Below are 56,852 nucleotides of genomic sequence, written 5' to 3' on the forward strand. Positions count from 1 at the left end.
GACATGGTACATGGAGGGCGACTGGGGCATCGAGAACCCAACGAACAGCCCGGGGAAGCGCAACCGCAAGTGTGCAAAGTCCGATGCCCGTGGCTATTTCGATGCCCTGAGAATATTACCCGGGTGATATTGAAAGCCTGATTAATATCCGGGTAATATTGGCGCTCATTGTCTTGAGGCCATTGTCATGTCCGACTCCCTTGCCCAACCCGTTACCGCCTTCCAGGCCCAGCGTGTGCTGGCGACCGGCCGCTGCTGGAGGTGCGCGCTGGCGGTCAAGCGCGCCACTGAAGGTGGCGAGCGACAACCGCTGCTGGTGTTCGATGATGCCAGCGGCCGGGTCGTCGATCTCGACCTGCGTGGCACCCCCGATGAGGTACGCCAGCGCTTGGCCGCTACCCCGCCGCCCGGCCCGGGCGCTACCGCCAGCGCCAGCCGACGCCGCCCGGTCGAGGCCGAAGACCGCACGCCCCGTGGGCGCGGGCGGCCCAAGCTGGGGGTCGTCGCCCGGAAGTGACCCTGCTGCCGCGTCAGTGGGATTGGCTGGCCGAGCAGCCGGGTGGGGCCTCGGCGGTGCTGCGCCGGCTGGTGGACGACGCGCGGCGCAATGGCACCGACGCACAGCGACAGCGGGCTGCGCAAGAGGCGGCCTACCAGTTCATGCTGGCCATGGGCGGCGACCTTCCGGGTTATGAAGAGGCCACTCGGGCGTTGTTCGCCGCGGATCTTGCGCGCCTGCAACAGTGCATTCAGGACTGGCCCGGGGATATCCGCGACTACGCCCTGCGCCTGGCCGGCGCGCTTTGACAGGTCAGTGCTGCAGCACCCGACGGGCCGCCGCCGAAGGCTCTTCGGCAGTGGCCCGTCGGGCTAGGCAGGTCAGGCCGCAATGCCCGCAGGCCGTCGCGTATGACTTCACTTGCGCTGGCCTATTCACCGCTATGTGGCCTGCACCGCGTCGGCCATTTGGTTTGGCGGCGTGATGCGGAAGTTGCTCAGTGTTACGCATGAGGAGTTTCTCCCGCTGGATAGGATTGAGTCCTGCCTCCACGCTGAGCAAAATGCATACCCCCTCAGGCATCGCCCCCTTGTACAGAATCCCTCAAGCCTGGACGGTAGCCGTCCGATTGAAGGGACGATTCTCTAGCCGCGACGCGCCATCAGCAGCACCGACGCCGCCCCTGACAACAGCAGCGCGCAGCCGCGATTGAACAGGCGCTTGCCGCGCGGTGCGGCGAACCAGCGGCGCATGTGCAGGCCCATGTAGGCGTAGGCGCCGATGGCGATCCACTCCAGCCCCAGAAACAGCACGCCCAGGACCAGGAACTGCGGCCCCATCGGCTGCGCCGGATCGACGAACTGCGGCAGGAAGGCAGTGAAGATCAGGATCGCCTTGGGGTTGCCCGCCGCCACCAGGAACTCCTGGCGGGCCAGGGCCCACAGACCGACGCGGGCCGCTTCGCCGGGCTCTTCATGGCCGGGGTTGGCGCGCCACAGCTGCCAGGCCAGGTACAGCAGGTAGCCTGCGCCGAGGATCTTGATGGCATGAAACAACAGTTCCGAGGTCTGCAGGACCACCGCCAGGCCGGCGGCGGCCAGGGCGATCATCAAGGCGAACGCCAGCAGCCGGCCGATGCCCGCCAGGCACGATTGGCGATAGCCGTAGCGGGTGGCGTTGCTCACCGACAGCAGGTTGTTCGGGCCGGGGGCCATATTCAGGGCAAAGCAGGCGGGGATGAACAGGAGCAAGGTGGCAAGGTTCATAAGGTCTCCCAAAGGGCGTGGGTGGCACTGCATCGCAGTCGCAGTAGCAGTAGCAGTAGCAGTAGCAGTAGCAGTAGCAGTAGCGGTCATGATCGCAGTCGCAGTCGCAGTCGCAGTCGCAGTCGCAGTCGCAGTCGCAGTCGCAATAGCAATAGCAATAGCAATAGCAATAGCAATAGCAATAGCAGTCACAGTCGCGGCCACAGCCGCACTCGCGATCGCGGGCGCCAGGCTGCCGGGGCGCGAGAGGGCAAAAATAGAGGTCGTAGCGGGGCCAAGGCAAGTGTCCCGTGCACCTTTGTGAGGCGCGCCTGGGCTGGGAGGGGTCAGGTATCGCCGTCGAGTGCGCCGCGCAAGTGCGCATCGAGCCACGGCGCGACTTGGGCCGCGTGGCTCAGGCCCAGGTCATGCTCGGCCCCGGGGACGATGCGCAAGCGCGCATTGGGCAGCAGGGCGGCCAGGCGCTGACCCACTGCCACCGGGCTGATGGGGTCGCAGTCGCCCCACAGCAGCAAGACCGGCATGTCCAGTTCCCCCAGGCGCGGGCCGAGGTCGCTGTGGTCATCGACGAACCAGCGGGGCAGTTGCGGGTAGGCCGCGGTGTAATCCTTGCGCCAGTCGCTGGCGCCCAGCTTGCCCATGTCCACGCCGCCGGAGGTGACGCTCAACACCAGATGGGTGATCAGCTCCGGTCGCGCCAGGGCCGTTTGCACCGCGAGGATGCCGCCCATGGACTGAGCCACCAGCGCGGTGGGCTGGTCGATGCGCTGCAGCACCAGGTCCAGCAGATCGTCCATGCCCCGGACGTCTGGCTGTGCCGGGGTATCGCCGAAGCCCGGCCAGCCCAGGTGCACCTGGCGCGCCGGATGGCGCAGCTGCGCGGCCAGGGGTTGCCAGAATTGACGATTGCCCGAGGCGCCGGGCAGAAACAGCAGTTGTTGGGGGGCTTGGGGCACGGCATCGCTCCGGGTCCGTGGGCGGCTAACACGCTCGCGCTGGCAGCAGCACCGTGCGGCGGGCAAGAAAAATACGGCGACTTGGCGTCAGGAGCAAGAGGCACAGCGTGCGGCGCCGCGCATCGAGCGATGGCGGCGGGTGATGCACCAGGCGCCCATGCATCCGCTGCGGCGGTTTATCATGCGGGCCCTGGCGGGTTGCTCGCCAAGCCAGTGACTGATCTTCTTGCCCACTCCGGATGCGCCCGCCATGTCAGATCCGCAAAAGCCTGTTGCCATCCCCGAATTTCCGGTGTGCCACGTCCGGGGCGGCACCTCCACCGGGTTGATCCTGCCTCGCGATGCCTTGCCCCGGGACGAAGCCCTGGTGGAAGAACTGCTGCGCCACCTGATGGGCGTGCCACTGCACGGCGAGTGGCCGGGCAACAGCCAGATCACCGGCCTGGGGCGCGGCGGGCCCACCAGCAACAAGGTGTTCATCGTCGAACGCCGCCCCGGCGAGACGCGGATGATCAGCACCCTGGCGCAACTGGCGGCGGGCAAGAGCGCCATCGACTGGAGCGTCAACTGCGGCAACCTGTCCGCGGCCCTGCCGCTGTACGCCCTGCAACGCGGGTGGCTGCAGCCCGGGGAGGGCGGTGGACAGATCGAGATCTACAACAGCAACACCCAGACCACGATGTATGCACGCCTGAGCCTGCGCGACGGTCGGCTGCTGAGCGACACGCGAATTCCCGGGGTCAACGGGGTGTTTCCCGGGGTCGACCTGTTTCTCGATAAGCCGGTGGGCGCCAAGACCGGCGCGCTGTTTCCCACCGGGCAACGGGTCGACCTGTTGGACGGCATCGCCGCCACCTGCATCGACGTGGCGGTGCCCATGGTCATCCTGCGCGCGGCGGACCTGGGTAAGACCGGCGAGGAAAGCCCGGCCGAACTGGACGCCGACCCACAGTTCAAGGCGCGCCTGCTGGAACTGATGGTGCAAGGCGGTCTGCGCATGGGCTTGCGCCAGCGCGACGGCCGTTTGATGAGCGCCGACGACCTACGGCGCAGCGAAACCATCCCGAAGATCTGCATCGTCAGCCCGGCGCGAGAAGGCGGGGATATCGCCACCCGCTACTTCACCCCGCAGAACGCCCACCCGTCCCTGGCGGTGTCCGGCGGCTGCTGCCTGGCGGCGGCCTGCCTGGCCGAAGGCACCGTGGCCCATGCCCTGTTGGCGCGGGCACCGGTGATAGGCGAAGGGAAGGGCGAATATCCGCTGGCGATTGAAAACCCCGCCGGCGTGCTGGAAACCCTGATCAATGCCCGACAGGTGGCCGGGGAGCTACTGATCGACGGCGCCGCCTACCGGCGCAGCGCACAGATCCTGTTGCAGGGCAGCACACCGCTGTACAACGCCTCGCCGCAATTGATCGCCGCCCTTGGCGCCTTGTAGCCACTGCCGCAGGCTCGCCAGCGATCCCTCTACCGCCGAGGCCTCTTCGGTGCCTATCGCAGCCTGCGGCAGCGGCTACAGAGTTGCCCGTGACGCCAGCGCTTGCATTCGCTTCGTGTAGCCGCTGCCGAAGGCTGCGAACGAGCCACAGGCTCGCTGGCGATCCCCCTGGCGCCGAGGCCCCTTCGGTGCCTATCGCAGCCTGCGGCAGCGGCTACAGGCGGGCGGCTGTGGTTCAGCGCTGGGGGAAATCCCGGCGCAGGGCATCCACCCCTGCCAGCAGCCGAGGCACGGGATTGCAGGCCAGGGGCAGCGTCACTTGGCAGCCGTCCAGCCGTTGCTCCGGGTTCAGCCAGGGCGGCGCGGCTTCAAGGCAAAAGTGGATCTGGATCTGCGGCTCGGGGCCGCCCAGGTAGTGAAACGCCAGGCAAGGCTCGGTGAACCAGCAGGGCCGGGGAGGGCCTTTGGGCTGATCCAGGGCCTGTAGCCACTGGGCCAACTGACCGAGCTCGTGAGTCCTCAGGCAGGCATCCTTGAAACGCCAGTCGCCCTGGGGATGCTCGATGCGGCCCTGCACCATCAGCCAGTTGGCGTCCAGGTGATCGTGGCTGCTGGGGAACTGGTAGCCAAGGATGTCCAGTTCCACCCGCAGCTCAGGCGGGGCCCTGAAGATCAGGGGCATATCAGCGAACCTCGCCGCCATCGGGAAGAAACGGCGGCACCTTCTGGCGCAACAACTGGATCAACGCCGGGTCCATGAAGTCGTAATCATCGGCAATGTTCAGGCTCACGATCTGCTGGTTGTTCAACTGCGCCTTGAAGCGCTTGCGCAGTTTTTCCCGGTGGCCGGTTTCCATCACCACAATCAGCCCGGCCCATTGCACCAGCTCCGGGCCCAGGGGCACCTGGGCATCGTGATTGAGCCCGGCGGAGGCGGTTTCGATCCCCGGCCAGTCGGCGAACAGCTGCTCGGCGGTGGGGCTGCGCAGCTTGTTCTGGCTGCAGACAAACAAGACATTGAGCATTGGGCCGAACTCCTTGGCACAGACGCCCGGCCCGTGACGGGCGGGGCAAAGGCGCTGATTTTTCGGGGCTTTGGCCGCGCTGTCCAGCAACTTGTGACGGGATGGGCCAATGGCGTTGGTCAGCCCCGGTTGCCCGCCAAGGGCTGTGGCTGCGAAACTGCCAGCCCCTTGACTCGCATCGCTCACGCCATGTCCGCAGCCCTGTTCACCTCACCCCATCTGGGCCTGGCCCTCAGGCGCTGGCGCCTGTTGCACCGGGTCAAGCAGCAGCACGCTGCCGAGCTGTTCGGCGTGGCGCAGTCGAGCATTTCCCGCTGGGAAAACGGCCGGCAGGCCATGGAACCGGCGGAGCGTGCGCGCCTGGAGCACCTGCTGGCGGCCAACCTCAGCGCCGCTGCCGATCAGGCCCTGGCGCGGCTGGTGAATGACAGCCCGCGCGCCGTGCACCTGGTGTGCGACCTGACCCACCGCCTGCTGGCCTGTTCGCCGACCCGCGCCGCACAATTCGGCGTGCCCTTGAGCGAGCTGCTGGGCCAATCGCTGTGGGGCTTTTGTACCGAGGAAATCGTGCGCAAGGAAGCCGCCCTGGATGACCTGGGCTGGCGCGCAGTGCTGGCGCCGCCGTCCCTGGAGTTCTTCAGCGGCCACAACGATTCGGCCATCGTGCCCATCGCCCCCAGCCAGTGCCGCTGGACCCGCCTCAACCTGTCCGACGGCAACGCCGTGCGGCTGGTGGAAACCCTCTGACGCGCTTGTCGAGGCACGCCACGCATATTTTATCCGTGGACCGGTTGCTGCCCGCTGGCTAGTCTGGCAAGCCTTCGCCCGCCGCCCCACGGCGTGGGCCTCATTCACGTGCAGCAGGCTTGTCCATGACCCCCGAACTCCTCAGTGGCCGTCTCGACTTTCTCCGTGAAGCGGAAAAACTCAAGGACGTGCTGCGCAGCGCCCACACCTCCAGCGGCCGCCAGGAAAGCACCGCCGAGCACAGCTGGCGCCTGTGCCTGATGGCGTTGCTGTTCGAAGACCAACTGGGCGAACTGGACCTGCTGCGGGTGCTGAAACTGTGCATCGTCCACGACCTGGGGGAGGCCATTCATGGCGATATCCCGGCGGTGGCCCAGGCCGCCCACCCGGACAAGAGCCAACAGGAACGCGACGACCTGCAATACCTCGCCCGGGCCCTGGACGCCCCAGCCCGCCAGCGCCTGCTGGAGCTGTGGGACGAATACGAAGGCGCCGCCAGCGCCGAGGCGCGCGCGGTCAAGGCCCTGGACAAGCTGGAAACCCTGCTGCAACACACCCAGGGCCAGAACCCGGCGGATTTCGACTACGGCTTCAACCTCGATTACGGCCGCCGCTACACCGATGCCAGCCCGTTGTTCCAGGCCCTGCGCCAGCAGATCGATGCCGACACCCGGCGCCGCCTCGACGCCCAGGACTGAGCAGCGGTTCACGATCGGCGGTGCCTGGCTCAGGCGCCGTTGAGCATGCCTGGGCAGCACTCGAAAAGGGATGAACAGGCTCCGGCAGGGGGCAGGGCGCCCGCTGGGGGCCTGGCACGGGTCATGGTTTTTTTCTGGCAGGGTCATCAAGCGAAGCTATTTTTACCTTCGCTTGTCCTTCACTACGCTTTTCACACGGTTGTCCAACCCGGGGCCAACGTCGAGCGGCAGGTTTTCGATGACCGAAGGAGTGATCCATGTCCAATGAATCCAAGTGCCCGTTCAAACACACCGCCGGCGAAGGCACCCGCAACCGTGACTGGTGGCCCGGCCAACTGAACCTGAAGATCCTCCACCAGCACTCACAGCTGTCCGACCCGATGGCCGAGGACTTCGACTACGCCGCCGAATTCAAGACCCTGGACCTGGCCGCGGTGAAGCGCGACCTGCTGGCGCTGATGACCGACTCCCAACCCTGGTGGCCGGCGGATTTTGGCCACTACGGCCCGCTGTTCATCCGCATGGCCTGGCACAGCGCCGGCACCTACCGCATCGCCGATGGCCGCGGTGGCGCCGGGGGCGGGCAGCAGCGCTTCGCCCCGCTCAATAGCTGGCCGGACAACGTCAGCCTGGACAAGGCGCGGCGGCTGATCTGGCCGATCAAGCAAAAATACGGACGCAAGATCTCCTGGGCCGACCTGATCATCCTCACCGGCAACGTCGCCCTGGAATCCATGGGTTTTAAAACCTTCGGCTTTGCCGGTGGCCGCCAGGACGTCTGGGAGCCGGAAGACAACGTCTACTGGGGCAGCGAAACCACCTGGCTCGACGACCAGCGCTACAGCGGCGACCGTGAGCTGGAGAACCCCCTGGGGGCGGTGCAGATGGGCCTGATCTACGTCAACCCGGAAGGCCCCAACGGCAACCCCGACCCGCTGGCGGCGGCCCGCGACATCCGCGAAACCTTCGCCCGCATGGCCATGAACGATGAAGAAACCGTGGCCCTGATCGCCGGCGGCCACACCTTCGGCAAGACCCACGGCGCCGGCCCCGCAACCCACGTCGGCCCGGAACCGGAAGCCGCCGGCCTGGAAGAACAGGGCCTGGGTTGGAAAAGCAGCTTTGGCACAGGCGTTGGTGGCGACGCCATCACCAGCGGCCTGGAAGTGATCTGGACCACCACCCCGACCCGCTGGAGCAACGACTTCTTCGACCACCTGTTCGGCTACGAATGGGAGTTGACCACCAGCCCCGCCGGCGCCCACCAATGGCAACCCAAAGCCGGCGCCGGGGCCGACAGCGTGCCCGACCCCCACGACCCGAACAAACGCCGCACGCCGTCGATGCTCACCACCGACCTGTCGCTGCGCTTCGACCCGGCCTACGAGGCCATCTCCCGGCGCTTCCACCAGCACCCCGAGCAACTGGCCGAAGCCTTCTCCCGAGCCTGGTTCAAACTCACCCACCGCGACATGGGGCCGCGCGCCCGTTACCTGGGCCCGGAAGTGCCGGCCGAGGAACTGATCTGGCAAGACCCGATTCCGGCGGTGAACCACCCGCTGATCGACGCCCAGGACATCCAGCAGCTCAAGGGCCAGATCCTCAATTCCGGCCTGTCCGTGGCGCAACTGGTGTCCACCGCCTGGGCCTCGGCTTCGACCTTCCGCGGCTCGGACAAGCGCGGCGGCGCCAACGGCGCACGGATTCGCCTGGCCCCGCAGAAAGACTGGGAGGTCAACCAACCGCAGCAACTGGCCCAGGTGCTGCGCGCCCTGGAAGGGGTACAGAGCGCCTTCAACAGCGCGCAAAGCAATGGCAAGCGCGTGTCCCTGGCGGACCTGATCGTCCTCGGCGGTTGCGCGGCGGTGGAACTGGCGGCGAAAAATGCCGGCTACAGCATCAGCGTGCCCTTCGCCCCGGGGCGTATGGACGCCAGCCAGGAACAGACCGACGTCGAATCCTTCGCCGTGCTGGAACCGGTGGCCGACGGCTTCCGTAACTACCTCAAACCCGTCAGCGGCGTCACCGCCGAAGCCCTGCTGGTGGACAGAGCGCAACTGCTGACCCTCACCGCCCCGCAACTGACCGTGCTGCTGGGCGGCCTGCGAGTGCTGGGGGTCAACGTCGGGCAATCGCCCCACGGCGTGTTCACCGCGCGCCCGGGGACCCTGAGCAACGACTTCTTCGTCAACCTGCTGGACATGGGCACCCAATGGAAACCCCTGTCCGAGGCCCGTGACCAGTACGAAGGCAGCGACCGCGTCACGGGGCAACACAAATGGAGCGGCACCCGGGTTGACCTGCTGCTGGGTTCCAACTCGCAACTGCGGGCCCTGGCCGAGGTGTATGCAGCGGCGGATGCGGGGGAGAAGTTCGTGAAGGACTTTGTCGCCGCCTGGGACAAGGTGATGAACCTGGATCGGTTCGATCTACGCTGAGGGCAGGGGATTAACGTCCAGCAACTGGCGGCCCTCGACTTGAGTATTCAGGTCGAGGGCTGCGGCTGTCTGTGGCAAGTGCTGGCGATTTCCTCGACCCTCTTACCCACCCAGCAGAAGAATCAGCATCAGGCAAAAGGCTCTGTGAACTCGCGCGGTGCTGGATGCACTATGGCAAAATGCCCTGCATCAATTCAGGGAGCCAGGGATGAAAGCTATTGTCGTTGCAGCGCTACTGTTACTTACAGGGTGTGTAGCAAAGGTTGTTGAATACAAGGCATTGCCTATTACACAGGGTCAGGCGGAATCGATCATTGAACAGGTACTGATGGAACAACCGCTGAAAACCAGACCCGAACAAGTGTTCTTCACGGACGAATACATTGGCTACGGAAGTGGGACTATTTCTGCTACCAGTGGCTTTGCAAGTGCAACGCCTATCGGCGTAGGAGCCATAGCAGCCGGCAGCTCCAAGACTTCTTCCAAAGCGGTGCAAACCCGTATCTATTTCAACTCGATTGGTAGCGTCACGCTCTACTCAAAGCGTGGTCGTTGGGTCGTGCAGACCAGGAACCAGGCAGGTGGAGTGCTGAACAGTTCGCAGGTCGACACGCAGCAGAAGGCTCAGCGGTTTGTTGACGCAATGTTGTTTTTCAAACGGACCTAATGCGGCGCAGGGTAGCTGACTGATAGGCGGCGGCAGGTGATGGCCCCTAGTCGCTTGATCAGCTTCAAGGCAACTTCAGACCGGGTAAAACGATAACGCCTCCTTAGGGAGGCGTTTTTGCCAGCGCGGTCGAGGCGTTTCGCGCTCGACTGGCGGCAATCAGGGCGGGCCATGTAGCGCCCGCCACGCGCTTACTGGGCCTTGAGGTACTCATTGAGAAACGCCTGGGCATCGCCATAGCTGGACAGGTTGCTGTCATAGCCCACCTTCAGCGGCTTGGCCTCGCCCGGCAGATGCAGCTCGCCATAGCCTTCCTGAAGCAGCAGCACCACGAACTTCTGCCCGTCCACCTGAGTGAAGTAACGGGTGTCGCGCGAGGTTTGCTCGACGTTCATTTTCTGAATGCGCATGTTCCAGTCGTGGTCGGCGTCTTCCACCTGCACCAACGCCTGATGGGCGCTGCGCTCACCGATGCGCAAGGTCCAGACCTTCACCCCGTGCGGCCCGGTGTAGGCCAGGATCTTGCCCGCCACCTGTGGCCGTTCCTCGGCCTGGGCCAGCCCGGTTCCCAGTACCCACGCCATGACCCACGCGGCCGCCCAACGGTAATAAAGCTGCATCCTTCTAGCTCCTGAACATGAAAAAGGGCGGTTATTGAAGCCGACCCCTGCGGCGCTGCCAAGCACCCAAGGCAACACGCGGGCTAAAAAACCTGCGTGCACAACCCACGCCGAGCCGCCTGCGAGTGGGTTACCATCCGCCGCCTCGGCGCCCCACACACGCTGGAGCGATGCACTGGCCCGGCAAGGCCGCCGGTCAACTTCCCGCCTCATCAGGACCCAGCCCCATGAGCCAACTCACCGCACTGATCGCCCAAGCCCGAGCCGGGCTTTCGGTCCAGCAAAACATTCCCCAGGAACGCTGGGAGGCCATCGCCACCCAGTGCGGCACCGAGGAAATCGCCGAGATCAAAACCCGCATCGCCTCACTCAAGGCCGCCCGCGAAGCCGTCGAAGACTGGGACGGCGACACCCGCGATGACCTGTATTTCGCCATCGCCCACTTCACCCGCCTGCTGGAACTGGCCAGCGCCCACGCACAAGGTGAATGAGCATGCCGATTGACCGCACAACGGATTATTTCGAGAGCAGCGAAGGCGCCGTGCGCCTATGGATAGAGCAGGGCAGTGCCATTCATCTCAAGGCCGCTAGCCCGCACAACGACCCGGTGGAACTGACGGCAGAACAGGCCCTGGAACTGGCCCAGGCACTGCAACGTCTGGCCAGCCGCCTTGCTGACTGAAAGCAGCCCCAAGACCAGCGCCCACGCAACCACCTGGGCAACGGCACACCTGAGAGGAACAGACCCTGTTTAACGAACTAGTGTTTTTGCACGAAGACCCTGACCAGGACTCCGCCTACCTCGGCGGCAACCCCTACCTGCCTGAGTCCATCCCTTGGCCCACCGACTCGATGGGCGCCCCCTTACTGCACCTTGCCAGTCTGCCGGCCAGCTTTATCAATCGATACCTCGCAGGCATGCAATTGAATGACGAGTTGGTGGTTTCGCTGTTTACGCCTTACTCAATCGTCAGCGATACCTACATCGATCAAGCCATGCAAGAGGGTGGCAAGGTGCTGGCCTACAGACCCGCGGCGCGACAGGTGGATGGTTACGGACAGCCCATCACCCCGGCGCGGCGAATCGAAGTGGTTGAAAATCCGGGGCAGGACAGCGACGAAAACGGCCTGGCCAAGATCGCCGGAATACCCGCCTGGATTCAGGATCAAGAGACACGCCCAGGCTTGAACTATGTGCTGCAGATCAACAACTCCCGGCTGAACAGGGCCGCTCCAGGGCACAAGGGCATCTTGGTCGGCGGAACCGGCTATTTGCTATTGAAGCAAGGCATTGATGACGAAGACCTGATGGCCGGGGCCCTGATCATCCAGAGTTCATAAGAAGGGGGCGGGCCCTCAGCCCACGAGGGCAAAATCCTTGGGGTCGAAGCGCTCGCGGGTGTCCATCTGAACATTGCGCAGGCTCGCGGTTTGCTCCTGGCTGGCGTACAGCGACTCGGCAGAATAACTGATCAGCAGCGAACGCCGGCGCGCACCACTGGGGTTGAGGCTGGCCCCATGCACCAGATCGGCATCGAACAGCAGCACGTCCCCCGCATTGCCCGCCAACTGCACTACACGGGATTCATCACTGAAATCAAAGGGCGCCAACCGCTCCCCGGGGCGATGACTGCCGGGCACGATGCGCGTTGCGCCATTGGCCGGCCCATAGTCATCGAGATAGACCAGCGCCGTGACCCGGTCACCGAGGCGCTGCTCCGACAGGTCCCGGTGCAACACCTGATGACCGCCCCCCGCCAACGGCTCGCGGCCCTCCACCTGAGCCAGAAAAAAGCGTTCCCCGATCAACTCCCCGGCCACCGCCAACAGCGCCGGCAAACGACACACCGCCTGCACCCGCGCATCCAGATCCACCAGCGCATGACGCCAATCGTGGCCCCGAGGCACCGGCCATTGCTCAGGCCCGATCACCCCCGCCTCGAACGTGGCCCGCAGCTCATCCAACCAGGCGGCGGGCACCGCCTGACGCAGCAACAAATAACCGTTTTGATGGAGTTGTTCGCGGTCGATCATGAGGGGGCAGATGTCCTTATCCGGGGTGGGGGAGAGCATAACGGCTCGCTAATCCGAACGACATAACCGGCTACGGTTTAGCGGTTGCCGGACCCAGAGCAGACCGCCTAGTCTGCTGCGGTCGCTGCAAAATCAGCGACCGGGCCTGAGAACCCGGTAAGATGCAGGCGCACAAGCGCCCGCCCATGAATGCAGGCGCATTTTTGTGCCCGTCTGTTCGTGTTATGGCGGCTGTGCGTGGGAGACCTTCGGGTCTGCCGGGTTCCTGTATCTCCGGTTTCTCAGCCCGCGCACAGCTGCCACCCACTCGCCTGAGAACGAAGGTGGCAGCTCTCATTACCGATATGGGAGTTTCAATCATGTACGCCCGTAATCCGTGTGGATTTTCCCTTCGTAATACCCGTCTCCTGGCTGTTGTAGGAGGTGTCCGATGAGCAGTTCTGCCTCAGTCAAGACACTGGGTTTCGTCACCTTTGGCAGTTGTGCCGATCCTGAATTAGAGGTATTTCGCGTGAATGCTGACGTGCCTTTGCAGCAGGCGTTGGAGCACGCCTCTACTTTGCTTTTCTACGCCAAGAAGCTAGCGCTGGATGCTGCTATGGAAGAGCAGGGGGAGCGCTACGCTTGGGCTTCGCACTTTTTGGCGGAGATGGGTAAGGCAGTGATTGATGATGTGTGTTTGGGGTTGGGGGAAGAGCGAGCTAGGTAGGGGGGCTGAAATCGGACAATATCGTGCGAAGTTCAAAGAGACGGCGCTTATCGCTGCTTGATAAGCGACGTCTTTATGAGCTGAGGGGCAGCTTTCCGGCCAAAAACGATCATTAAGAGGCGTGTGCGAAACCAGGTACGATTCAGCTCTTCTATATCTAAGGCCCTACTATCCATACGGCTTGACCAGCAATTTTGCAGTCATAATCCTTCTCCAGCTGGTACAGTCGCTTGCCAACTTTTTTACGAAATACGTCGATGTAGGAGTTTAGGAATCTTATATCATTTGTGTTTTCATTCATGACTTCTCGACAAGCAGCTATTAGACCTTCGCAGATATCTCTGAGCCTACTGTCAAAATCAAATTTACTTAGCAGTCTCATTAATTTATGTCTAATTCTATCAATGGATCGGATTGTAAATTCAGGATTTTCCCGGCCATGTGACTCATGTAACACTCCCTTGAGGGCCAAGGTGTCTACAATTTCTTGAGCAACTTTTGCGTTGGAGCTAAATCGCTGAATCAATGGTAACGGGCTCCGATGCGTCTTAAGTAAAACTGACATAAGTTCTTCGTGGCTACGCTTCCATGCAGATAGAGTGGCTGCGTCATAATCTATACCATTATTTTTATCAACTAGAGTGTGGCAGGCCACGCAAAGCCAGATTCCATTCTGATCGCTTTCAATGTATGCCTTCTCCATGATTTGATATCGCGCCGCGCCCTTTTTTTCTCCAATTATATGGGCGGCCTCTCCTTTTTTAGTTCGTAGATGTGGGTCGGAAGATGCGGGCCCAATCGTGAGAACATTACATTCTGGATTATTGCAGATGTAACCTGAGCGGTATGCCAATAGGGTTGCAACTTTTTGTGAGAATGCCATGTCATCTCCCTAAAAGGTTGAGTAAGTAGTTGTGTCCGGAAAAATTGTGAATGTTAAGCTATGTGTCGACCTTCGATCGATTTAATAAGTCTTTTAGGTGAAACTGATTACCTATTTCTGGGGATTTCTTTTTTACTCCTAGGCTCCTTGTGTCGACAGTAGCCTGCCATAACGTGTGAGAGGTGATCTGCACTACATCAACTTAACCGATACCATTTCTACATGTCGGATTTTTCCTGGCTGCCGTCGTGGCTTTCTGCTTTGCTAATGGTGTACTCAGCATATCGGTCTCATGGACAATCTCAAGCGTCTTAGCTTCAAACTAATTACCCATACGGAACGTCCCCGTCAGCCTAGGGATAAGGGCTTTAGACGCCATATTTTTGTTACCGTTGATATGTTCACGGTGATTGGTCGGACATTTTCTGCGCCGGCTGTATTCACCATTACTGACTTTTGTGTGTTGCCGAGCGATGCTTGGCGCATTTCTTCATTAGGCCAATCTTTGGTCATGCTACGCCTCGGTGCGGTGATCTGCTCGCTACACCGAGGTAAGTAGACCGCTGTCATGCTCCAATTTTTCCGCAGGCCGGAAAAGGTTTATCCCCTACAGTTATCCAATAATTTGTGAAGAACTATCCATGGGAATTTGCAAAAGCCTCAGCTCCGCGTCAACCGCATGGGTTGCGCTCAAGCTAGCTTGAAAAGCATCTTTCTTACATGGGGCCACTATAGTTTCTGTAATCCGTCCCTAATTTACAAACTCCTTTCAAGCGCGTCGGCATCTATTTGCTCATCGCCTGGTAATGCTCTGAATACCCACATTCTTCAAAAATCAACCTCAGGCCATCTTTGAAAACATCATGGTCAAATTCTTTTATATCAAAAATATTCTGGCCCAAGGAGTGCGACTCTCGATTCATGTATCTGTAGAACGTCGTAAACTTATCAGTCGACAGGGCAGGTTTTTGGAAGACGTTATTGAAATCCTTTTTTTGAACAAAGTTGAAAAAATATTCGACAATGTTTCGCATACAGTTAGCAATGAGTGCAGGTGGTGAGGCCTGGTCTTTTATGATCGACCAATAGGACTGATAGTCGTTTTGGATCTCTTCGTATTTCATCGAAATTACAGAGCTGCCATTTGAGTTTTTGACAACTCTGAATAAGTTCTGTGTCTCCGCGCGTTTCTCTTTGTTTGTGTGTGTTAGCTCGTAGAAGAAGTACAAACTATGAGTGAGTACAAAAACTTGTGTGTATAATTTATCGTTGATAAAGTATTTCTTGATGAGTTGTCCAATATTGAATACGTAGAGATGAGAAAGACTGGAGATAGGATCATCAATCACAACGACTTTGGCTTGAGGCACCGCAGTGGCGGTTTTCTGTCCTTTGCAAAGCTCCATGAAGTATAGAAAACTAATAACGGTTTTCTCGCCCTCGCTCAGCGAGTGAAATGCATTCGCTTGATCGGTAGCCCTAGAAACTCTGTAGAAATTTTCTCCGTGTGGCACTACAGAAAAACCATCTATGCCAATTTCAATCAGTCCAGCATTGATATTTTCGATTGACTCTTCGATGTTGACGGTTTGTTTTCTTAGAGTTGCAAGCTTGTCGCTCGAAGATGTCACATCGGTATTTAGCTTTGTTGCTTTTTGGCTTATCTTGCTGGCCTCGTCTTTGAGGTCTGAAGCTGACTGGAAGTAGGTAGAAATCGTCTGATCATAGTCCCAGCGCATTAGCGTCCAAAAGCGTGATCTTATTTCATCCCGAGTCTTTTTTTTGTTCGCCAGCTTTTCGTTATGTGCCTCTATCAGCTTGTTCAGGCCGCCGATCAAATCGTTGATCACGTTAACGGCGGATTGGGTATCGGTGAGGACAACCGGCGTGCTTGGGCTTTTAATCTTGTTGCCAATGTGCAGGATATTTTCGCGGATCGACGCCTTCAAAGCTTCACAGGCAATGTTCCACGCTTCCACAAGCTCTTTGCTGGCAAGCGGAGAGTTTGAAATGTCTTGCAGATTCAGACTGGAGGCCTGTGCTTCATATCGAATCCTGATTGACTCCAACTGCTTAACATCTTGCTCGTAGGCCTCGTCGAAGTAAGCGTCTGGCCAAGTCACCTTCAAAACTCCAGCATTAAGGGCGATGGTGTCCGCGTATTTTTAAGCGGACACCATCGCCCTTAATCGCCAGGATTTTCATGCGCCAACGAAGCTCTTATCCCAAACCGTTCAAAGCCCAGGTCGTTCAGGAATGCCTTCAGCCCGGCGCCACCGTTTCAAGCGTCGCCATCGCTCACGGCATCAACGCCAACGTCATTCGTAAATGGCTGCCGCTTTACCGGCACAGCTCAGTGCCCGCGTTGCCTGCGTTTGTCCCGTTGAAGGCTCCTCCTAAGCGGCCGTCAGAGGCATTGGCGATCATCGAGATACCCGTTGGCGAACAAGCCATCGCCGTGAAGTGGCCAGTGTCCGATCCTGATGGGTGCGCTCGATTTATCCGAGAGCTTGCCAAGTGATCCGCATTGACGCCATCTGGCTCGCCACCGAACCCATGGATATGCGTGCCGGCACCGAAACTGCGCTGGCCAGAGTGATCGCAGTATTCGGTGCGGCGAAGCCGCACTGCGCTTATCTGTTTGCCAATCGCCGGGCCAATCGTATGAAAGTTCTCGTGCATGACGGAATCGGCGTTTGGCTGGCGGCACGGCGGTTGAACCAAGGAAAATTCCACTGGCCAGGCATACGACAAGGCAGCGAGTTGGAACTGGATAGTGAGCAACTTCAGGCCTTGGTACTTGGTTTGCCTTGGCAGCGCGTTGGCGCTGGCGGTGCAATCACGATCCTTTAAAAAGCTGTAATTAAACCCAGAACACGCTGTCGCACGCGGTCGGCTTTGGTAAAATCCACGGCATGACTTCTATGCCAAACCTCGACCACATGACCCCCGACCAACTGCGTGCACTCGCTGCGCAGTTGATGTCGAAGGTCGACACCATGGGCAGAAAGAACCACCGCGATCAAACCATCATCGAACAGTTGACCCACGAGATCGCGATCCTCAAGCGGCACCGGTTTGCCAAGCGCAGCGAGCAGATCAGTCCTGAGCAAGGCAGCTTGCTCGACGATCTTCTTAACACCGATCTTGAGGCTATCGACGCCGAGCTGACGGCACTGCTTCCGACTCCTGCTCCAGAAGTAGCGCGCCAAAAGCCAAAGCGCGCGCCGCTGCCGTCGCAGTTTCCACGTACCGTCATTCATCACGAACCAGAAAACACTCAGTGCACTTGCGGTTGCCAACTTCAGCGCATCGGCGAGGACGTCAGCGAGAAACTGGATTACACGCCAGGCGTGTTCACCGTCGAACAGCATGTGCGTGGGAAATGGGCCTGCCGTCAGTGCGAAACACTGATCCAGGCACCAGTACCGGCCCAAGTGATCGACAAAGGCATCCCAACCGCAGGTCTGCTGGCCCATGTGATGGTTGCGAAGTTCGCTGACCACTTGCCGTTGTATCGGCAGGAGAAAATCTTCGGACGTGCCGGTTTAGCGATCCCGCGCTCCACACTGGCTCAATGGGTTGGACAGACCGGTGTGCAGCTTCAGGCGCTGGTTGATGCCTTGCGAGAAGCCGTTTTGGCCCAACGAGTCGTCCATGCCGACGAGACGCCGGTGCAGATGCTTGCGCCCGGACAGAAGAAAACTCACCGTTCTTATGTATGGGCTTACTGCACCACGCCGTTTTCGGTGCTCAAGGCCGTGGTCTATGACTTCAGCCCGAGCCGGGCAGGTGAGCATGCACGTAACTTCCTCGGCTCATGGAACGGCAAGCTGGTGTGCGACGACTTTGCTGGCTACAAAGCTGGCTTCGAGAAAGGCATGATCGAAATCGGCTGCATGGCCCACGCCCGCCGCAAGTTTTTCGATCTGCACGTGGCGAATAAAAGTCAGCTGGCCGAACAGGCGCTGCACTCGATTGGTGGCCTGTACGAAGTTGAACGCCAAGCGCGGGACATGAGCGATGAGGATCGCCGCCGAATACGGCAAGAAAAAGCAGCGCCGCTGGCAAAAACACTGCACGACTGGATGTTGACCCAGCGCGATCTTGTGCCCAACGGGTCAGCGACGGCCAAAGCCTTGGATTACAGCCTTAAACGCTGGATCGCGCTGACGCGCTACCTGGATGATGGCGCTGTCCCCATAGACAACAATCCAGTCGAAAACCAGATCAGACCGTGGGCGCTTGGCCGTTCGAATTGGTTGTTTGCCGGATCGCTTCGCAGCGGCAAACGGGCGGCGGCGATCATGAGCTTGATCCAGTCGGCGCGCATGAATGGGCACGATCCGTATGCCTATCTCAAAGATGTGCTGACGCGGTTGCCGACGCAACGGGCGAGTGAGATCGACCAACTGCTGCCGCATCAGTGGGTATCTGTCTGACTTACGCAACGTGAGTTGGGCAGACGCTTACTCGTCGAAGACTTGGCGGATGGAATCAATGATGCTCTTAGTGATCGTATCTTGCTGACAGAAAGGGCAGGCTTGACGGTCTTTATCATCTGAAACGTACTGGAGCCCTTGTTTCACCCAGTCAGAATTGCCAGCTTGAGTGATGAACTCTGCAACTGAACCTTCCTGGCTGCCGACAATGATCTTAGACCAGAGGGAGTCCCCTTCAATACCGAGCCAGCCAGCGGAAAGGGTTGAGATTTTCGTGAATGGAGCTGCACCCTCGCCTTCGATTGACGAAGCTTCTACCTTCAAGTCATCAACTGTGTAGCCCGGTGTATTTTCCGGTAAAGGCAGCCCAATAATATGCTGAAAAAGGAGTTCTGTTCTTTTGAGGCCTTCTAGGCAAAACTCCAGAACGCGATCACCACCCGAGAAATTCGTCTTGATCTCCCAGACTTTTCCGCTCGCCTTTATCTTCTCTTGGTCGAGTTTGGCTGCATTGTTTATGGCTAGCTTTGAGTTTTCTTGCTGAGCGGCCAGATGTTTCTCCAGCTCTCTCGTTTCTGCTTCGATTTGCTGGAGTGCAACCTTGTTCTCTTTGGAGAGGGTGAAAATCCCTTTTAAATTATCCTCTTCGTAAAAGTAGTCGTTCAGGAAGCTTTGGTTGTACACCAAAATTTCACACGGCTGATTGGTTTTCAGGCTGCATTTAGCAAACCGTGGCGCGCTCTGATTGTACAAAAACTCGGAGATGGTGCTCTTTCCTGCTCCGTTGAGTCCGTAGATGAGCGATGTCTTATTGATGGGCGAGAGAGTAGATTTGGATCTGTAACTGGTGACGCCATCTATGTTCAATTCCGTGATCACAACCTGACTCCTGAATGCTAGTGGCCTTGGGCTATCTCTGTTGGCGAGAAGGAGCATAGGCGAGGCATTAGATGCCTGCCACCTGACCTATGACGGAAGTTATCAGGGTGTCTCCGATGATATGTCGGAACTGGTTTGAGGCCAGCCGAAGGATGCTTCTGTAGTGAGGTTGATATGTCACGAGGCCGACCTGAAAAGCCGAGAAAGCACGGTTTTGCGCGGTCAGCAGGCAGAGCTGCTAGGCGGCTCCGGTTCTAACCTCAGCCGCCGTACTGCTCCGAGGAGTACCTAAAAATGGTACTTCTCGAATCGTCTCTTAAACGCTTCCTCCGATCCTTCCATGATGTCGAGGATGGCCGCTGCGGTTTGCTTGAGATCCGTGCCGCCTTGCGCCAAGACGCGCCCCTTCCCACCTTCCGACATCAGCGCGTAGACAAATTCGCTATCCGCGTTGACTGGTAGGTTGGCGTTATGGGTCGCCAGAATGAGCTGGCGCTGGGTTTTGGACTGCCTCAACAGCGGAACCAGATCTTTGTAGATGAAGCTGGTGTCGACCTCGTCTTCCGGTTGGTCGATGACTATCGGGCCGTCTCCTCGGACCAGCAATAGATTGAGAATCGCGGTATTTCGCTGACCCTCGGATAGCTGGTTGCCCTCAACGCTGCCAATGAGGGTGTGATCCTGCCGGTAGAGTTCAATGTCGATCAGGTCTGGTACTCGTGATACACGCAGTGAGCGCCATTTTTCCTGAACAGTTGTCAGATAAGGGGGCAGATCTGTTTTAAATTGCTGAAGAATGCTTGGCAATCTAGAGGTGTCCTCCATCACCCAATTGATGTACTCCCAGGGGCTGGGCTTCTGAGGAGAAGGAGAGGCCAGGAAGCTGCTGAACAGGTAATCGCCGATCCCATCCCACTCTCTCCCAACACGCGATCGGCGGTCGGGCTCCAAAGTCCCCCAAAGCAACATGAACGCCAATCTGTTGGCCATGGGGGTTATGGTGACGCGAATGGTCTTTTTAGTTTTCTCCGTGATTTCCAATGATGCCTGCTGGCGTAGCCGGCACTGCTCTGCCCAGATCCCGAAAAGTCGATTAAGAGACTCTTCCAACTCCTCGGGGGTTCTCTCCAGCGCCTTCCACTGCAGCTCTTTGTCTTCCAGGCTTCGTTGCTTGGTTTGCCTGGTCCGATCCAGATCCTGAAGGCGGCTGACATCACTAGGTTGAACACCTTTTGCCGCGCATGCTGCGATGAAGTTGGAGTGAGCAGCGTCCAGGTCCGCTGATATCTCACACCATTGCTGGTTCTCGGAGAACAGAGTGGCGAAATCGTTCCGCATTTCGGTGAGCAACGCATCCAGTTTCTGCTGATAGGTCGCTCGGTGTGTAGCTACCTTGGCTGTCTGCTCGGTGAACCAGCGTGAATGTGGCCAGGCCTCAGTAACTGCGGCAGGGGAGCTTTCAGCAGAAGTAAGACTTTCCAGGGTTCTCTCGACTGCACCGACATCCTTTTCGAAGCTATCGCTTAGATTCTGGAAGTAGCGTTTGGCGTGGGTAGCGCGCTGGTAGGCTGCCGCCTCACCCTGAACGTCCTTGCGCGCTTGCCATTGTCGATCAATCTCGACGAGCTCTTGCTTCAGACCGTCGAGTTCATGCTCGATGGCGCGCATCTGATCCTGTGCGGCGAACAGTCGCTTGATGTCAGCAGCAACTGTACGTTCCTCGCCTTGAAGCTTTTCGAGCTGCGCTGCGCATATCTCGTCGATCAGACTCAGCAACTGAGATTGTCCGCCTGGTGCAGTGAGCTCACTCAATTGTTGCTGGCTGTAGAACTGAATCGGCAGATGTCGCAGGTACGCCGAAAGATCGTGCGCAGTCCCTACAATAAGCGACAGGTCATCGCTCGGCGAGTAGCGCAGCACGTCGACTTGGCCCGGAATGCCTTCCCACTCGACCAGAATCTCGGTGTCAGGAGTGAAGGTTTGCTTTGCTCGCTGAGCCTTGAGCTTCGCCTTCTCTGAAATGGTTCCCGCCTCGTCTCGGGTAAACATGATGCGCAAGAGCTCAAGGATCGTCGATTTCCCGGTACCGCGGGCGCCAATTAGCGTGTTGAGATTGCGCGAAAAATTGACTGTTTGGTCTTCCAGGTACTTCAGCCCTTTCACCGTTATCGAGACGATCCGCGGAAAAGTCTCCCTCTCGCTGGGGTTCGCCCTTTCCAAGCTGATCCTCGAGTCGGAGTCGAGGAAGGCCTGCTTTAGCGCGGCGATGGACGGACGCGAGCATTTGACCCAGGTGTGGCGGTAGCCCAAAGAGTTGGGTTTAGAGTTGCCGTGCTCATCCACTTTCAGCGACTTTGCGTCTGAGGACTGCACGTAGGCCGGCTGCTTTCCAGAGCGAGTCCAGTCTCTATTTTTGCCAGTCAATATGTCCGAGATCTTCTGCCCCAGCGGGTACTGAGTAACCTCCAGTGCCAGCAGGTCAGGCAGTTGGTAATCCTGGCGGTTGCTGGGGCGCTGAAGCAGGCCGTCCTCTTGATCGGCGTGAGCGGCAATCACAATGCCGTCATTGTCGTGCTGTACGATTTTCAACAGCTTCGCCAAGCTGATTGGAGAGTCTTCACGTCTCAGCGGCGTCGGCAAGCCTCTTTCAAACCGTTGCGATTCAGGCAGGCCCAGCTGAATGAGCACTTTGTTGACATGTTCGAGATCGCTGGATCTCTTGACAGGTTCAAACAGGCAAAGCACGTGATAGCCGATATCAACTTCAAAGCCTGGCAGGATATGGATCATCTCGCGCTCCAGCTCTGCGGCGACTGACTTGTTCTGCTCGATCAGATGAGTCAGAAACCAATCTCTCGGGTCTGTCTGACCAGAAAAGTTGTGGTCAGTAATGCCGATGATCTGCAGCTCGAGCTCATGGCACCTTCTGAGGAAAACCTGCGCCTTGCTGCTTATTTCGCTCTCATCGTGGGCTCCTCCAACCTTTGGTCTGCGAGGGTTGCCTAGTCGGAGGTCGGTGTCGCCCCAGTGCTTACTATCTTCCGGTGTCTGCACCTGAAAGTCAGCCTTGAACCATCGCATTCCTTGGTAGTCGTCCATCGCGGATCTCTAAAAGTTGCAGGTGAAGGGCAGCCTAAAGGGCCATCAGGACCATCCGCAATAAGGTATTAGCAATCTGCTGACCGAGAATGTTCTGGCAGCGTGCAGTTGGTTGAATAGTTCCTTTAGCGCCTATGCATATAAGGCCGCTCCTGGCTGGTAACAGCCGTTCGCTTAACCCCCTCAACATCCCCTCTCAAAACGTCGGCGGCGTACTCACCCACAACACCACCGCATCCTCCTCCCCAGGATTCCCATATTTATGCGGCTCCTGGCTGGAAAAGCTAAAGCTATCCCCCTCATTCAGCTGAAAATACCGTTCCCCCACCCACAGCTCAAAGCTCCCCGACAGCACATACCCGGCTTCTTCCCCCTCATGGCTATAACTCTCCTTGCTGTACGTCCCCGGCGGAAAGCGTGAGTGCAGAAACTCCAACTGCCGTGTCGGTTGTGGGGTCAACAGCTGACCAATAATCCCGTTCTCACAATTTACCTGCAGCCACTGTTTCTTGCGCACTATGTAATCCTGATCCTCGGGCGCGGTCTGGTTTTCGCTGGCGAAGAACCATTGGATGGTCACGTCCAGGCCGCGGGCAAAGTTAAATAGTGAGGTGTGGGGAGGGAGATTGCGCTCCAGTTAGATGATAGGAGGAGTTTTTTGGTTGCTGAGGCTGATTTCGGCCAGAAACAGGCATTTGAAATTAGCTTCTGCACTTGAAGGTGCAGTTCAACTGTTAGAGGCATTAAGCATCGAGTCGCTCAAGCAGTCTGAGCGGGAAGGGGGGACTGACTAAGGCCTCTGCGTCACTCGCCATCGGGGGAATCCCGAGCAACCCACGAACTGCTGCCCCACCTCCGGGCCGGCTTTCACCGTGTGAATCACTAGTGCCTTACCGCAATTGCATTCACACTCATAAGAAAAGCAACCAAAACTGTAATTAAATAGCGTATTCGAGCCTCCCTGTATGGGGCAAAATCCGGTTGCACGAAAAGGATAGCTGAGCCTGGGCCAAGATACAGACTCAGCCAAACTCTATTGAGTCCATAAGCCCGCGAGTCGAGTCTTTTGCATTTCAGCATTTAAGCAGCGACTCACGCCATCTTTCTCTCCGTAAAGATCATCTTGATTCTTCGACACAGTTATACTTTCTATTTTTGAGCTTTTATCCGCAGTAGCCTCTCCCACCTTATAAAGACGATCAACCGCCACATAGACGTAGTAAGGCTTGGACTTTATGACCTGAACAAAAGCCGCCTCATCATATGTCATGAATGTATGGCAAAGAGGCATAGAATCACTCACGTTAATATATTCGGATACAGTAGACACACCAAGCTCGCGACTCCTGTCAGAAAATTTCGCATTAGCCATTAGAACCTTCTCGGAACGACCATTAAATAAGTTTCTCAAAAATGACGTGTCGTACTCGCTTAATGGCTCAACAATCTCATCAGCTAGTATTTTGAATGCCAACTGCTTAGTAGGCGCCGGCAGAGGCTGTCCTAAACAGTCTTCGACCATCCCTATGGTCAAGTACTTTCTATGATTGGTTAATAGATAGGACTCAAGAAGCCTCTGCAAGTCAGCCTGATTAAGACTATCCCTATATGCAGCCCCCAGAAGATCGCACTCCCTTGTAACTGTTGCCAAACCTCCAGCCTTAAACGCCCCTCCCTCAGTAGCTCTACGCGCGATTAGTACCTCATTAGGTGACTTTCCACCGCTAATAGTCTTACCCAGTATTTGGCTATACGCAGAGGTATCTAGGACAGAATCCTTGGTAATACGCTGAAAGGTAATTAGTGTTCTGGGGCCAGAATCGCCAATGATTCCTTTAAGCGTCGCCTTGCTTTCGTGGTTCTGAACCCCAGGAATATCAAAGTCAACCACATAATCAACACCTGACCTAGCTGCTTGTTCGTATGCGTTGACTAGGAACGGCAGCACAGTATCAGTAACAGGAGCACTGACAAGGTTAGACTGAGCACCAAGGATTGTATTCGCCACATTAACCAAGTTAGTTATTCCATCAATTTTCTCCTCCGACACATAGATAAGAGCAAGTTGGTGGTCTGGCTTAGTTGAGCCAATTAGCAATTGGCCATTTAAGCTTTTTTCGCGATACTCATGTATGGCGCACTTACCAGTTTTGTCGTCATAGCTCATATTGAGAACGGGGATCTTGTCCAAAGTAACCAAGAGCGATGCCTTGTTGCTCTTGCCGATCAAGCTACGCACCAACGAACCCTTGAAGCTATCAGCACAGAATGCTGGCATTGCATATGTATTTATGGCTATAACTTGATACTGATCATCTCTAGATTGCACTGGTTCCGATAACTCAAAATATATAGAAACATCTTTTTTTCCCCACGCATGCGCGGGCGTAATTACAATTATAAGAATCAGACTAAAGCATACTGCTATATAATTTCTCATTGTACCTCCTTGTTCTCTTTCTTATGGCAGATCATGGCAGATAGCCATAAAGCTATAGACCATTCCTTTCCCTCATGCAAAGCCAGCATGAGGGATAGTCAGTCCATATAGTTGTGCGCGATAAGGGAGAGTCAGATAAGTTATATCAGCGAGGCTCTGGCCTAGCTCAATGAGGCAAGATGACTTTGTGTTCAACCGTTGGCCTGGATGGCCGCTCATCGGGTGAATCCTGAGTGGCTGCTTTTGGCTGTGGATTCAAACGCTCTGTTTAAGGGATCAGACATGACCGTTCAAATCACCGAATTCAGAAAACTGCTAGAGGCCGGGCGGCGCTATCTGGAGGGCGCCACCACTCTTGCTGAACTGAACGGTCGAGTCAGGGCAACGCTGGAGGCCGGACACTTCTGGGGAGCAGCAGCGCCACTCATGGAAGTCGCCCGAGACTGGGAACACATGATTAACCGCGCCTGGAATGAAATGGGCGAGCACCACGCTTCGCTGACCGAGGCCCAGTTCAGCGAGTGGTTGCGGCAGCAGTTCTACTTCCCAGTCCGTGACAGCTAGTTTTCAGTAAACGAAAGAGCGGTGCATTGCGCTTCCGCTCAGTAGCTCACTTCAAAACGTCGGCGGCGTTATCACCCACAACACCACTGCATCCTCCTCCCCAGGATTCCCATACTTATGCGGCTCCTGGCTGGAGAAGCTAAAGCTATCCCCCTCACTCAGCTGAAAATACCGTTCCCCCACCCACAGCTCAAAACTCCCCAACAGCACATACCCGGCTTCCTCGCCCTCATGGCTGTAACTCTCCTTGCTGTAGGTCCCCGGTGGAAACCGCGAGTGCAAAAACTCCAACTGCCGGGTCGGTTGTGGGGTCAGCAGTTGGTCGATAATCCCGTTCTCATAATTCACCTGCAGCCGCTGTTTCTTGCGCACCACGTACCCCTGATCCTCGGGTGCGGTCTGGGTTTCGCTGGCGAAGAACCATTGGATGGTCACGCCCAGGCTGCGGGCGATGTTGAACAGGGCGGGGATGGAGGGGTAGGCGAGGTTGCGTTCCAGTTGGCTGATGTAGCCGGCGGTGAGTTCGCTCTGCTGGGCCAGTTCGCTCAGGGTCAGGCCGCGGCGTTTGCGCAGGCCGCGGATGCGGGTGCCAAGAAACTGCGGGCCGCCAGGGGCCTGGTTGTCGGTGCCGGGCTCCGCTGCGGGAGGGCGGCTCGCGGGCGGCGTCTTGCTGCTTGGGTTCATGGCGGGCTCCAGGCCTGGAAGGCGGGCACATCCGGGCGCCCGTCCTGCAAAAGGCCTGGAGTATAAAGCAGCCTCAAAGCGCCCAGGCGACTTTCAAGCCATCAAAGATGGCTTCTTCCACGGTGCGCGGTGCCAGGCAGTCGCCGATGCGTTGGAAGGGCACCAGGCCTTTGAGTTGCTGGCCGAGGTCGTCCACGGATTGGTGGCCTTGGCACAGGACCAGGCTGTCGACGTTTTCCAGGAGCATGGGTTCGCCGCTGGCGGTGTGTTGCAGGTAGACGGTGCTGTCGTCGCAGCCGTAGAGGCGGGCGTAGGGGATGATCGGGATTGCCAGTTTGTGCAGTTCGCCGGCCAGTTGGTCGCGCACGTACAGTGGCAGGCTTTCGCCGCAGTGGGTGCCGTTGACCGCCAGATGCACTTGGTGCCCGGCGCGCACCAGGCGCTCGGCGATGCCGGGGCCGATCCAGTCGCAGCGCCAGTCGGCCACCACTACGCTGCGGCCCAGTTGTACTTCATCCCGCAGTACTTGCCAGGCGTCCACCACTTGCAGGTCGCCGCCGTGTTCGAAGTTCGGCCAGTAGGGCTGGGCGCCGGTGGCGATGATCACGTGGTCGGGGTTTTCGCGTTCGATCAGGGCGCGGTCGACCCGGGTGTTGCGCACCACTTCCACACCGGCCAGTTGCATTTCCCGTTGCAGGTTGGTGCTGGCGCCGCCGAACTCGCTGCGCCGGGGCAGCAGTTGCGCCAGTTGGATCTGGCCGCCCAGTTGCGCGCTGGCTTCGTAGAGGGTCACGCGGTGGCCGCGTTGGGCGGCGACGGCGGCGGCTTTCATCCCGGCCGGGCCGCCGCCCACCACCAGGATGCGCTTGCCGCGGGCGCTGGGCTTGGGCTGGCCGTAGAGCAGCTCGCGGCCGGTTTCCGGGTGCTGGATGCAGGAGATCGGCAGGCCCTTGTGGAAGTGGCCGATGCACGCCTGGTTGCAGGCGATGCAGGCGCGCACGTCATCGCTGTGGCCGCGCTCGCTCTTGTTGGGCATTTGCGGGTCGCAGATCAGCGCACGGGTCATGCCGCACACATCGGCCTGGCCCTTGGCGATGATCGCCTCGGCTTCCTGGGGCTGGTTGATGCGCCCGGTGACGAACAGCGGGATCGACAGCTTGGCCTTGAAGGTGCCGGCCTCCCGGGCGAGATAAGCCGCTTCCACCGCCATGGGGGGGACGATGTGCACGGCGCCGCCGAGGGAGGCGGAGGTGCCGGCGACTATGTGCACGTAGTCCAGTTGCCCTTGCAGCATTTGCACGGCGGCCAGGGATTCGTCTTCGGTGAGGCCTTCGGGGTCGCGTTCATCGGCGGAAATCCGCAGGCCGATGATGAAGTCTTGGTCGGTGCTGGCGCGCATGGCGCCGAGGATTTCCCGGATAAAGCGCAGGCGCTGTTCCAGTTCGCCGTTGTAGCCGTCGGTGCGGCGGTTGACCCGCGGGTTGATGAACTGCGCCGGCAGGTAGCCGTGGCTGGCCACCAGTTCCACGCCGTCCAGCCCGGCCTGATGCAGGCGCCGGGCGGCGTCGGCGTAGCCCTGGATGATCTCGTCGATCATGTCCTGGTCCAGGGCCCGGGGCATGACCCGGAAGCGTTCGTTGGGCACCGCCGAAGGGGCGTAGGCCACCGCCAGCAGGCCGTCGGCGGACTCCATGATTTCCCGCCCCGGGTGGAAGATCTGCGACAGCACCAGGGTGCCGTGGGCGTGGCAGCTTTGCGCCAGGCGCCGGTAGCCGTCGATGCAGGCGTCGTCGGTGGCCATCAGCACGTGGCTGGTGTAGCGCGCACTGTCGTGGACCCCGGCCACCTGCAGCACGATCAGGCCGACGCCGCCTTCGGCACGGGCGCGGTGGTAGGCAATCAGCTGTTCGTTGACCAGGTTGTCGGTGGGCATCGAGGTGTCGTGGCCGCTGGACATGATGCGGTTCTTCAGGCGTTTGCCACGGATCTGCAAGGGTGCGAACAGGTGCGGGAAGGCGCTGGTCATTGCGGTGACTCCAGGCGGGCCAAGGGCAGGGGAGCACAGCCTTGGCGTTGTTATTGTTGGCCTATCAAAATTTACCGCCAGTAAAAAATCAACTTGTTTTTTTACTAAGGCTTGCAGTAGCTTCGACCTGCGCCCGCTTTTGGCGCGAACCTCACAACAATAAAAAAGGGCCGTGCCGGCGCCTGCCGGTGTGGCACCGCGACGAGGATTCACAGATGAAAGCGCTCACCCGCAAGCACGGTTGTTCTTTCCTGGCCCTGAGCCTGGCCTTGGGTCTGACCCTGGGCCAGCCGCTGATTCACAACAAGGCCCAGGCAGCCCCCGACATGGTGGTCGTGGCGTACGGCGGAGCCGGACAAAAAGCCCAGGATGTGGCGTTGTTCCAACCCTTCAGCAAGGCCGATGGCAGCCAGCTGATCCAGAGCGAATACAACGGCGAAATGGCCCGCATCAAGGTCATGGTCGACACCGGCAACGTCGACTGGGACCTGGTGCAGATCGAAGGCCCGGACCTGATGCGTGGCTGCGACGAAGGCATGTACGAGCCCTTGGACTGGAAGGCCCTGGGCCGCGCCGACCAGCTGATGGCCGACGCCGCCCAGCCCTGCGGCTCGGCGGTGCTGGTGTGGAGCGTGGCCATTGCCTACGACCGCAACAAGCTGGCCAAGGCCCCGGCGTCCTGGGCGGATTTCTGGGACGTCAAGCAGTTCCCCGGCAAGCGCGGCCTGCGCAAACGCGCGGTGTACAACCTGGAATTCGCCCTGATGGCCGACGGGGTCAAGGTCGAGGACGTGTACCAGGTCCTGGCCACGCCGCAAGGGGTGGAGCGGGCCTTCGCCAAGCTGACCGAGCTCAAGCCCTACATCCAGTGGTGGGAAGCCGGGGCCCAGCCGGGGCAGTGGCTGGCCGCCGGTGATGTGGTGATGACCTCCAGCTACAGCGGGCGTATCGCCGTGGCGGCCCAGGCCGGCGCCTCCCAGGCGGTGGTCTGGCCCGGCAGCCTGTACGGCATGGATTACTGGGCGATCATCAAGGGCTCGAAACACGTGGATCAGGCCAAGCGTTTCATCGCCTTCGCCAACCGCCCCGAGGTCCAGGTCGACTACGTCAAGCAGATCCCCTATGGCCCGACCAACACCCTGGCGGCGGCCAAGCTCGACCCGGCGCTGGCGCAGTGGGTGCCGACCTCGGAACAGAACCTCAAGGACGCCCTGGCGATGAACGTGGAGTTCTGGGTCGATCACGGCGAGGAGCTGGAAGAACGTTTCAACGCCTGGGCCAGCAGGTAAGGGCAACAGGCTGGACGCCTGCGGGCGTCCGGTCTTGTTGTTGGCCACTCCATTTACCCAACTCGCCTTCTGGCGTGCCCCAGGCATGCCCCCCAGCCCCACGCCCGAGCGCAGCGCCGGCGCTGACCGCGCCTGAGCGAATGGGCCTGACCATCCCCCAGCGGGTGTGCAACGGCTTGGAGAAGGGGGCGTTTTCTACGCGCCTGCGGCGGCCACGGGAAAAGCCTCGGGCGCGGCGGCGGTTCAGGGCAGTTGGCTGATGTAGGTGCCGGTGCCCTTGAGAATGTTTTGCAGGGTCAGTTCCACTTCGGCCAGGTCCGCGGCGGCGGTGCTGTGGCGGATTTCCAGGTGATCGGCGCCGTTCAGGGCGTCGGCGTCGGCCGCGGCGATTTCGATCAGCAAGGTGGTGGGGCTGAGGGTGACCTTGACCCCGTCGAGGGTCGAGGGTTCGCCGTCGAGGGTGATCTCCAGTTCGTCTTCGTCCGGGTAGCGGCTCATCAGGAACATCTCGCCCTGGGTGCTGTGGCAGCAGAGCATGGCCATGTTGTCTTCTTCGTCGTCGCACGGGTTGGCGATCAGGTGGGCGGTGGTCATGTGCATGGGCGCGTTCCTGGGGCGGGGGCCGGCAGCGGCCGGGCAAGAAAAAAAAGCGATTCTGCCAGTCCGAGGGAATTTCTGCTGGTTTGTCTGTCACACAACACCTCGCCAGTGCGCTGCCCCGGGGTGTCACTTTTGGCACGCAAGTACCGCAATGGCGGGGAAAAAGCCTGGTTTTCTTGCGTGCCTGCTAGTGTTGTTGACAAGGCGTGCCGCCAGTTGCGTACCGATGACCGAATATGTCGCAGCATCGCAAGCAGCTGTCGCATCGCACTCGTTAAGCTGCGCAGCGGACACCTTGTTCGTGAGTGCAATAGGTTGCATCCCGATGCTGATGGTCACCTGTAAAGACATTGCCTAAGCGCTTGCGTGAAACGTCAGTCGTTTTTGCAGATGCTCATCGCGAAAAGTGAATGTGACCTGGGGGTCTTGTCCAGCTTCATCCACCTGTGATCCTGCCACCTCTGCCCGAGATCAGGAGCAGGATGCACCACCGCCCCGCGAGGGGTTTTGCACGCGACGCTTCCATCAATAACAAGCCCAAGCGGAGTACCACAGATGGCGTTCTTCACCGCAGCCAGCAAAGCCGACTTCCAGCACCAACTGCAAGCGGCACTGGCGCAGCACATCAGTGAACAGGCACTGCCACAAGTGGCGCTGTTCGCTGAACAATTCTTCGGCATCATTTCCCTGGACGAACTCACCCAGCGTCGCATGTCCGACCTGGCGGGCTGTACCCTTTCGGCCTGGCGCCTGCTTGAGCGCTTCGATCACGCGCAACCGCAAGTGCGCGTCTACAACCCCGATTACGAACGTCACGGCTGGCAGTCGACCCACACCGCAGTGGAAGTGCTGCACCACGACCTGCCGTTTTTGGTGGACTCGGTGCGCACCGAGCTCAACCGTCGCGGCTACAGCATCCACACCCTGCAAACCACCGTGCTCAGTGTGCGGCGCGGGAGCAAGGGCGAGCTGCAAGAAGTCCTGCCCAAGGGCACCCAGGGCGAAGGCGTGGAGCAAGAGTCGCTGATGTACCTGGAGATCGACCGCTGCGCCAACGCCGCTGAACTCAGCGTGCTGAGCAAGGAGCTGGAGCAGGTGCTGGACGAAGTACGGGTCGCGGTGGCTGACTTCGAGCCGATGAAGGCCAAGGTCCAGGAACTGATCCAGGGCATTGACGACAGCCAGTTCGCCATCGCTGCCGATGAAAAGACCGAGATCAAGAGCTTCCTGGAGTGGCTGGTGGGCAACCACTTCACCTTCCTCGGTTATGAAGAATTTGTGGTCGGCACCGACCCGGACGGCGGGCACATCGAATATGACCCGAACTCGTTCCTGGGCCTGGCCAAGCTGCTGCGCGCCGGTCTGACCAGCGATGACCTGCGCATTGAAGACTACGCCGTCAACTACCTGCGCGAAGCGACCCCGCTGTCGTTCGCCAAGGCCGCGCACCCGAGCCGCGTGCACCGTCCGGCGTACCCGGATTTCGTCTCGATCCGTCAGATCGACGCCGACGGCAAGGTGCTCAAGGAATGCCGCTTCATGGGCCTCTACACCTCGTCGGTGTACGGCGAAAGCGTGCGCATGATCCCGTATATCCGCCGCAAGGTGGAGGCCATCGAACAGCGCTCGGGCTTCCAGGCCAAGGCGCACCTGGGCAAGGAACTGGCCCAGGTTCTTGAAGTGCTGCCCCGCGACGATCTGTTCCAGACACCGGTGGATGAGCTGTTCAGCACCGTGATGTCGATCGTGCAGATCCAGGAGCGCAACAAGATCCGCGTGTTCCTGCGCAAGGACCCGTACGGCCGTTTCGCTTACTGCCTGGCCTACGTGCCGCGTGACATCTACTCCACCGAAGTGCGGCAGAAGATCCAGCAAGTGCTGATGGATCGTCTGCAAGCCACCGACTGTGAGTTCTGGACCTTCTTCTCTGAATCGGTGCTGGCCCGCGTGCAGTTGATTCTGCGGGTCGATCCGAAACAGCGCATCGACATCGATCCGCTGCTGCTGGAAAAAGAAGTGGTGCAGGCCTGCCGCAGCTGGCAGGACGACTACGCCAGCCTGGTGGTGGAAAGCTTCGGCGAAGCCCACGGCACCAATGTGCTGGCGGATTTCCCCAAAGGCTTCCCGGCCGGCTACCGCGAGCGCTTCGCCGCGCACTCGGCGGTGGTGGACATGCAGCACTTGCTCAGCCTCACCGAAGCCAACCCGCTGGTGATGAGCTTCTACCAGCCGTTGGGGCATGTGTCCGGTCAGCGCGAGCTGCACTGCAAGCTGTACCACGCCGACACCCCGCTGGCGCTGTCCGACGTCTTGCCGATTCTGGAAAACCTCGGCCTGCGGGTGCTGGGTGAGTTCCCGTATCGCCTGCGCCACACCAATGGCCGCGAGTACTGGATCCACGATTTTGCCTTCACCGCCGCCGAAGGCCTGGACCTGGACATCCAGCAGCTCAACGACACGCTGCAGGACGCCTTTGTCCACATCGTCCGTGGCGAAGCCGAGAACGATGCCTTCAACCGTCTGGTACTGACCGCCGGCCTGCCATGGCGCGACGTGGCACTGCTGCGTGCCTACGCCCGCTACCTGAAGCAGATCCGCCTGGGCTTTGACCTGGGTTACATCGCCAGCACCCTGAACAACCACACCGACATCGCCCGCGAATTGACCCGGTTGTTCAAGACCCGCTTCTACCTGGCGCGCAAGCTCACCAGCGATGACCTGGAAGACAAGCAACAGCGTCTGGAACAGGCGATTCTGACGGCCCTGGACGACGTTCAGGTGCTCAACGAAGACCGCATCCTGCGGCGTTATCTGGACCTGATCAAGGCCACGCTGCGGACCAACTTCTATCAGACCGATGCCAACGGCCAGAACAAGTCGTACTTCAGCTTCAAGTTCAACCCGCATGCCATTCCCGAGCTGCCGAAGCCGGTACCGAAGTTCGAGATCTTCGTTTACTCGCCACGGGTCGAAGGCGTGCACCTGCGCTTTGGCAACGTCGCTCGCGGCGGCCTGCGCTGGTCCGACCGTGAAGAAGACTTCCGTACCGAAGTCCTGGGCCTGGTCAAAGCCCAGCAAGTGAAGAACTCGGTGATCGTGCCGGTGGGGGCCAAGGGTGGCTTCCTGCCGCGTCGTCTGCCACTGGGCGGCAGCCGTGACGAGATCGCGGCCGAGGGCATCGCCTGCTACCGCATCTTCATCTCCGGCTTGCTGGACATCACCGACAACCTCAAGGACGGGGTCCTGGTGCCGCCGGCCAACGTTGTACGTCACGACGACGATGACCCGTACCTGGTGGTGGCGGCGGACAAGGGCACCGCGACCTTCTCCGACATCGCCAACGGCATTGCCATCGATTACGGCTTCTGGCTCGGCGACGCCTTCGCCTCCGGCGGTTCGGCCGGTTACGACCACAAGAAAATGGGCATCACCGCCAAGGGCGCGTGGGTCGGCGTGCAGCGCCACTTCCGCGAGCGCGGGATCAATGTCCAGGAAGACAGCATCACCGTGGTTGGCGTCGGCGACATGGCCGGCGACGTGTTCGGCAACGGTTTGCTGATGTCCGACAAGCTCAAGCTGGTGGCAGCGTTCAACCACCTGCACATCTTCATCGACCCGAATCCGGACCCGGCCACAAGCTTCGTCGAGCGCCAGCGTTTGTTCGAGCTGCCGCGTTCGGCTTGGACCGACTACGACGCCAGCCTCATGTCCGAAGGCGGCGGGATCTTCTCGCGCAGCGCGAAGAGCATCGCCATTTCGCCGCAGATGAAAGAGCGCTTCGACATCCAGGCCGACAAGCTGACCCCGACCGAGCTGCTCAACGCCTTGCTCAAGGCGCCGGTGGACCTGTTGTGGAACGGCGGTATCGGCACTTACGTCAAGGCCAGCAGCGAAAGCCATGCCGACGTCGGCGACAAGGCCAACGACGCTTTGCGTGTCAACGGCAACGAGCTGCGCTGCAAGGTGGTGGGCGAGGGCGGCAACCTGGGCATGACCCAACTGGGGCGTGTGGAGTTCGGCCTCAATGGCGGCGGTTCCAACACCGACTTCATCGACAACGCCGGTGGCGTGGACTGCTCCGACCACGAAGTGAACATCAAGATCCTGCTCAACGAAGTGGTGCAGGCCGGCGACATGACCGACAAGCAACGCAACCAGTTGCTGGCCAGCATGACCGACGAAGTCGGTGGCCTGGTGTTGGGCAACAACTACAAGCAGACCCAGGCCCTGTCCCTGGCGGCCCGTCGTGCCTACGAGCGGATCGCTGAGTACAAGCGCCTGATGAGCGATCTGGAAGGCCGGGGCAAGCTGGACCGCGCCATCGAGTTCCTGCCGTCGGAAGAGCAGCTCAACGAGCGCGTCGCCGCCGGCAAGGGCCTGACTCGTCCGGAACTGTCGGTGCTGATTTCCTACAGCAAGATCGACCTCAAGGAGGCGCTGCTGGGCTCTCTGGTGCCGGACGACGACTACCTGGCCCGGGACATGGAAACCGCGTTTCCGCCGACCTTGGTCAGCCGGTTCGCCGAGGCCATGCGCCGTCATCGCCTCAAGCGCGAAATCGTCAGCACCCAGATCGCCAACGACCTGGTCAACCACATGGGCATCACCTTCGTGCAGCGCTTGAAGGAGTCCACCGGCATGAGCCCGGCAAACGTCGCCGGTGCCTACGTGATCGTGCGGGACATCTTCCACCTGCCGCACTGGTTCCGTCAGATCGAAGCCCTGGATCATCAAGTCTCGGCGCAGGTGCAGTTGGAGCTGATGGACGAGCTGATGCGTCTGGGACGTCGCGCTACGCGCTGGTTCCTGCGCAGCCGTCGCAACGAGCAGGATGCTGGCCGTGACGTGGCCCACTTTGGTCCACACCTGGCGGCCCTGGGCCTGAAGCTCGACGAACTGCTGGAAGGCCCGACTCGTGAAGGTTGGCAGTCGCGTTACACCGCCTATGTCGAAGCGGGCGTACCGGAGCTGCTGGCACGCATGGTTGCAGGCACGACCCACCTGTACACCCTGTTGCCGATCATCGAGGCCGCGGATGTCACCGGTCACGACGCGGCCGAGGTGGCCCGGGCCTACTTTGCCGTGGGCAGCGCGCTGGAACTGCCGTGGTACCTGCAGCAGATCAGCGATCTGCCAGTGGCCAACAACTGGCAGGCGGCGGCGCGTGAGGCCTTCCGTGATGACGTGGACTGGCAGCAGCGGGCGATCACCATCTCGGTTCTGCAAATGGCCGATGCGCCACAAGACATGGAAGCCCGCGTGGCCCTGTGGCTGGAGCAGAACCTGAACATGGCCGAGCGCTGGCGTTCGATGCTGGTGGAAATCCGTGCCGCCAGCGGCACTGACTATGCCATGTACGCGGTGGCCAACCGCGAGCTGCTGGACCTGGCCTTGAGCGGTCAAAGCGTGGTGTAAACAGCCGCGGGCCCTGTGGAACGGGGGTGTCTTGCGATACACCCGATCCGCCTTCTACACCCTGCCCAAGCTAGGCTTTGGCAGGGTGTTTTATTTTCTGCAGGCGCTTGGCGTGCGCCGAGAGGCACAGACTGAAGCGCCGAGCGAGCGGTTTTATTTGAACGGGATATTCGCCAGTTACTGCATCCCCACTTGAAGTGAATAGCCGAACATTGACCAACAAATTGGCGAAGTTTGTTAGGATGGCCGCCCACACATCTCGTTTTTACCATTGCAATAGCGAGGTTACAGACCGTCGCACGTCAAAGCGTGCCCTTATTACGGAGGCTCTCATGGGAGAAAAACCTATGAATGATCTACCACTCAAACCTCAGGCTGGTACCGAGGATGGTATTCCCGCGCCGACTGGCGCAGCTAATCTGATCGACACTGACTACGTCATTGGTCAAGACAACATCAAAGGCGAATTTTCATTCTCCCTCGATATTCACGGCAAAGTATTTGTCATCTCCGCGGCCTTGATTTTGCTGTTCGTCATTCTGACGCTCGCTCTGCAAAATGAAGTTGAGCCGCTCTTCAGTTCAATTCGCCAATGGTTGACCAGTCATCTGGCCTGGTTATTCATGAGCGTGGCCAACGTGTTTGTTGTGCTGTGCCTGGCGCTGATCGTTTCACCTTTAGGCAAGGTTCGAATCGGTGGCAGAGACGCTAAACCGGATCACACTTACCTGGGTTGGTTTTCAATGCTGTTTGCCGCGGGCATGGGCATTGGCTTGATGTTCTACGGCGTGGCCGAGCCCATGTCGCACTATTCCTCGGCCATGGGCGGCGTCAGTCTGGATGCCAATGGGGTACGTACCGACTGGGCGCCTCTGGGCGGCGCGGCCGGCGATATGAAGGGCGCGGCCGAGTTGGCGATGGCTTCGACCATTTTCCACTGGGGACTGCACCCTTGGGCCATCTATGCAATCGTCGCATTGTCCCTGGCGCTGTTCTCTTACAACAAAGGTTTACCACTTTCGATTCGCTCAGTGTTTTATCCACTGTTGGGTGAACGCGTGTGGGGATGGCCGGGCCATATCATCGATATTCTGGCGGTATTCGCCACGCTGTTTGGATTGGCGACATCTTTAGGTATTGGTGCAGAACAAGCCGCGGCGGGTATTGAATATCTGTTCGGGATCAAGTCCACCAACTTGAGCAAAGTTGTATTGATCATCGGTATCACGATGGTTGCGCTGTGGTCGGTACTTGCAGGTCTGGATAAAGGCGTAAAGGTTCTTTCGCAGATCAATATGGGTCTTGCGCTGTTATTGCTTGTATTCATTATCGTTGTGGGGCCGACGCTGGCGATCTTCACTGGGTTCTTCAAGAATCTGGTGGTGTATGCAGAGTATCTGCCTGCGCTGTCTAATCCCTTTGGTCGTACCGACATTCAATTCACTCAAGGCTGGACAGCGTTCTACTGGGCCTGGTGGATTAGCTGGTCGCCTTTTGTCGGGATGTTCATTGCCCGTGTCAGCCGCGGCCGCTCGGTACGAGAGTTCTTGATCTCGGTGCTTCTGGTTCCGTCGCTGGTGTCGGTGTTGTGGATGACGACCTTCGGTGGCACGGCCATTGATCAAGCGACCATGCAAGGGATCGTCGGCGTCAAGGACGCAGTACTGGAACTCAAGCTGTTCGCCATGTTGTCAGAGCTGCCGCTCAAGGAGATCACCTCGTTCCTGGGCATCATTCTGGTCATTGTGTTTTTCATCACCTCCTCGGACTCCGGTTCGTTGGTGATCGACACGATCACCGCCGGCGGCAAGGTTGACGCGCCCGTTCCGCAGCGGGTGTTCTGGGCCATTATCGAGGGTGTTATCGCGATCGCGTTGTTGCTTGGCGGCGGACTGGTTGCGCTACAGGCAATGGCGGTGTCCACCGGGTTGCCTTTTGCGTTAGTGCTGTTGCTGGGCTGCGTGTCCTTGGTCAAAGGGCTGCTCTCCGAACCCCGTTCGTGATGCCCGTGCCAATAGGCCAAGTCAATCCCAAGCATGACGCGCTTGGGAGGCGGTAAAAAAAACCGATGCCGGTAACGGCATCGGTTTTTTTATAGCGCCAGCGGGCATCAGCTGCGCTGTCGAAGGCGACCGCGCTTCAATCCCATAACTCACCGATCGGGATGTCGGGCCAGTAGTGCTTGGCGATCTGTGCCTGAAACAACTCGGCGGTGGCCAGGGCGTCGGTCAGCGCGTGGTGCGCGTGGTACGCCGGCAGGTGATAGCGGGTGCGGCTGTCGGCCAGGCGAATCGAAACCTGCGCCCGGCGCCGCAGCCGATCCAGCCAACTGCGTTTCTTGCGGTGCATTCTGGCCTCCAGCTGCATGGTGTCGATGACCGGGAACTGCAGCCCTTCGCCCAGGTGGCGGCGCAGCGCCTCATTGAGGAACTCGCGCTCGATGTTGCGGTAGTGCACGAGCATGACTTTTCCGGCCATGGCCTCCAGCAGCGGGGTCAAGACATCCGGCAGTGGCGGGGCATGCTGGATATCGCTATGGGTGATGCGGTGGAACGTCACCGACTCGGCGCTCAACTCCGACGGTGGTTTTATCACCCAGTACAAGGCTTCGCCGCAACGAATGCGCCGCAGTGAGAAGGGGATCAGGCCGATGCTGACGATGCTGTCGCTGGCTGCATTGAGCCCGGTGGTTTCCACATCCATGGCGAGCAGCTCAACCTGCTCCAGGGGCGTCTGCGCGGCAACCGCGCCGGACTGGTAGAACGAGCGCAGTTGAGGATGGCGTGTCTGGTTGGCCAGCGTCTCAAACCGGCTGGCCCAATCCGGTATGTCTGCCTTGCGCCTTGAGCCGCTCATTGGGAATGACGGGCTTTGCCCGGATAGCGGTAGCGCAGGAAGTTCTGCGCGTTGCTCAGCACTTGGAAGGCCTCTTTGAGGTTATGGCGTTCACTGGAAGAGAACCCTCCCGGCTCGATGTAGTTGTCCGGTGTGTTGCCTTCTTCAATGGCGTCTGCCTGATGTCGAATTCGCACCATCAATAAAAACTCCAGTGCGTAACGCAAGTGCTTCACGGCGCTGGGTTGCATGAGTTGGGTCTGGCTGATGGCGTCCAGTCGGTCGAAGGAGTTCTGCGCCGTGCTGGCGCAGGCCAGGGCGTGAATACGGATCAGGTCGGTCAAGGGCGCCGTGCCGCGACCTTTTAAGTTGATGATGCGTTTCTGGCGTCCATCGGTTTCCATCACAAAGGTGCGGAAAAACCCCAGGGGCGGTGTGCGGTTCAGGGCGTTGCGCGCCATTGCGGCGAGAAACGCAGGGTTGGCACTGGATTTTTTCGCGCAGAGTGTCTTGAGCTCTTCCACCAGTTCCAGTTGGCCGTAGACACCGTCCAGGTCGAAAAAGATCGAGCTGTTGAGCAGCGTGGCCGGATTGGGCTTTTCGATCCACTGGGTAAAATAGGCCCGCCAGACCCGCAGCGGTTGGCGCCACTGAGGGTTGGTCGCCATGATGTCGCCTTTGCAGTAGCTGTATCCGCAGGCGGCCAGGCCATCACTGACGAAGGCCGCCAGTTTCTGGAAGTAGTCATCGTGCTGGGCCGGGTCGAACCGATCATCGAGCACCAGGGCATTGTCTTGATCGGTGACCAGCAACTGTTCGTCGCGGGCCATCGACCCCAACGCCATGAAGCAGTAGGGAATCGGCGGCGGGCCGAGTTGTTTCTCCGCCAGCTCGAGCAGGCGCTGGGTAAAGGCCCGGCCGATGCCTGAGATGGCGTTGCCGATCATGTGCGCCGTGGCGCCGTCACGCACCATCCGGATGTAGGTTCCCCGCAGGTCGCGCAGTAGCGAGCGCAGGCCCGAAACCGAGGTCTGATTGGAGATGCGGTTGACCAGGTACAAGCTGCTCTGGGACTCGTAGCGAATGATGTCCGAGAGGTTGATCAGGCCCAGGGTGCGCCCGCTGGCAACCACCGGCAGGTGGTGGATGTTGCGCCGCAGCATGCACAGCATGGCTTCAAACACCGAGTCGTCGGCCTGGATCGACACCGGCTCGGCGGACATGATCTGCGCGATGGAGGTCGCGCTGTCGCTCAAGCCATTGGCCACCACGCGAGTGCGCAGGTCTCGGTCGGTGACGAGGCCCAGCATTTTTTGCGCCTGCCGCCCGACCGGCTCCAGCACCACGACGCAAGACACGCTCTCGTGGGCCATGATCTGCGCGGCCTCTTGCACGCTGGTGTCGGGTTTGACCCAGACCAGTTCGCGGGAGATCAAGGCGCGGCATTTGAGTTGGGTCAGTTCACTGGCGCGGCCTTGTGCTTCGACCGCCGACTTGAGCCTGGAGTGGCCTTCCACTTCTACGAAGTCGGCGAAGCTGTCGTGTTGCGCGCACAACTCGGCGAACACATCGGCCGGGATGAAGTAGATCAGGCTGTCTTCCAGCGCTCTGGCGGGAAAACGCACGCGATTGCTGCGCAAGAGTCCCGCCTGGCCGAAGAGGTCGCCCTCGACCAGGCGATTGTAAAGCTCACCGTTGCGTCGATAGATCTCCACCGCGCCGCTGCGCACATAGTGCAAATCGTGGATGGTGGCCCCGGCTTCGAGGATGTCGCTGCCGGCCTTGAAATAGCTGACTTCCACGCGCCGGGCAATGGCATCCAGCGATTCTTGGGGCAAGGTATCAAAGGGGGCAAATTGCTGAAGGTGGTCGCGAATCTCCTGTAACTCGATTTGCATGGAACCTCGGATCTGATGAGAAAAATGGCTAAGCCTGAGTGCTTAGCCACTTGGCCTTGAGCACGCAGCCAGCGGTATACCTGAGCATATCCAACCCCGATTTTCAATGCGCCCGGCCCGATGCGCCGGCAGCCGCCTGCCACGGCGCGCGTGACGCCACCGGCTCAAGGCCTTTGCGGTTTGACCGAGGTGCCGAAGGTGTTGCCCATGCGCACCCCGGTGGCCGCCGGTGTCGACAGCCCCACCTGGTTGGGCGGACGCTGGTTGACCGGCTCTTGCAGGGCTTGTTGATTGGCCTGGGCGGCCTTCGCGGCCTGCGGGTCGTTGCCCATCTGTTTGCTCAGGCACTGGTAGTCGGGGGCCTTGTAGCCGCCGACGCTGACTTCCACGCAACCTTCACGGGCTTCTTCGGCGTGCAGCCACCCGGGCAGGGCGCCCAGCAGCAACCCGGTGATGTATGGGCTTAAACGATTCATTCCTGCCTCCTGGCGGGCCCGCAGAACGGGGCCTTGATGCTGGCCGAGTGTAGAGCAAACCCATGACGGAAAAAGTGATGGTTTTTTTGCCGGGACGGTCATACCAGGTTCATAAACTGCCCTCAGGATGACGCTTTTCAAGGATTGAGCCGTCGTGCAGCGAGGTAGAGCACTGGTCGGGCGCGGAACTTCACTGCACGGGGGCTTGGCCACCTGGGGGCTGGGCTTGGTGCTGCTGACGCTGCTGCCTATGGGCGGGGTCCAGGGTGCTGACCCGGGGCCGCCTCGGGTCGATTCGCAGAGCCGGCAGGCGCTGGAGATCCCGGCGCAGAACCTGGCCGATGCGCTAGAGCGGTTCAGCCGCGCCACGGGGATGGCGGTGCTGGTGGACCGCGAGCTGACCCAAGGCCGGCGCTCGGTGGGGGTCAACGGCCGTTACAGCGCTCGCGAGGGCTTGACCCGCTTGCTGGCGGGCACGGGCTTGATGGCCCGCTACGCGCGCAACGATGCGTTCACGCTGCAGGTGCCAGCGGCCTCCGGGCCGGTAGCGCAGCACGGTGCCCGGGCGCGTCGTGTAGCGCGGCTCAACTCCAGCTACGCCAGCGCCGTGCAGCGAGCGGTAGAGCGCAGCCTGTGCGCCTCGGCCATGACCCGGCCGGGGCGTTTTCGCGCCGTGCTGCAGCTGTGGGTCGGTGCCGACGGGGCGGTGCAATACAGTCGGCTGGTGAGTTCCACTGGTGATTGGCGCCGTGATGAGGCTCTGGTACAGCGGCTGGCGCAGACCCGGGTCGAAGCTCGCGCGCCCAGTTCGTTGCGTCAGCCGCTGACCTTACTCTTGATACCGGACACAACAGGGAAACGCATGGATTGCAGGGAATGGGAAGGAGCTTCCGGGGTATGAAAAGTACCGGACACAGTACGATGGTCAGGCTGTTCCTGACATCCTACGAGGACTTTCGGGTGCGCTTGCGCAGGCGCCTGGGCTCCGAGGACCTGGCCAACGACGTCCTGCATGAAACCTACCTGCGGGTCGACCGCATGGAAGAGCCGCCGAACCTGTTGCAACCCAACGCCTACCTGTATCGCATGGCCCTGAACATCGCCGCTGACCGCCGCCAGTCCGACGCCCGCCTGCTCACCGGCGATGAGGTCGAGGAACTGCTGCAAGTGGCCGACGAGGCCCAGGACCCGTCGCGAGTGGTTGGCGGTCAGAAAGACATCCAGACCCTGCTCAAGGCCCTGTATGAGCTGCCAGCGCGGCGGCGCAAGATCTTTATCGCCGCGCGCCTGGAAGAAGCGCCACACCTGGAAATTTCCCGGCGTTTCGGCATTTCCACGCGGATGGTGGAGAAAGAAATCAAGGCCGCTCTTGGGCATTGCGCCTTGCGTCTTGAAAGAAAAGTCATTCAGCGGTTCGGTCCCGGGGCCGGAAAACCGTCCTAGAAACAGAGTCTCTGATCAATCCGTGAGTACCTGCGCGTTTGAATATCTTTAGCATCTCTACCCCCCGGGCCTCGGCGGACCAGCAACGGCTGAACGAAGCCCAGGACTGGCTGGTCCTCTTGACCTCGGGCCGGGCCACCGCCGCCGACGCTCAGGCTCTGCGCCAGTGGTGCGCGCAAAGTCCGCAGCACGCGGCCGCCTTCGAGCAGACCAAAGCCCTGTGGCACTGCCTGCAACCGGCCGCCGAGCAACTCGAGCATCACTCGCGGCCCCGGCCCCTGGGGCGGCGGGCCTTTTTGGGCACGGCGATCGCCGCCTCCGCCGCGCTGTTCATGGTTCACGCCAGCGTGCCGGGCGGCTTTGCCGGGCTGACCGCGGACTACGTCACCGCGGTCGGCGAACAGCGCCGAGTGGATCTGGCGGTGGGCGTCAGCCTGGAACTCAATACCCAGACCCGCATCAGCCGTCGCGACCTGGGCGCAGGGGAACAGGGCATCGAACTGTTGGAGGGCGAGGTGGAAGTCTTCAGCCAAAGCCAGCAGCCGCTCAACGTCCAGGCCGGCCAGGGCTGGCTCAGCGTTCGCCAGGCGCGCTTCAACCTGCGCAACACCCAGCAGCAGGTGTGCGTGACCTGTATCGAGGGCAGCCTGCAAGTGCAGGTGGCCGGGCGCAGCATTCGCCTGGACAGCGGGCGCCAGCTGACCTACGACGCGCACCGCGTCGGTGAGCCGCACGCGGTGGACCCGCGCAAGGTGATTGCCTGGCGCGAGCAAGTGCTGGTGTTCGACAACGCCACCCTCGACACCGTGATCAGCGAGATCAACCGCTATCGTCCAGGGATGCTGGTGCTGCTCAATGCCGAGTTGGGCCAGCGCAAGGTCCAGGCGCGTTTCAACCTCAACCAGTTGGCGGGCGTGGCCTTGCTGATTCGCGACGCCTATGGCGCCAAATGCACCGAACTGCCCGGTGGCGTGGTGTTGCTCAGTTGAAAAGCCAAAGACTTAGCCGCAAGCCGCAAGCCGCAAGCCGCAAGCCGCAAGCCGCAAGCTTGGAGCTTGGAGCTTGGAGCTTGGAGCTTGGAGCTTGGAGCTTGAAACTTGGAGCGAAGACGTTTGAAGCTGCCGCCTACAGCGGCCCCAGCACCTGGCGGTAATGTTCGTCGCCCTGGGGCGTTTGCCGGGTCAGGCGGATCTCCAGGCCCGGGGGATTGTCCTGGCGATTGCCGCTGAGTGAGCGCCAGCCCTTGTCTTCGTCCCAGACGCGCACTTGCAGGTCGCTGACCTGGCCAAGCACGGCCACCGCTTGCGTGGGTGCCGGCAACGGATAACGGTCCCGGGGCTCGGCCACCGCGCGGTACAGGGTGTCGCCCTGGAGCCACCAGCGCACCCGCTGTAGGCCTTTTCCCGGGTGAGCGGCGCTGCGGATCAGGTCCAGGCGAAAGCCCTTGCTGTCGGAGCTGCGTACGCTCAGCGGCGCCGGGCTGTCGGCCGCCGGGCCTTCGCTGTCCCCCAGGTTCGGCTCGCGCAATTGGGTGCCGGCCCGCAGAGCCACATCGCGCTCCAGTTGGTTGAGGGCGCGCAGCAAGGCTTCGGTCTGCTCGGTGCTGGCCTTGAGATGGCTGTCGGCTCGGCTCACGCTGTCCAGGCCGCGCCAGGCAATCAGGCTGACCAGGGCCATCAGCATGATCGCCACCATCACTTCGATCAGGGTGAACCCCCGTTGCTGGCGGATCATGGTGGGCTGACCAGGCGCAGTTGGCCGGCAGCGCTGCGTTCGACGCTGAGGCGGTGCTGGCCATCGGACAACACCACTTGCAGCGGAGGGTTGATCCATTCGGCGTTCAGCACCAGGCGCTGCTTGGGCGTTATGCGCACCTGCAGCGAGGGGGTGTGCCACTGCCGTGGTCGCAGTTGTGGGTCGTGACGAAAATCATCAAGGCCGGTGCCGCTGTCGTCGCGACGGCTGAAGGCAAAACCCTTGGCGGTGGTGTGCCAGCTGATCGGCCGGCCATCGGCGCGGGCTTCGGCCTGGGCCACTCGCAGCAATTGCACCAGGCGCTCGGCGTCCTGGCGCAAGGAGCGCAGCGGGTCGGGCTTGATGCTCAGGCCCACGGCGGCGCTGGCGATGCCGATGATCACCAGCACCACCATCAGTTCGATCAGGGTAAAGCCCCGTTGTGTGTCCGTATGCATCGACGTGCTCTCGTTGGCGACGGCTTGAGCTTGCCCGACGCAGATGATCGTCCTGTGAAATAAAACCGTGAGATTTGCCCTGTAGGCTGGCGGAACGGACAAACAGGAGGTCCTGCCCATGCTGCGCACTGTGAAACTGTTCCCGCGTTGCGGCGCCCCGCAACTGTTGCAATGGACGGCGCTGCTGGCGGCGCTGGTCGGGGTCGTTGGCACGGCGTCGCTGCTGTTGACTCCCGCCGAGTCACACACCCCGCAGGTACCTGCGCAGATGCGCGCCGCCCGCGTGGACAACCCGGCCCTGCAGTGGTTTGCGCAGCAGACGGCGCCAGTGCAGATCAGCGTCTCTGGGGTGCTGGCCGGCGCTCGCGGCGCGGTGGCGATCCTGCAATTGAACGACGGCCCGCCGCGCAGCTTTCTGGTCGGCGAGCACCTGAGTTCGGGCGTGCGCCTGGTCGCCATCGAAGCCGATGCTGTGCTCATCGAACGTGGCGCTGAGCAGTCGCGGATCAAGGTCAGCACGCTGCCGGACGCCCCCAATCTGCCGCGCCTGACCCGCTGAGCCTCACTGACGACGCACCCAGGGGCGGCCGAGCAGGGTGTCCAGTCGCGCCAGGGGCGGCGCTTCGCGGCTGCGGTCGCGCACCTGCACCGTGACCCGCAGCAACCCTTGGCCGCCGGGCGCAGTGCTCTGCTCGCAACGCAACCTGAGCCGTCCCTGGTCGCAGTCAACGCTCTTGAAGCCCAGGCTTACGCGGCCTTGCAGGCGCAATTCGGCCAGACGGCTCTGGGCCGCCAGCAGGGCCAGGGATTTGTCCCGCAGCAGGCCATTGCCCTGGGTCATCACCCCGGCCACGCGCACCGCCGCCGACATCGCCACGGCAATGATGGCCAGGGCCACCAGCACCTCGATCAAGGTAAATCCAGCTTGCTTGCGCAGGGTGTGCATGGGCCGCTCTAAACCGGGGGAGACAGGGCTACAAGCTAACGCTCGGGCTTGACCGAATGGCGACTGAAGCTCCCGAGGTTCTTCAATATCACTGACATATATTCTTGCAACACTGCGCGACGAATCGAACTCAAGCCAAGGAATGTCGAGATGGATATCGCGCCTGTAACGTCGCTGCCTCGTGGCCAGCGTGGTTTTACCTTGATCGAGATCATGGTGGTGGTGGTGATCCTCGGGATTCTCGCCGCGATGGTGGTGCCCAAGGTGCTGGACCGCCCGGACCAGGCACGTGCCACGGCGGCCAAACAGGACATCGCCGGGCTGATGCAGGCCCTGAAACTGTACCGCCTGGATCACGGCGGCTACCCGAGCCTGAACCAGGGCTTGAAGGTGCTGGTGGAGCGTCCGGGCGATGCCAAGGACAGTCATTGGCGCTCCTACCTGGAGCGCTTGCCCAACGATCCCTGGGGGCGGCCCTACCACTACCTCAATCCCGGCGCCAACGGCGAAGTGGACGTGTTCTCCCTCGGTGCCGACGGCCAGCCCGACGGCGACGGGGTGAATGCTGATATCGGTTCCTGGCAGCTCTAGGCGCGACCATGAACGTCGATTTTCGTGCAGCGCCGCAGCAACGCGGCATGGCCATCATCAGTGCCTTGCTGATCGCCGCCGTGGTGGCGGTGATGGCGGGCGCCATGCTCACCCGGCAGGCCTCGTTCATGCGTGCGGTGGAAGCCGAGCAGGGCCGCGTGAGGGCGACCGGGGTGCTTGAGGGCGGCCTGGAATACAGCCGGCAAGCGCTTTGGCAGGCGCGCCAGCAGGATGTGCTGACCCGTCTCGATCAGGCCTGGGCGCGGCCGATCAACGAGCAGGCCCTGGGCGCGCTCGGTGGTGCGTTCCAAGGAACCCTGCAAGACCAGCAAGGCAAGTTCAACCTGCGCAATCTGGTGTTGCACGACCAAGTCGACAGCCCACAGTTGCAGAGCTTTGAACGGCTGTGCCAGTTGATCGGTATCGACCTCGCCCTGAGCCGGCGCATCAGCCAGCGGGTGATCGCGTCTTACCCGCAGCGCCTGCCGCGCGCGCCGTCGGCGAGTCACACGTCTGGTGCGTTCAACAGCGCTCGCCTGCCCGCCGCCGAGGCCCTGGTCGTACCCGCCAAACAGCCGATGTTGCGCAGCCTGGACGACCTGCGGGGCCTGCGCGGCTTGAGTTCGGCGCGGCTGGCGCGGCTTGAGCAGTACGTCAGTCTCTTGCCCGGCAACACCTGGATCAACGGCAACACCGCACGCCCCGAAGTGCTGGCAGCGGTGGTTCCAGGGTTGACGCTGGCGCGGGCCAGGGCCCTGGTGGCGGAGCGCGACGCCGGGCACTGGTTCATCAACCGGGGCGATTTCGTCAATCGCCTGCGCCTGCCGGAGGTGGTGGTGGATCAGGTCCAGGTCGGTATCACCAGTGAATGGTTCCTGCTGGTGGGCCAGGGTCGCCAGGATCGACGCCGGGTCAGCCTGGAGGCCTTGCTGTACCGTCCCGAGGACCGCATGCCCGAGGTGATCTGGTCGCGGGTGGGCGCATGAGCCGCTTGCGCATTGGCTTGCCGCCTCTGGCGCAGTTGAGCCTGCACAGTCCGGTGGCATTTGCCCGACTCGATCGTGCCGGGCGGGTGCTTGAAGTGGGCAACCGTGCCCTGGCGCAGTTGCGCCAGGGCCGCCAAGCCATTGCCCTGGAGTGCTACCTGCATCCGGTGGACAGCCTGCTGACCTGCATCGAACTGCCGCCCTTGCCGGCGGCACGGATCAAGGCCGCGGTGAGTTGCGCCGCCCAGGCACTGATTCTTGGTCCCAGCGAATCGATGCACGTGGCCCATGGCGCCCGCGATGCCCAGGGTCAGGTGGCATTGAGCTGGTTGCCCAAGACCGCGCTGCAGGCCCTGGGACGCTTGTTGCAGCAGGCAGGGTTGAAACTTGAGGGCCTGTATCCGGCGCCTTATGCCTTGGCGGTGCCCGAGCCTGGGCAGGTGAACCTGTGCCGGGTCGACGATTACTGGCTGTTGCGCCAGAGCATCGAGCAGGGCAGCGTGCAGCCGTGGATGGACGAACCCCTGGCCCAGGTGCACGCCTCGGAGCGCGAGCTGCGCTGGATCGGTGACGACGCGCCGGCACCGCTGCAGGCGCTGTCGGCTGTGCACCGCTGGAGCGGCAAGCCGCCCGCGTGGGGCTTGCACGGTGGCGCCGTGGCCGACAGCGCGGCGGCCAAGGGCTGGGGCCGGGCCCTGGGGAGCTTGGCCCTGGCGCTGCTGGTCTGGGTCGTTGGCCTGAACCTGTATGCGAGCCGCGAAGCCGAGCAAGGCCGGCGGCTCAAGACGCAGATGAGCCAGCGGGTCCAGCAGGTGTTTCCCGAATTGCCGGTGGTGCTCAACCCCCTGCAACAGGCTCGGCAACAATTGGCCGCGCGTCAGAGCGGCGCGGCGGACCCGAGCCAGGGGTTCGCCAACCTGGTGCGGCAGGCCGGCAACGCCATGCCTTTTATCGCCGGCAGCGTGCAGGGCCTGAGTTTTGCCAATAACCGCTTGCAGCTGGAGCTGCTGGCAGACACCCCCAACAGCGCCGATGACGCCTGGCAGCAGGCGTTGGCCAAGGCCGGCTACAGCGCCCAGCACCAGGGCAATGGCTGGACCCTGGGCCCGATCGCGGCGCCGGTGGCCGATGCCCTTGAGACGGTCACGGAAGACGATCATGAGTAAGGCACGGTGGCAGCATGCTCAGGCGCGTTACGCGCAGTTTCGGGCTCAGCTCCAAGGTCATTGGAGCGCCTTGGCGCGGCGGGAGAAACGCCTGCTCAGCGCCACCGCCACCGGCCTGCTGGGCCTGTTGCTGTGGCTGGCGCTGATCGAGCCACCGCTGAAGACGATCGCTTATTGGCAAGCCGAAACCCCCAAGCTGCACGCCCAAGCCCAGGCCCTCGACGTGCTGCTGCAGGAAGCCGCGATGGGTGGCGACGCTGCCCAGGACCTCGCCCAAGCCCTGCGCCAGACCCTGGACGGGGCCGGGCTCCAGGACCATTACCAATTGCTACAGCCGGATCAAACCTGCCCCCAATGCTGGCGATTGACCTTTGAACAGGCCCCGGCGGATGCCGTGGTCGGCTGGTTGCTGGGGGCTCCCGGGCAGCTGTCATTGCAGGTGGTGGAGGCCCGCTTGCAACGCACGGGCGCCGCCGCCCAAGACTCGGCAGGCACCCTGTCCGGGACCGTTCGCATGGATCAGGCGCAGGGCGCTAAGGACGCTTCATGAAGGGCTCAGGTTTCAACTACGCGCGCCAGTGTCGCAAGGTCGCGCCGTTTCTGCTGCTGGCACTGGGGGCCTGCAGCCACACCCCATCCAACATGACGCCACCCTTATTGGTGGACAGTGAGCTGGGCCAACCCCTGGCCGACACCCGGCGCAGCGGTGATGCCCTGGTGGATCGCCAGCGCTTGCAGGGGCAACAGGCCGCGCGCCCGAAAGTCCTGCACCCGGTGACCAACAGCCGTCCTGGCCAGCGCCCGCCACGCGGCAGCGTGCCGCGCAACCCGCTGGGGGATCAGCCGGTGCAATTGAACTTCGTGGAGGCCGACATTCAGGCGGTGGTGCGCGCCTTGTCCCGCGCCACCGGCCAGCAGTTCTTGGTGGACCCGCGGGTCAAGGGCAACCTGACCCTGGTCAGCGAGGGCCAGGTGCCGGCTCATCAGGCCTACGACATGCTGCTGGCGGCCCTGCGCATGCAAGGCTTTAGCGTGGTGGACGTGAGCGGGGTGGCCCAGGTGGTGCCCGAAGCCGATGCCAAGCTGCTGGGCGGGCCGATCTACAGCGCCGACAAGCCGGCGGGCAACGGCATGCTGACCCGCACCTTCCGCCTGCACTATGAAAACGCGGTGAACCTGATCCCGGTGCTGCGGCCCATCGTCTCGCCGAACAACCCGATCAATGCCTACCCGGGCAACAACAGCATCGTGATCACCGACTACGCCGAGAACCTGCAGCGAGTGGCGCAGATCATCGACGGCATCGACACCCCCAGCGCCATCGACACCGATGTGGTGGCGGTGCACAACGGCATTGCCGTGGACATCGCGGCCATGGTCGCAGAACTGCTGGACACCCAGGGTGGCGACCCGACTCAGAAGATCAGTGTGATCGGCGACCCGCGCTCCAACTCCATCATCATCCGCGCCGGCAGCCCCGAGCGCACCGAGCTGGCGCGCAACCTGATCTATAAACTGGACAACGCCCAAAGCAACCCCAGCAACCTGCACGTGGTCTACCTGCGCAATGCCCAGGCCGGCAAACTGGCCCAGGCCTTGCGTGGTTTGCTCACCGGTGAAAGCGACAGCGGCACCAGCGACGCTGCCCGGGCCATGCTCAGCGGCATGGGCGGCGGCCTGAACGGCCAGGCCAGCACGCCCAACAGCGGCGGCACGCCCACTGCCGGCGCCAGCCTCAACAGCAGCCGTGGCAGCGGCGGTGCCTACGGCCAAGGCAACAGTGCCAGCGGCGGCGCCAGTAGCAGTGGCCAGGCCAGCGATCAGAACACCGCCTTCAGTGCCGGCGGGGTGACCCTCCAGGCCGACGCCACCACCAACACCTTGCTGATTTCCGCCCCCGACCCGCTGTACCGCAACCTGCGGGAAGTCATCGACCAACTCGACCAGCGTCGCGCTCAAGTGGTGATCGAAAGCCTGATTGTCGAAGTGGGCGAAGACGACGCCAGCGAATTCGGCGTGCAGTGGCAGGCCGGCAACCTGGGTGGGCGTGGCGGCTTTGGCGGGGTCAACCTCGGCGGCAGTGGGCTGCTCGCCAGCCCCAACAGCAAGACCAGCCTCGACGTTTTGCCCAAGGGCCTGAACATCGGCCTGGTCGACGGCGCCGTCGATATTCCGGGAATCGGCAAAGTGCTCGACCTCAAAGTCCTGGCCCGCGCCTTGAAAAGCAAAGGCGGGACCAACGTGCTGTCGACGCCGAACCTGCTGACCCTGGACAACGAAGCGGCGAGCATCTTCGTTGGCCAGACCATTCCCTTTGTCACCGGCAGCTACGTCACCGGCGGTGGCGGCACCAGCAACAACCCGTTCCAGACCGTGCAGCGTGAGGAAGTGGGCTTGAAACTCAACGTCCGGCCGCAGATCTCCGAAGGCGGCACGGTCAAGCTGGACATCTACCAGGAAGTCAGCAGCGTCGACCCCCGGGCTTCGGTGGACGCCGGGACTGTGACCAACAAACGCGCGATCGACACCAGCATCCTCCTGGATGACGGACAGATCATGGTCCTCGGCGGTTTACTGCAGGACGGCTACAGCCAGAGCAACGACGCGGTGCCGTGGCTGTCGAGCATCCCGGGGATCGGGGCCTTGTTTCGCAGCGAGAAACGCAGCATCACCAAGACCAACCTGATGGTGTTTCTGCGGCCTTACATCATCCGCGACAGTGGCGCGGGGCGCAGCATCACCCTCAATCGTTATGACTTCATGCGACGTGCCCAGGGGCAGTTGCAGCCGGAGCGCAGCTGGGCGCTGCCGGATATGCAAGCGCCGCAGTTGCCGGCGGCGAGCAAGGCGATTCCCGGGGCGGTGCCGGTGTCGTTGCAGACGCCTGGGGTTGGGCAGGGGCCGCGGGCGACGATCAGGGCGGTGCCGGTGCAATGAAGGTGTTCATTCAGAGGCATGGAGCCTATGTCCGTTGTTGTGGTCATGGCCACTTTCGCGGGGGCTTTGACGGCCAATGGAGGGGGCACATATCCGTTGCGGTGGTTTGCGGTTTTGTCTTTGCGGCGAGGTTGACGGGGTCCATATCCGGTGCTGCGGTAACGGCGGCTGGTGGTTTCGTTTTTATGGCGTGGAGGTGGTGTACATATCCGTTGCTGCGGGTGCGGCGGCTTATGGTTTCGCCCTTACGGCGAGTCCCTTTTTTTCAAACGCCAAAAAAAGGAACCAAAAAACGCTTGCCCCTCCATGGGCCCCTCGCTGGGGCTCGGGGTTCCCTCGCTTCGGCATTACTCCGGGGGCCCGCCGCCAACCGGCCATCCATGGCCGGGTGGCGGCTAGCTCGGCATCCATGCCGAGCTGCCCCCTACGCAACGCCTACGCTCGGCCGGCTGGGAAGGGGCCGGAAGATCAAGATCAAGATCAAGATCAAGATCAAAAGCCAAAGCTAAAACCAAGGTGCGCAGGCCGGCTACAGGTAACGCGAACGGCAATGAAACAGGTCGGCCGGCAGGCCGCCGTCAGATTTTGATCTTGATCTTGATCTGACCGCCCCGTTAACCACGATGGCCGAACGCAGGCATTGAGCCGTGGGTAACCCGGCAGGACGCCGGGTTAGCCGCACTGGGCCATGGATGGCCCATTGCGGCGGCCCACGGATCAATGCCGGAGTGAGGGCATGCCTCGCTATGCGAGGCACCGAGTGGAGGGGCAGAGCGTTTTGCTCACCTTTTGCGCTTTTCAAAAGTGAGCCGCTGTAAGAGCGGAACCGTAAGCCGCCGCACCCGCAAGAACGGATATGTACCCAAACCCACGGTAAGAACAAAAACCGTAATCAGCCACACCCGCAGTCCCGGATATGCACCCCACCAGGAGACACAAGCATGACCACCCAGCTCCCCTACGCCTGGGCCAAATCCCAACGCATCCTCCTGCGCCACAGCGAGCAGGGCGCCACCCTACTGGTCTGCCCCTCGACCCCCGGCTGGTCCATCAGCGAAGCCCGCCGCCAGTTCGGCCCCGCGCGCCTGGAACGCATTCGCGACGACGAGCTCGACGGTCTGTTGGCCACGGCCTACGCCGACACCGGCAGCGCCGCGGCGGTGGTCGGTGCGGCGGAGAATGAGGTGGACCTGGACCGCCTGATGCAGGACATGCCGGAAATCACCGACCTGCTGGACACCCAGGACGGCGCGCCGGTGATCCGCATGATCAACGCCTTGCTCACCCAGGCCGCGCGGGATGAGGCCAGCGATATCCATATCGAACCCTTCGAGACTCACTCGGTGGTGCGCTACCGGGTCGACGGCACCCTGCGCGACGTGGTCTCGCCGCGTAAGGCGCTGCACGGCGCGCTGGTGTCGCGGATCAAGATCATGGCGCAGTTGGATATCGCCGAAAAACGCCTGCCCCAGGACGGCCGCATTGCCCTGCGGGTGGCCGGGCGGCCGATCGATATCCGTGTGTCCACGGTGCCCACCGGCCACGGCGAACGGGTGGTGATGCGCTTGCTGGACAAGCAGGCCGGACGTCTGCAATTGGAGACCCTGGGCATGGACCCGGACCTGCTGGCGCGGCTCGACGGGTTGATTCGTCAGCCCCACGGTATCGTTCTGGTCACCGGGCCCACCGGCAGCGGCAAGACCACCAGCCTTTACGCCGCCCTGGCGCGGCTGGACGCCAGCACCAGCAATATCCTCACCGTCGAGGACCCGGTGGAATACGACCTGCCGGGCATCAGCCAGATTCAGGTCAACGCCAAGATCGACATGACCTTCGCTCTGGCGCTGCGGGCGATTCTGCGCCAGGACCCGGACGTGATCATGATCGGTGAGATCCGCGACCTGGAAACCGCGCAGATCGCGGTCCAGGCGTCGCTGACCGGGCATTTGGTGCTGGCGACCCTGCACACCAACGACGCGGTGTCGGCGGTCAATCGTCTGATCGACATGGGCGTGGAGCCTTTCCTGCTGGCCTCGTCGCTGCTCGGGGTGCTGGCCCAGCGCCTGGTGCGGCGCCTGTGCCCGCATTGCAAGGCGCCGGATCCGGCCAGTCCCGGCACCTGGCGCCCGGTGGGGTGCGCGGCGTGTAATCACATCGGTTACAGCGGCCGCACCGGGATTCATGAGTTGTTTTGCCTTGACGATGAACTTCGCGGCCTGATTCACCAGGGCGCCGATGAGCAGGCGTTGCGCGGCGCGGCGCGGCGGGCGGGAATGCTGAGCATGCGTGAGGACGGCGAGCGCTGGGTGCGCAGCGGTGCCAGCGCAATGGAAGAAATCTTGCGTGTGACACGGGACGCCTGATGAATCGCTATCGTTATGAAGCCGCCGATGCCGTGGGCAAGGTGCAATCCGGCTACCTGGAAGCCGACAGCCAGGGCGCGGCCTTTGCCAGTCTGCGCAGTCGCGGGTTGACCGCTTTGCAGGTGCAGTTGGCGCACGACAACGGCCCCGGCGCAGCAGCGGGGCTGTTCAGCGCCAGGCTTTCGGACAACGACTTGGCCTGGGCCACGCGGCAACTGGCCAGCTTGCTGGGGGCTCGTCTGCCGCTGGAGGCGGCGTTGAGTGCCACGGTGGAGCAGGCCGAGCGCAAGCACATCGCCCAGACCCTGAGTGCGGTGCGCAGCGATGTGCGCAGCGGCATGCGCCTAGCCGAAGCCTTGGCGGCACGCCCCCGGGACTTTCCGGAGATCTACCGGGCGCTGATTGCCGCGGGGGAGGAGTCCGGCGATCTGGCCCAGGTCATGGAGCGTCTGGCGGATTACATCGAGGAGCGCAACAACCTGCGGGGCAAGATCCTCACTGCGTTCATCTACCCGGGCGTGGTGGGGCTGGTGTCGATCGCCATTGTGATTTTCTTGCTCAGCTACGTGGTGCCCCAAGTGGTCAGCGCTTTTTCCCAGGCGCGTCAGGATCTGCCCGGGCTGACCCTGGCCATGCTCAACGCCAGCGACTTCATCCGCGCCTGGGGCGGGCTGTGCCTGGGGGGCATGCTGGCCGGGTTCTGCGGTTGGCGCCTGTATTTGCGCAACCCCCAGGCGCGGCTGCGTTGGCACAGCCGGATCTTGCGCTTGCCGCTGATCGGGCGGTTTGTCGTGGGGCTCAATACCGCGCGTTTTGCCTCGACCCTGGCGATCCTCGGCGGCGCCGGGGTGCCGCTGCTGCGAGCCCTGGACGCGGCGCGCCAGACCCTGTCCAACCAGCGTCTGAGCCAGAGCGTTGGCGAGGCCACGGCCAAGGTCCGCGAGGGCGTCAGTCTGGCGGCGGCGCTGCGGGTGGAGAAGGTGTTTCCACCGGTACTGATTCACTTGATCGCCAGCGGTGAAAAGACCGGTGCCTTGCCACCGATGCTGGAGCGGGCGGCGCAGACGCTGTCGCGGGATATCGAGCGCCGGGCCATGGGCATGACCGCGCTGCTCGAACCCTTGATGATCGTGGTCATGGGCGGCGTGGTGCTGGTGATCGTCATGGCGGTGCTGTTGCCGATCATTGAGATCAATCAACTGGTGACCTGAGGCGCGCGCCGAGGGTGCCGGCTTGCTCGCCACGGGGTTATGCCTCGGAGGATGTTTCAGGTCGTTGGCCGCGCTCCCGAGTCTGTCGGCAACGATCCTCGGGTTCCTCGTTCTGTCATCTTCCGCGCCTGCCGCCAGCGCTGCCGGTGCCGGGCGCCGGCTGCTGCGGACAGAGGGGCTGAGCCTGTGCGCGGGGGCTGGCGCAGCGGCCGGAGCCTCTGGGCAAACACCCGAGAATCCGCCGCCAAAATGCCTGGCTTCTCCCGAGGTTTTTTCCTTTATCTGTCACCGGAAACTGCGAACTTCTCTTTCCATGGCCTCACCCATCAAGCCGTCTGGATCAAGGCTTGTGGCCTGAGCGTCATGGCGTCATGCAAGAGCTATTCACCCAACGTACGAACACGACGAAAGGAGATTCTTCATGTTTAAGCGCAATGTTCTGGCGGCATCCCTGACCCTGGCAGCCCTGTGCTCGGCACAAGCTGCAATGGCTGACATCAACGGCGGTGGCGCCACCCTGCCACAACCGCTGTACCAGACCTCCGGCGTACTGACCGCCGGCTTCGCGCCCTATATCGGCGTAGGCAGCGGCAACGGCAAGGCGGCCTTCCTGAACAACGACTACAGCAAGTTCGTGGCCGGCACCACCGGCAAGAACGTGCACTGGGCGGGTAGCGACTCCAAGCTCAGCGCCACCGAGCTGGCCAACTACGTTGCCAATCACAACGCGGCCTGGGGCCCGCTGATCCAGGTGCCTTCGGTGGCCACCTCGGTGGCCGTTCCGTTCAACAAGGCGGGCAGCGCTGCCGTCGACCTGAGCGTCAACGACCTGTGCGGTGTGTTCTCCGGGCGTGTCTCTGACTGGAGCCAGATCGCAGGTTCAGGCCGTACCGGCGCGATCACCGTGGTGTATCGCAACGAAAGCAGCGGTACCACCGAGCTGTTTACCCGCTTCCTCAACGCCAAGTGCGCCGAGACCGGCACTTTCGCGGTGACCACCAACTTCGCGTCCAGCTACTCGGGCGGCCTGCCGGCCGGTGCCGTGGCCGCGGTCACCAGCCAAGGCGTGATGGATGCGCTGAACGCGGGCGACGGTCGTATCACCTACATGAGCCCGGACTACGCGGCCGCCACGCTGGCCGGTCTGGATGACGCCACCAAAGTGGCCAAGGTTGCCGGCGCTTCGCCTGCACCTGCCAACGTTTCGGCCGCCATCAACGCAGTACCGGTCCCCAGCGTTGACTTGAACAAACCCAACAACTGGGTCCCGGTGTTCGCCGCCAGCACCAGCGCCACCGATCCAAGCGTGGTGCCATACCCCACCACCGGCTACCCGATCCTGGGTTTCACCAACCTGGTGTTCAGCCAGTGCTACGCCGACGCCACCCAGACCTCGCAAGTGCGCACCTTCTTTGCTCGTCACTACGGTTCCAGTTCGTTGACCAACAACGACAACGCGATCAAAAACAACCGTTTCGTGCCACTGCCCGCAGCCTGGAAGACCGCCATTCGTGGCGCCTTCGTCACCACCTCCAGCGGTTTGAGCATCGGTAACACCAGCGTCTGCAACGGCATCGGTCGTCCGCTGTAACGCGCACGTTTTGCCCACGGCAATCGCTGATCGGCAACGGCTTGGGCCGTTGCCGATTTTTTGTTGTGGGGCACCTACACCGCAAAGATGAATTTTCCGTGACATCCGTTCGGTCGCGTCCTGCGCCAACGGCCTATCGCCTAAAGCACTGACGTGCGCCCCAGGCCCTACTCGCGTCACGCACCCGTGGGCGTCATAACAAAGGATGAGTCGTAATGGTTCGCTGCAAACCACCGGTTAACCCCCATGGCCTGAATAACCAGGCGCCGATTCTGCGGCTCAAGCCGCTGGCCCACGCCATTGCCTTGCTGATGATGGCCGGCAGTGCCCAGGGCGCCACGGCGTTCAGTTCCGGCTGGTTTGCCGACAAGGGCGCGTCCCAGGCCGCCACCGCCGCGCGGACCAGCGGTCAGGTGCCGGGCATTCCGTCGTTGTCCCAGCAGACCCGGGCCAACCGGCAGTTGCAGCGCTCGCTTGGCAATCTCAATGCCAGCGTCGCCGCTATCGCCGCCCAGCAAGCGGCCCAGGCGGCGGCGCGTCAGGCGGCCTTCGGTACGTTAAGCAACGTTCCCGACGGCCTCGGCCAGGGCGGGCTCAAGGTCGACAACAGCCTGACCCAGGGCTGGATCAACGCCAAGGGGCCGGTGCAGAGCCAGTCCGGCGGCAAGACCACGGTGACCATCGAGCAGACTGCCGACAAGGCCATCCTCAATTGGGAGACCTTCAACGTCGGGCGCAACACCACCGTCGACTTCCAGCAGCAGTCCAACTGGGCACTGCTGAACAAGGTCAACGACCCC

The 56,852-nt window shown here is 61.4% G+C and carries 49 protein-coding genes and 2 pseudogenes (1 of these 51 running past the window's edge); 30 read left to right on the top strand and 21 right to left on the bottom strand.

Annotated features, from left to right (window positions below):
• Positions 1 to 187: 187 nt before the first annotated feature.
• Positions 188 to 807, top strand: a pseudogene (locus PLD_RS03135) (DUF2239 family protein).
• 336 nt (positions 808 to 1,143) lie between these two features.
• On the opposite strand, the gene PLD_RS03140 reads toward PLD_RS03135, so the two are convergent.
• Both PLD_RS03140 and PLD_RS03145 read right to left on the bottom strand, forming a co-directional pair.
• On the bottom strand, positions 1,144 to 1,764 hold the full coding sequence (locus PLD_RS03140; RefSeq protein ID WP_159889752.1) for a LysE family translocator: 621 nt from the start codon (positions 1,762 to 1,764) through the stop codon (positions 1,144 to 1,146).
• Positions 1,765 to 2,090: 326 nt separating this feature from the next.
• Complete coding sequence (locus tag PLD_RS03145) at positions 2,091 to 2,720, bottom strand: alpha/beta fold hydrolase (RefSeq protein WP_159889754.1); 630 nt, start codon at positions 2,718 to 2,720, stop codon at positions 2,091 to 2,093.
• Between the two features lie 250 nt (positions 2,721 to 2,970).
• Between PLD_RS03145 and PLD_RS03150 the strand changes: the two genes are divergently transcribed.
• Complete coding sequence (locus tag PLD_RS03150; RefSeq protein ID WP_159889756.1) at positions 2,971 to 4,158, top strand: PrpF domain-containing protein; 1,188 nt, start codon at positions 2,971 to 2,973, stop codon at positions 4,156 to 4,158.
• A 235-nt stretch (positions 4,159 to 4,393) separates the two neighbouring features.
• Here PLD_RS03150 and PLD_RS03155 read toward each other — a convergent pair whose 3' ends face one another.
• Both PLD_RS03155 and PLD_RS03160 read right to left on the bottom strand, forming a co-directional pair.
• Positions 4,394 to 4,840 (bottom strand): hypothetical protein, encoded by a 447-nt coding sequence (locus PLD_RS03155; protein ID WP_256674530.1) that lies wholly within the window; start codon positions 4,838 to 4,840, stop codon positions 4,394 to 4,396.
• 1 nt (position 4,841) lies between these two features.
• On the bottom strand, positions 4,842 to 5,183 hold the full coding sequence (locus PLD_RS03160; RefSeq protein WP_159889760.1) for a low molecular weight protein tyrosine phosphatase family protein: 342 nt from the start codon (positions 5,181 to 5,183) through the stop codon (positions 4,842 to 4,844).
• A gap of 189 nt (positions 5,184 to 5,372) precedes the next feature.
• Here PLD_RS03160 and PLD_RS03165 point away from each other — a divergent pair, with 189 nt between their 5' ends.
• The 4 genes from PLD_RS03165 (at position 5,373) to PLD_RS03180 (ending at position 9,733) form a co-directional block, all read left to right on the top strand.
• Positions 5,373 to 5,930, top strand: coding sequence for a helix-turn-helix transcriptional regulator (locus PLD_RS03165; protein WP_178116115.1), 558 nt, complete (start codon positions 5,373 to 5,375; stop codon positions 5,928 to 5,930).
• A 125-nt stretch (positions 5,931 to 6,055) separates the two neighbouring features.
• Positions 6,056 to 6,628: an HD domain-containing protein gene (locus PLD_RS03170; protein WP_159889764.1), complete on the top strand. Its 573-nt coding sequence runs from the start codon at positions 6,056 to 6,058 to the stop codon at positions 6,626 to 6,628.
• Positions 6,629 to 6,885: 257 nt separating this feature from the next.
• Complete coding sequence (katG, locus tag PLD_RS03175) at positions 6,886 to 9,066, top strand: catalase/peroxidase HPI (protein ID WP_159889766.1); 2,181 nt, start codon at positions 6,886 to 6,888, stop codon at positions 9,064 to 9,066.
• A 208-nt stretch (positions 9,067 to 9,274) separates the two neighbouring features.
• Positions 9,275 to 9,733 (top strand): hypothetical protein, encoded by a 459-nt coding sequence (locus PLD_RS03180; protein ID WP_159889768.1) that lies wholly within the window; start codon positions 9,275 to 9,277, stop codon positions 9,731 to 9,733.
• Positions 9,734 to 9,924: 191 nt separating this feature from the next.
• Here the strand turns inward: PLD_RS03180 and PLD_RS03185 are convergent, their stop codons facing one another.
• Positions 9,925 to 10,353, bottom strand: a complete 429-nt coding sequence (locus PLD_RS03185; RefSeq protein ID WP_159889770.1) for a hypothetical protein — start codon at positions 10,351 to 10,353, stop codon at positions 9,925 to 9,927.
• A gap of 227 nt (positions 10,354 to 10,580) precedes the next feature.
• On the opposite strand from PLD_RS03185, the gene PLD_RS03190 reads away from it, so the two are divergent.
• The 3 genes from PLD_RS03190 (at position 10,581) to PLD_RS30385 (ending at position 11,694) form a co-directional block, all read left to right on the top strand.
• The gene (locus PLD_RS03190; RefSeq protein WP_159889772.1) at positions 10,581 to 10,844 is read left to right on the top strand and encodes a hypothetical protein; all 264 of its coding nucleotides are present in this window, start codon (positions 10,581 to 10,583) and stop codon (positions 10,842 to 10,844) included.
• Positions 10,845 to 10,846: 2 nt separating this feature from the next.
• A complete protein-coding gene (locus tag PLD_RS03195) occupies positions 10,847 to 11,035 on the top strand; it encodes a DUF6360 family protein (RefSeq protein WP_256674531.1) in 189 nt (62 codons plus the stop codon).
• A gap of 86 nt (positions 11,036 to 11,121) precedes the next feature.
• Positions 11,122 to 11,694, top strand: a complete 573-nt coding sequence (locus PLD_RS30385) for a DUF1963 domain-containing protein (RefSeq protein WP_218575846.1) — start codon at positions 11,122 to 11,124, stop codon at positions 11,692 to 11,694.
• Positions 11,695 to 11,709: 15 nt separating this feature from the next.
• On the opposite strand, the gene PLD_RS03205 is transcribed toward PLD_RS30385, so the two are convergent.
• Positions 11,710 to 12,387: a phytanoyl-CoA dioxygenase family protein gene (locus PLD_RS03205; protein WP_159890811.1), complete on the bottom strand. Its 678-nt coding sequence runs from the start codon at positions 12,385 to 12,387 to the stop codon at positions 11,710 to 11,712.
• A 430-nt stretch (positions 12,388 to 12,817) separates the two neighbouring features.
• Between PLD_RS03205 and PLD_RS03210 the strand changes: the two genes are divergently transcribed.
• Positions 12,818 to 13,096: a DUF3077 domain-containing protein gene (locus PLD_RS03210; protein WP_159889776.1), complete on the top strand. Its 279-nt coding sequence runs from the start codon at positions 12,818 to 12,820 to the stop codon at positions 13,094 to 13,096.
• 157 nt (positions 13,097 to 13,253) lie between these two features.
• Here PLD_RS03210 and PLD_RS03215 read toward each other — a convergent pair whose 3' ends face one another.
• Positions 13,254 to 13,979 carry an HNH endonuclease gene (locus PLD_RS03215; protein ID WP_159889778.1) on the bottom strand — a complete coding sequence of 242 codons (726 nt, stop codon included), beginning with the start codon at positions 13,977 to 13,979 and terminating at the stop codon, positions 13,254 to 13,256.
• Positions 13,980 to 14,764: 785 nt separating this feature from the next.
• Complete coding sequence (locus tag PLD_RS03220) at positions 14,765 to 16,102, bottom strand: AAA family ATPase (protein WP_159889780.1); 1,338 nt, start codon at positions 16,100 to 16,102, stop codon at positions 14,765 to 14,767.
• A gap of 80 nt (positions 16,103 to 16,182) precedes the next feature.
• On the opposite strand from PLD_RS03220, the gene PLD_RS03225 reads away from it, so the two are divergent.
• The 3 genes from PLD_RS03225 (at position 16,183) to PLD_RS03235 (ending at position 18,421) form a co-directional block, all read left to right on the top strand.
• The gene (locus PLD_RS03225; protein WP_159889782.1) at positions 16,183 to 16,500 is read left to right on the top strand and encodes a transposase; all 318 of its coding nucleotides are present in this window, start codon (positions 16,183 to 16,185) and stop codon (positions 16,498 to 16,500) included.
• Entirely contained in the window at positions 16,497 to 16,832 is a 336-nt protein-coding gene (gene tnpB, locus PLD_RS30560) for an IS66 family insertion sequence element accessory protein TnpB (RefSeq protein ID WP_159889784.1), read from the top strand. Before PLD_RS03225 ends, tnpB begins: the two co-directional genes overlap by 4 nt.
• Before the next feature lie 62 nt (positions 16,833 to 16,894).
• On the top strand, positions 16,895 to 18,421 hold the full coding sequence (locus PLD_RS03235; protein ID WP_159889786.1) for an IS66 family transposase: 1,527 nt from the start codon (positions 16,895 to 16,897) through the stop codon (positions 18,419 to 18,421).
• Between the two features lie 27 nt (positions 18,422 to 18,448).
• Here the strand turns inward: PLD_RS03235 and PLD_RS03240 are convergent, their stop codons facing one another.
• The 4 genes and pseudogenes from PLD_RS03240 to PLD_RS03255 form a co-directional block, all read right to left on the bottom strand.
• On the bottom strand, positions 18,449 to 19,300 hold the full coding sequence (locus PLD_RS03240; protein WP_159889788.1) for an AAA family ATPase: 852 nt from the start codon (positions 19,298 to 19,300) through the stop codon (positions 18,449 to 18,451).
• A gap of 288 nt (positions 19,301 to 19,588) precedes the next feature.
• Positions 19,589 to 22,399, bottom strand: a complete 2,811-nt coding sequence (locus PLD_RS03245; protein WP_159889790.1) for a TrlF family AAA-like ATPase — start codon at positions 22,397 to 22,399, stop codon at positions 19,589 to 19,591.
• A gap of 196 nt (positions 22,400 to 22,595) precedes the next feature.
• Positions 22,596 to 23,036: pseudogene (locus PLD_RS03250) on the bottom strand (cupin domain-containing protein); the annotation flags it as partial.
• Positions 23,037 to 23,432: 396 nt separating this feature from the next.
• Positions 23,433 to 24,839, bottom strand: coding sequence for a hypothetical protein (locus tag PLD_RS03255; protein WP_159889792.1), 1,407 nt, complete (start codon positions 24,837 to 24,839; stop codon positions 23,433 to 23,435).
• 282 nt (positions 24,840 to 25,121) lie between these two features.
• On the opposite strand from PLD_RS03255, the gene PLD_RS03260 reads away from it, so the two are divergent.
• Positions 25,122 to 25,403, top strand: coding sequence for a hypothetical protein (locus tag PLD_RS03260; RefSeq protein WP_159889794.1), 282 nt, complete (start codon positions 25,122 to 25,124; stop codon positions 25,401 to 25,403).
• 51 nt (positions 25,404 to 25,454) lie between these two features.
• Here PLD_RS03260 and PLD_RS03265 read toward each other — a convergent pair whose 3' ends face one another.
• Positions 25,455 to 26,087 carry a cupin domain-containing protein gene (locus PLD_RS03265; protein ID WP_159889796.1) on the bottom strand — a complete coding sequence of 211 codons (633 nt, stop codon included), beginning with the start codon at positions 26,085 to 26,087 and terminating at the stop codon, positions 25,455 to 25,457.
• A gap of 73 nt (positions 26,088 to 26,160) precedes the next feature.
• Positions 26,161 to 28,113: an FAD-dependent oxidoreductase gene (locus tag PLD_RS03270; protein ID WP_159889798.1), complete on the bottom strand. Its 1,953-nt coding sequence runs from the start codon at positions 28,111 to 28,113 to the stop codon at positions 26,161 to 26,163.
• Positions 28,114 to 28,328: 215 nt separating this feature from the next.
• Between PLD_RS03270 and PLD_RS03275 the strand changes: the two genes are divergently transcribed.
• Positions 28,329 to 29,402 carry an ABC transporter substrate-binding protein gene (locus PLD_RS03275; protein ID WP_159889800.1) on the top strand — a complete coding sequence of 358 codons (1,074 nt, stop codon included), beginning with the start codon at positions 28,329 to 28,331 and terminating at the stop codon, positions 29,400 to 29,402.
• A 243-nt stretch (positions 29,403 to 29,645) separates the two neighbouring features.
• Here the strand turns inward: PLD_RS03275 and PLD_RS03280 are convergent, their stop codons facing one another.
• The gene (locus PLD_RS03280; protein WP_159889801.1) at positions 29,646 to 30,002 is read right to left on the bottom strand and encodes a hypothetical protein; all 357 of its coding nucleotides are present in this window, start codon (positions 30,000 to 30,002) and stop codon (positions 29,646 to 29,648) included.
• A 555-nt stretch (positions 30,003 to 30,557) separates the two neighbouring features.
• Here PLD_RS03280 and PLD_RS03285 point away from each other — a divergent pair.
• Both PLD_RS03285 and PLD_RS03290 read left to right on the top strand, forming a co-directional pair.
• The gene (locus PLD_RS03285) at positions 30,558 to 35,417 is read left to right on the top strand and encodes an NAD-glutamate dehydrogenase (protein WP_159889802.1); all 4,860 of its coding nucleotides are present in this window, start codon (positions 30,558 to 30,560) and stop codon (positions 35,415 to 35,417) included.
• Positions 35,418 to 35,749: 332 nt separating this feature from the next.
• A complete protein-coding gene (locus tag PLD_RS03290) occupies positions 35,750 to 37,420 on the top strand; it encodes a BCCT family transporter (protein WP_159889804.1) in 1,671 nt (556 codons plus the stop codon).
• Positions 37,421 to 37,556: 136 nt separating this feature from the next.
• On the opposite strand, the gene PLD_RS03295 is transcribed toward PLD_RS03290, so the two are convergent.
• From PLD_RS03295 to PLD_RS03305, 3 genes are all read right to left on the bottom strand, one after another.
• Entirely contained in the window at positions 37,557 to 38,273 is a 717-nt protein-coding gene (locus PLD_RS03295) for a 3'-5' exonuclease (RefSeq protein ID WP_159889806.1), read from the bottom strand.
• The gene (locus tag PLD_RS03300) at positions 38,270 to 40,150 is read right to left on the bottom strand and encodes a DUF294 nucleotidyltransferase-like domain-containing protein (protein WP_159889808.1); all 1,881 of its coding nucleotides are present in this window, start codon (positions 40,148 to 40,150) and stop codon (positions 38,270 to 38,272) included. Before PLD_RS03300 ends, PLD_RS03295 begins: the two co-directional genes overlap by 4 nt.
• Positions 40,151 to 40,314: 164 nt before the next feature.
• Complete coding sequence (locus tag PLD_RS03305) at positions 40,315 to 40,626, bottom strand: hypothetical protein (RefSeq protein ID WP_159889810.1); 312 nt, start codon at positions 40,624 to 40,626, stop codon at positions 40,315 to 40,317.
• Between the two features lie 250 nt (positions 40,627 to 40,876).
• Between PLD_RS03305 and PLD_RS03310 the strand changes: the two genes are divergently transcribed.
• Genes PLD_RS03310 through PLD_RS03320 form a run of 3 tightly spaced genes read left to right on the top strand, consistent with a single transcriptional unit; the run spans position 40,877 to position 43,058 of the window.
• Positions 40,877 to 41,527, top strand: coding sequence for an STN domain-containing protein (locus PLD_RS03310; protein ID WP_159890815.1), 651 nt, complete (start codon positions 40,877 to 40,879; stop codon positions 41,525 to 41,527).
• A complete protein-coding gene (locus tag PLD_RS03315; protein ID WP_159889812.1) occupies positions 41,524 to 42,069 on the top strand; it encodes an RNA polymerase sigma factor in 546 nt (181 codons plus the stop codon). The genes PLD_RS03310 and PLD_RS03315 overlap by 4 nt, the downstream gene beginning before the upstream one ends.
• Before the next feature lie 38 nt (positions 42,070 to 42,107).
• On the top strand, positions 42,108 to 43,058 hold the full coding sequence (locus PLD_RS03320) for a FecR family protein (RefSeq protein WP_159889814.1): 951 nt from the start codon (positions 42,108 to 42,110) through the stop codon (positions 43,056 to 43,058).
• Between the two features lie 136 nt (positions 43,059 to 43,194).
• On the opposite strand, the gene PLD_RS03325 is transcribed toward PLD_RS03320, so the two are convergent.
• Positions 43,195 to 43,803 carry a type II secretion system protein GspJ gene (locus PLD_RS03325; protein WP_159889816.1) on the bottom strand — a complete coding sequence of 203 codons (609 nt, stop codon included), beginning with the start codon at positions 43,801 to 43,803 and terminating at the stop codon, positions 43,195 to 43,197.
• Positions 43,800 to 44,261 carry a type II secretion system minor pseudopilin GspH gene (gspH, locus tag PLD_RS03330; RefSeq protein WP_159889818.1) on the bottom strand — a complete coding sequence of 154 codons (462 nt, stop codon included), beginning with the start codon at positions 44,259 to 44,261 and terminating at the stop codon, positions 43,800 to 43,802. Before gspH ends, PLD_RS03325 begins: the two co-directional genes overlap by 4 nt.
• Before the next feature lie 118 nt (positions 44,262 to 44,379).
• Between gspH and PLD_RS03335 the strand changes: the two genes are divergently transcribed.
• Complete coding sequence (locus tag PLD_RS03335) at positions 44,380 to 44,820, top strand: type II secretion system protein N (RefSeq protein ID WP_159889819.1); 441 nt, start codon at positions 44,380 to 44,382, stop codon at positions 44,818 to 44,820.
• A gap of 3 nt (positions 44,821 to 44,823) precedes the next feature.
• On the opposite strand, the gene gspI is transcribed toward PLD_RS03335, so the two are convergent.
• Entirely contained in the window at positions 44,824 to 45,207 is a 384-nt protein-coding gene (gene gspI / locus PLD_RS03340; protein WP_159889821.1) for a type II secretion system minor pseudopilin GspI, read from the bottom strand.
• 150 nt (positions 45,208 to 45,357) lie between these two features.
• On the opposite strand from gspI, the gene gspG reads away from it, so the two are divergent.
• The 9 genes from gspG to PLD_RS03385 form a co-directional block, all read left to right on the top strand.
• Complete coding sequence (gene gspG / locus PLD_RS03345) at positions 45,358 to 45,798, top strand: type II secretion system major pseudopilin GspG (RefSeq protein ID WP_159889823.1); 441 nt, start codon at positions 45,358 to 45,360, stop codon at positions 45,796 to 45,798.
• 8 nt (positions 45,799 to 45,806) lie between these two features.
• Positions 45,807 to 46,784 carry a type II secretion system minor pseudopilin GspK gene (gene gspK, locus PLD_RS03350; protein ID WP_256674532.1) on the top strand — a complete coding sequence of 326 codons (978 nt, stop codon included), beginning with the start codon at positions 45,807 to 45,809 and terminating at the stop codon, positions 46,782 to 46,784.
• Positions 46,781 to 47,950: a type II secretion system protein GspL gene (gene gspL / locus PLD_RS03355; RefSeq protein ID WP_159889825.1), complete on the top strand. Its 1,170-nt coding sequence runs from the start codon at positions 46,781 to 46,783 to the stop codon at positions 47,948 to 47,950. Before gspK ends, gspL begins: the two co-directional genes overlap by 4 nt.
• Positions 47,943 to 48,500: a type II secretion system protein GspM gene (gene gspM / locus PLD_RS03360; RefSeq protein WP_159889827.1), complete on the top strand. Its 558-nt coding sequence runs from the start codon at positions 47,943 to 47,945 to the stop codon at positions 48,498 to 48,500. Before gspL ends, gspM begins: the two co-directional genes overlap by 8 nt.
• Positions 48,497 to 50,887: a type II secretion system secretin GspD gene (gene gspD, locus PLD_RS03365; protein ID WP_159889829.1), complete on the top strand. Its 2,391-nt coding sequence runs from the start codon at positions 48,497 to 48,499 to the stop codon at positions 50,885 to 50,887. Before gspM ends, gspD begins: the two co-directional genes overlap by 4 nt.
• A 941-nt stretch (positions 50,888 to 51,828) precedes the next feature.
• A complete protein-coding gene (gene gspE / locus PLD_RS03370; protein ID WP_159889831.1) occupies positions 51,829 to 53,250 on the top strand; it encodes a type II secretion system ATPase GspE in 1,422 nt (473 codons plus the stop codon).
• Complete coding sequence (gspF, locus tag PLD_RS03375) at positions 53,250 to 54,461, top strand: type II secretion system inner membrane protein GspF (protein WP_159889833.1); 1,212 nt, start codon at positions 53,250 to 53,252, stop codon at positions 54,459 to 54,461. Before gspE ends, gspF begins: the two co-directional genes overlap by 1 nt.
• A 421-nt stretch (positions 54,462 to 54,882) precedes the next feature.
• Complete coding sequence (locus PLD_RS03380) at positions 54,883 to 56,052, top strand: substrate-binding domain-containing protein (protein WP_159889835.1); 1,170 nt, start codon at positions 54,883 to 54,885, stop codon at positions 56,050 to 56,052.
• Positions 56,053 to 56,267: 215 nt separating this feature from the next.
• Positions 56,268 to 56,852, top strand: the 5' portion of a protein-coding gene (locus tag PLD_RS03385) for a filamentous haemagglutinin family protein (protein ID WP_159889837.1). 11,955 nt of this gene lie beyond the right edge of the window; only the first 585 of its 12,540 coding nucleotides appear in the window; its start codon is at positions 56,268 to 56,270; its stop codon lies beyond the right edge, outside the window.

This window comes from Pseudomonas sp. LD120 (genome assembly GCF_009861525.1).
GTDB lineage: Bacteria > Pseudomonadota > Gammaproteobacteria > Pseudomonadales > Pseudomonadaceae > Aquipseudomonas.

What these genes read in the sequence shown, in the direction of transcription:
- PLD_RS03140 (WP_159889752.1), bottom strand. Translation starts at nt 1,764, where the DNA reads ATGAACCTTGCCACCTTGCTCCTGTTCATCCCCGCCTGCTTTGCCCTG.
- PLD_RS03150 (WP_159889756.1), top strand. Translation starts at nt 2,971, where the DNA reads ATGTCAGATCCGCAAAAGCCTGTTGCCATCCCCGAATTTCCGGTGTGC.
- PLD_RS03155 (WP_256674530.1), bottom strand. Translation starts at nt 4,840, where the DNA reads ATGCCCCTGATCTTCAGGGCCCCGCCTGAGCTGCGGGTGGAACTGGAC.
- PLD_RS03160 (WP_159889760.1), bottom strand. Translation starts at nt 5,183, where the DNA reads ATGCTCAATGTCTTGTTTGTCTGCAGCCAGAACAAGCTGCGCAGCCCC.
- PLD_RS03165 (WP_178116115.1), top strand. Translation starts at nt 5,373, where the DNA reads ATGTCCGCAGCCCTGTTCACCTCACCCCATCTGGGCCTGGCCCTCAGG.
- PLD_RS03170 (WP_159889764.1), top strand. Translation starts at nt 6,056, where the DNA reads ATGACCCCCGAACTCCTCAGTGGCCGTCTCGACTTTCTCCGTGAAGCG.
- katG (WP_159889766.1), top strand. Translation starts at nt 6,886, where the DNA reads ATGTCCAATGAATCCAAGTGCCCGTTCAAACACACCGCCGGCGAAGGC.
- PLD_RS03180 (WP_159889768.1), top strand. Translation starts at nt 9,275, where the DNA reads ATGAAAGCTATTGTCGTTGCAGCGCTACTGTTACTTACAGGGTGTGTA.
- PLD_RS03185 (WP_159889770.1), bottom strand. Translation starts at nt 10,353, where the DNA reads ATGCAGCTTTATTACCGTTGGGCGGCCGCGTGGGTCATGGCGTGGGTA.
- PLD_RS03190 (WP_159889772.1), top strand. Translation starts at nt 10,581, where the DNA reads ATGAGCCAACTCACCGCACTGATCGCCCAAGCCCGAGCCGGGCTTTCG.
- PLD_RS03195 (WP_256674531.1), top strand. Translation starts at nt 10,847, where the DNA reads ATGCCGATTGACCGCACAACGGATTATTTCGAGAGCAGCGAAGGCGCC.
- PLD_RS03205 (WP_159890811.1), bottom strand. Translation starts at nt 12,387, where the DNA reads ATGATCGACCGCGAACAACTCCATCAAAACGGTTATTTGTTGCTGCGT.
- PLD_RS03210 (WP_159889776.1), top strand. Translation starts at nt 12,818, where the DNA reads ATGAGCAGTTCTGCCTCAGTCAAGACACTGGGTTTCGTCACCTTTGGC.
- PLD_RS03215 (WP_159889778.1), bottom strand. Translation starts at nt 13,979, where the DNA reads ATGGCATTCTCACAAAAAGTTGCAACCCTATTGGCATACCGCTCAGGT.
- PLD_RS03225 (WP_159889782.1), top strand. Translation starts at nt 16,183, where the DNA reads ATGCGCCAACGAAGCTCTTATCCCAAACCGTTCAAAGCCCAGGTCGTT.
- PLD_RS03235 (WP_159889786.1), top strand. Translation starts at nt 16,895, where the DNA reads ATGACTTCTATGCCAAACCTCGACCACATGACCCCCGACCAACTGCGT.
- PLD_RS03245 (WP_159889790.1), bottom strand. Translation starts at nt 22,399, where the DNA reads ATGGACGACTACCAAGGAATGCGATGGTTCAAGGCTGACTTTCAGGTG.
- PLD_RS03255 (WP_159889792.1), bottom strand. Translation starts at nt 24,839, where the DNA reads ATGAGAAATTATATAGCAGTATGCTTTAGTCTGATTCTTATAATTGTA.
- PLD_RS03260 (WP_159889794.1), top strand. Translation starts at nt 25,122, where the DNA reads ATGACCGTTCAAATCACCGAATTCAGAAAACTGCTAGAGGCCGGGCGG.
- PLD_RS03265 (WP_159889796.1), bottom strand. Translation starts at nt 26,087, where the DNA reads ATGAACCCAAGCAGCAAGACGCCGCCCGCGAGCCGCCCTCCCGCAGCG.
- PLD_RS03270 (WP_159889798.1), bottom strand. Translation starts at nt 28,113, where the DNA reads ATGACCAGCGCCTTCCCGCACCTGTTCGCACCCTTGCAGATCCGTGGC.
- PLD_RS03275 (WP_159889800.1), top strand. Translation starts at nt 28,329, where the DNA reads ATGAAAGCGCTCACCCGCAAGCACGGTTGTTCTTTCCTGGCCCTGAGC.
- PLD_RS03280 (WP_159889801.1), bottom strand. Translation starts at nt 30,002, where the DNA reads ATGCACATGACCACCGCCCACCTGATCGCCAACCCGTGCGACGACGAA.
- PLD_RS03285 (WP_159889802.1), top strand. Translation starts at nt 30,558, where the DNA reads ATGGCGTTCTTCACCGCAGCCAGCAAAGCCGACTTCCAGCACCAACTG.
- PLD_RS03290 (WP_159889804.1), top strand. Translation starts at nt 35,750, where the DNA reads ATGGGAGAAAAACCTATGAATGATCTACCACTCAAACCTCAGGCTGGT.
- PLD_RS03295 (WP_159889806.1), bottom strand. Translation starts at nt 38,273, where the DNA reads ATGAGCGGCTCAAGGCGCAAGGCAGACATACCGGATTGGGCCAGCCGG.
- PLD_RS03300 (WP_159889808.1), bottom strand. Translation starts at nt 40,150, where the DNA reads ATGCAAATCGAGTTACAGGAGATTCGCGACCACCTTCAGCAATTTGCC.
- PLD_RS03305 (WP_159889810.1), bottom strand. Translation starts at nt 40,626, where the DNA reads ATGAATCGTTTAAGCCCATACATCACCGGGTTGCTGCTGGGCGCCCTG.
- PLD_RS03310 (WP_159890815.1), top strand. Translation starts at nt 40,877, where the DNA reads ATGGGCGGGGTCCAGGGTGCTGACCCGGGGCCGCCTCGGGTCGATTCG.
- PLD_RS03315 (WP_159889812.1), top strand. Translation starts at nt 41,524, where the DNA reads ATGAAAAGTACCGGACACAGTACGATGGTCAGGCTGTTCCTGACATCC.
- PLD_RS03325 (WP_159889816.1), bottom strand. Translation starts at nt 43,803, where the DNA reads ATGATCCGCCAGCAACGGGGGTTCACCCTGATCGAAGTGATGGTGGCG.
- gspH (WP_159889818.1), bottom strand. Translation starts at nt 44,261, where the DNA reads ATGCATACGGACACACAACGGGGCTTTACCCTGATCGAACTGATGGTG.
- PLD_RS03335 (WP_159889819.1), top strand. Translation starts at nt 44,380, where the DNA reads ATGCTGCGCACTGTGAAACTGTTCCCGCGTTGCGGCGCCCCGCAACTG.
- gspI (WP_159889821.1), bottom strand. Translation starts at nt 45,207, where the DNA reads ATGCACACCCTGCGCAAGCAAGCTGGATTTACCTTGATCGAGGTGCTG.
- gspG (WP_159889823.1), top strand. Translation starts at nt 45,358, where the DNA reads ATGGATATCGCGCCTGTAACGTCGCTGCCTCGTGGCCAGCGTGGTTTT.
- gspK (WP_256674532.1), top strand. Translation starts at nt 45,807, where the DNA reads ATGAACGTCGATTTTCGTGCAGCGCCGCAGCAACGCGGCATGGCCATC.
- gspL (WP_159889825.1), top strand. Translation starts at nt 46,781, where the DNA reads ATGAGCCGCTTGCGCATTGGCTTGCCGCCTCTGGCGCAGTTGAGCCTG.
- gspM (WP_159889827.1), top strand. Translation starts at nt 47,943, where the DNA reads ATGAGTAAGGCACGGTGGCAGCATGCTCAGGCGCGTTACGCGCAGTTT.
- gspD (WP_159889829.1), top strand. Translation starts at nt 48,497, where the DNA reads ATGAAGGGCTCAGGTTTCAACTACGCGCGCCAGTGTCGCAAGGTCGCG.
- gspE (WP_159889831.1), top strand. Translation starts at nt 51,829, where the DNA reads ATGACCACCCAGCTCCCCTACGCCTGGGCCAAATCCCAACGCATCCTC.
- gspF (WP_159889833.1), top strand. Translation starts at nt 53,250, where the DNA reads ATGAATCGCTATCGTTATGAAGCCGCCGATGCCGTGGGCAAGGTGCAA.
- PLD_RS03380 (WP_159889835.1), top strand. Translation starts at nt 54,883, where the DNA reads ATGTTTAAGCGCAATGTTCTGGCGGCATCCCTGACCCTGGCAGCCCTG.